Origin of the sequence: Litorimonas taeanensis (assembly GCF_003634015.1) — a bacterium.
Lineage (GTDB): Bacteria > Pseudomonadota > Alphaproteobacteria > Caulobacterales > Maricaulaceae > Litorimonas > Litorimonas taeanensis.
The window spans coordinates 1,028,718-1,082,003 of record NZ_RBII01000002.1; the positions used below are offsets into that span (position 1 = coordinate 1,028,718).

The window sequence follows — 53,286 nt, forward strand, 5'->3', positions numbered from 1 at the left end:
ACCCAGATAATTTTTTTATCTTTACGATAATAGCGTTTTTCCATTGAATAGGTTTGTATCTCGCCAGCTAAAAGGCGATTTACATAATCCAAGTCCATAGCCAAATCATCGGGATGGGTGACGGTCTGGAAGTCAATATTCAGTAATTCTGATTCTGTGTAACCTAGAATGTCACAAATTGCCTTATTGGCTTTGAACCACTTTCCATTGGGAAGCAAAAGCGCCATGCCAATGGCTGAGTGTTCCATGGCAAGCTTAAACAGATCATAATCTTGTAAATTTGTCGTTGTTTCAGACCTGAAGTGTTGAGTGGCTAAAGTGCTGTTCAAAGGTCGACTGGGAAAAGGCGTTACACTATTGTTTTTCTCAGACATAATAAACCAGTAAAGACGATGAACTCAAATACTACCTAAGATATCTTAATATCGTGTTATCCCTAATCAATAGCGCATTTCATTCTCATTCTAGAGACGTAAACACAAAGGCTTCACCCAGTTCAGGAAATTGAAACGTCCAGAATGGATATAGAAAAAGGTTAAGTCGTCAAAAAATGCCCATGGAGTGTGGCAATAGGAGAGTCAAAATTCTCCTGCCAAGCTCTTACGCGAACATTCGCAACGCGGCTACCTTGTTTGAAAATTTGAGCGCGTGCATAGGTCTCTACGGGTTTTCCTCTGCGCAAATAATCAATATTGATGCCGATCGGTTTAGGGTAAGTACCTTCAGGGTTTGACATAATCAGCTGCGCAATGGCGCAAACTTCCATCATTCCGCCGACGCAACCGCCATGTAAAGCCGGCAAGGTAGGGTTCCCAATATTATCTTGCGAGTATGGCAATATGAGGGTGAATTCTTCGCCCATGAAAAAGGGCTTTACGCCAATTGTGACGGCATAAGGAATAGATTCAAGTAACGCACGTACATCGGGGAAGCTCTCAGAAGGCTTTGTTGATTTTGGGTCTACTCGGCTCATGCCATATCCTCCGCCGTAACTCTGGGGCCTGTGGCCATAAAGCAAGCTTGTGATGTGGCAACAGGGTCATTCTCATCGCCTTGATGTGCAACGGCTCGGATGAAGGCCACATGTTTTGTAGCTTTATAGCAATGCGCTTCGGCAATGATTGTCTTTTCAGGGGTTGCGGCCCGCATATAATCAATACGCAGGGAAAGCGTTGCTGTTGCCCCGAGAGTATCAAAGCCAGCAACCGCCGCGAGGCCAGAGGCTTGGTCGAGTAATGTCGTAACCGCGCCGCCATGAATAACAGCATTTTTTTTATCACCGACAATCTCAGGATTATAAGGGAGTGACATTGTTGCACGCCCTTTATCAACGGCCACAAATTTCATACCGAGTTTTTGAGCATGGGGCGTGCCGGTGATAAAGCCAGGGGCCATTTCCCATAAGCGTTCCAGAAATTTGTCACTCATTTATTTGTCCTTCAATGAAGTGCCCGTCTTTAGATTCGTTATTTAAGCTATCACAAAGCAGAGTAGACGGCATCAATAATGCGTCTTGGGCGTTGATCGCCTAATAGAGAGTTTTGTTGCCTATTCATAACATAGGCTCCGTGAAGCCCAGTATCGGGATCTGCAAACACACAAGATCCGCCCCATCCGCTGTGTCCGAGGGTTTTCTCACCTGTTCCATAAAAGTAATTAGGTGGATTATACATTACGCCGGCAGCAAAGGTCAGGTTAAAGGGTAAGACTAAGTCAGGGCCATTAATGCGCGGTTTTCTAAAAGCCTCAAGCGTGTCTTCGCTAAGAATATGGCTTTCGCCGCATCGCCCATTTATAAGAATTTGCATTAAAGTGGCGAGGCCCCTGGCTGAGGCATGACCATTAGACCCAGCCATTTCAGCCTCGCGCCAAGCTTTGACACTGACCCCGCCCGAAGAAGACCAGGGCTGCAGAAACGCAGCCCGCGTCGCGGTATTAAGCTCGCCTAAATCAGGAAGCTTTTTAGGTTTCATCATTTGGGCACAACGTTCATGTTCACTCTCTGGCAACCCAATCCAGACATCAGCGCCAAATGGTTCTGCTAATTCTTTACGAAGTATCGTCCCTAGGCTTCTTAGGTCTTTATCAGCAAGCCGCGCAATTTCACCGGCAAGAAAGCCATATGTGAGAGGGTGATAGCCAGATTGCGAAGTGGGTGGAAAAATAGGCTTTTGTGCCGCTAGTGTGTTAATCGTTTTATCCCAATCAAGCCAATCAGTGGGTTTGAAAGTGTCATCTGTTATGCCTGACAAGCCGCTTTGATGAGACATGACTTCTGCAATTGTCAAATCGCCTTTGCCGTGTTGAGCGAATTCAGGCCAAAGCGTTGCTACGATTTGGTTATAGCCCAAGCGGTCATTTTCAGCGAGCCAAGCAATGACAAGCGCTGCTAATGCTTTCCCCGAAGAGTAGACACTGAAAAGCGTTTCGGAGGTGACAGCTTTGGTTTTAGCCCGATCTGTCCAACCCCCTTTTAAATCTAGTAAGGTTTCTCCATCTCGCATTAAGCAAAACTGTGCCCCTAACTCATCGTCATCACTGAAATTAGTTTTAAAGGCGCTAACTGCAGTTTCTAATCCTGCAACAGCAAAGATATCAAAAGGTGTGTCGGTCATGTGTTAATTACTCGGCTGCTCAGATGCGGCGCATTAATTAAAGCGTCTTGTGTTTCAATGAGAGGTAATTCTCTGCGCCCCGATTGGTTGGAGGTCATCGCATTGGCAGCTTTCATGATGGCAAATATTGACCCCACAGCCCGTTCGGTTGCAGTGATTGATGATAAGCCAGAGAGCTTATGCCCCAGCACCGTCGCGGCAAGCGCGTCACCGCCGCCATGTGGGACTGTACTAAAGCGCTTATGGGAGACTTGAACAACGCTGTCTTGATTAGTCCAAATAGCGCCAATTTCGTCATGACTATCATGGGATTCAGGAGCAGAGGTAATAAGCGATTCTGGCGCTAAACTGCGTGCGGCTTCAATCATATCTTTATGGCTGCTAAAGTTTTGTCCGACAAGATATGACAACTCCCAGACATTCGGCGTAATCATGTCCGCTAAAGGGATGAGAGTCTTGGCAATAGCCTCGGCCCGCGTGGCTGGAATATAAAGCGCGCCATTATCCCCCATGACTGGATCAATAAGAGTGAAGGCGCTTTTATTGTTTCGTTTGATTTCCTGAATGATGTCTGCGCACAAGTCTATATGGCTATCTTGTCCCAGATAGCCCGATAAGACTGCGTCGAACTTGATATCTTGTTGACGGATTGCGGACCACATTTTTCGTAGCACATCCGCTTCGACACTGCCGCCTCCTGGGTCACCCCACCCAGGGTGACGACCCATAAGCGTTGTAGGCAGGACGATGGCTTCTATGCCCAAGCGCCGTAAGCAAAACGCGGCTGCATTTGCGCCGACCTGACTGGCGGCAACAAAAGACGATATAATAAGAACCGTTTTCAAGGTTTATACTGTGTCCTATACATGCGCTGGGCCCTACTCATCTTGCAATACATGGCCCCTCTTGACCTCTACGCAAGGGCGAGGCAAGGCGCAGAATTGAATAGTCCGCCATTAGATGTAAGAAAGATGAAAATATAAACGATGACGCTTACAATTTATCACAATCCTCGATGTTCAAAGTCTCGCCAAACATTGGCAATAATTGAAGCCGCGGGGCAATCGCCCGAAATTGTTCGTTATTTAGAGAACCCGTTATCAACCGAGGAGATTAAAACCTTACTTTCCAAGTTAGGGCTAACGGACCCTCGAGATATTATGCGAAAAGGCGAGGCTATTTATAAAGAGCTTGGTTTGAAGTGTGAGACGGATGCGCAGGCCTTGATTGAGGCCATCGCAAGTCACCCCAAGCTCTTAGAGCGTCCAATTGTTGTAAAGGGGAGTGAAGCCATAATGGGGCGGCCCCCTGAGAATGTTAATAAGCTTTTACCGTAGACGGTTAAAAAAGCATGTAAAAACCCAAAGTTTAAACGGCTTGTTAAGCAAAACACGTCATTCCTTTCGTTAACCATGGTTGAATTTCCGCGTTTGTGCGGTGGTTTGCGAATTCAGGGGATGTTACATGCGTCTTGTTTTATGTGCCGTATCTACGATTGCCTTATCGGGCTGTTCTTGGTTGGGCGGCTATACGAGCGAAGGATATCAGAGCTATAATAAAGGTCAGGCGCAATCTGGCGCCTATGCCTATAATCAGGGTGGATACCAAAATTCTGCAAGCCGATGCCAAATTCAAAGTCCTCAGCAGCCCATACCACGCGGCTGCGATCCAGCCTCGGTCACATTAGCGACTTCCGCTTATGGCGCTTCGAATAATTACGGCGCGACAAACGGTTTTCCGCAAAGACCGCAATTTGGTCAACCCACTCAGACCTCGGGCAGTTATGGCTCGCATGCTTCAGTCGCTAATCAACAGGGTTCAAATTACAGACGTCAAAAGTCCGCACTGCGAAAACCAAAGTTTCGCGGGACTTTGAGCCTCGGCGGAGAAAAAAGCTTTAGTGGTGACGCATTTGATTATGCTGACTTCCCAACTATCCCTGCCACTGGCCTGCCATCTGATCCTACTATAAACTATATACCAAATGTGTATGCGGAAGGCAGCACATCAGGTTCTGTGGCCTCAGGTCAAACCGTCACAACGAATTATACGGCCGGGCCGAGAGATGCCGCTTCGCCATTACTCTATGACCGGAAAACCGCCAAATCCAAATCTTTTGATGACGTTTGGTCAACACCAGCCCGCATTGCTATTGGTGGAGAATATATACTTTCACCTAAAAATACGGTTTTCGTAAATGCAGCTTACTCAGCGGCAGAAGGGAAGTCAGGTACGGCAGCCTCCGTCGTGGCGACACTCTTTAGAACCGAAACCACACAAGCCTATGATGATATGAACATGGCAGACGGCCCAGCCTCGGTGAATACGTTTTTTATCCCCGATGAGGAAATCGCGACTTTCTCTGCCGATTTTTCAGATATGAAACGATATGATCTGGAAGTGGGCGCGCGTCATTATTTTAACCCAATATCAAAATCTGATGGCCTCAACACAGTCACACCCTTTGTTTCAGCTTCTGCTGGGGCCTCTCACTATAATGCTGTGTCATATAAAACCGACCAAAAGCAGAGGTTTTATGAGCAAGCCTTTAACGACCCAGATGGTGAGTCCACTCAATTTTACAATATAGATGGCCAGGAAACCAAGGTTGAGCTCTATGATAGCCAATGGGTTCCATCAGGGCAGTTAAATGCAGGTGTTGAGTGGCAAGTGACGCCGCGCACAGGTCTAGCCTTTGAAACAGGTGTGCGTGTTGAAGGTGCTCGGAAGTATTCAAATGATGAGAAGGGTGACACCAACATCGCTATCCCATTCACAATTCGCGGTAGCTATAATTTCTAGCCATCAACCCACCACACTAACAGTTAACCCTATAAAAGCTTGAAAATTAAGGTTTTGTTTCCGATTTGAAAACGCTTTCTTAAACATAATCTGTTTTTATTTGAGACAAGAAAAACGCTTAACGAGAAAATGGAGACCGAAATGCGGCTCACAATTTGCGCATTATCAGCAGTATTACTATCCGGTTGTTCTTGGCTCGGTATGGGCGGCAACAGCTCCCATTATAGTTATGAGAATGGCGCAAATTGCGGACAATCCGTAACGGGCTATAATCAAGGCGCTTATGGTTTCCAAGCCAGCGCGGCTGCTCAGGGTTACGGATATGGCGGTTGCGGCTTCGGCGCGGGCCAAAGCGGTGTTTATGGTCAAAATGCTTATGGCGGCATTTATGGACAAACTGGCGGCGGCCTGTATGGACAATCTGCTTATGGTCAGGCTGGCTATGGACAAACAGGATTTGGTCAAGGTGGATTAGGTCAAGCCGGGTTAGGTCAAGCCAATGGTGGATTTGGCCAAGGTGGTTATACTCAAGGTGGATATACCCAAGGTGCATACACTCAAAATGGACTAGGCGGCCAAATGGGTTATGGTCAAATGGGTGCTGGTAGCTATGGCGCGCAAGGCATGAGTGCCGGACTGGCAGCTAATGGTGTTGGCGGATCATATAACGCCTCAGGTTTTAGTACGACGACGCTTGGCACAGGGGCGCCTTACGGTTCCGCATATGCGAGCAATGTATATGGCGGCGGTCAATATGTGAACGGCGCCTATGTGCAAAATGTACAAGGCAGTGCAATCTACGTCCCTCAGCCATATCCAGCATATTACAGCACTAGGGCATATGGGGCGTCATCGCAGTTTAGAGGGGCATACGGATCCTCATATGGTTATGGCGGCGGCTATAGCGGCGGGACAGCTCTTCCTTTTGGTTTCGAAGTGGGTGCAGGTACATCCTTTGATGTAGGGGGGGATATTTTCACGCCAAAAGGCGCAGGCCCTGCATTGGGGGCTCCATCCGTCAACACAGGTGGGTCAGATGGCATCAGCTATAGTGACGCATTTGGTCAGTCTAAGACAATTGGCGGTGCTTTGACATATGATGTGTCGCGTAACACAACCTTGTTGGGCGGCGTTGAGTATTCAACCGCAAATGGCCAGTCTGTAGAGAACTACCAGACTGTTGACGCTCGCGGATCATTTGAAGGCCTAGATGCAGAATTCTCTGATTTAGATCTTTGGACAATTGAAGGCGGAATACGTCAGTATATTGGCCAAAGCCCTGCGCTCCGTCCATATATTGGTGCGACGGCTGGTTTCACGCACAATAATGATGTGACAATGAACAGAACATACACGTCAGATGGCGCAGCGTATGACGCAACGCCATTAGAATATGTCGAAGCCGGGTGGAAGCCTACAGCTTCTGCGGTGATTGGCGCCGAAATGGCTGTTGGCTCGCGGGCGGCTATTGGTGTCGAATCGGGCGTTCGTTGGAATGACAATATGGACACAATCTTCCCGTCTGAAGACCGCTGGAGTGTCCCTGTTAAGTTACGCGGGCGCGTTAGCTTCTAATTCGGACACACTATTTCTGAAAACACGTTTTCAGATAAAGACGATTGAAAACCCAGCTTTCCGGCTGGGTTTTTTAATTTGTTAACCCTGATGTTTGACGGAATCTCAGAAAAGTTCACTTATTCCTGCCAAAGATTGGTCTTGGCCCCGCTTTTGCAAAGCCTTGTACCGACACAACTATGTGTATGGCAATTGTGCCACATTGGAACACAGGGATGAAAGCAATGCGAATTCTACTACTTGGCGCAGCAACGGTTGCGCTTTCAGGATGTTCTTTCCTCGGCCTCGGCGGCGGAAAAAACTATGACCACCATGATGCAAATACAGGCTATTATGGAACAGAGCCCTCACACAATACATGCGCAAGCGGTCAATGCTTGTCACGTTGGAATATTGAAGGCGGCCTAGGAATAGGGGCGGATGTTTCAGGTGATATCGTTTCAGGATCAAATGTAGCTGCAGCAGGTACATTTAATGACGTAAGCTTTAACGATGCATATAACCCCGCTTTCCGCGGTGAAGCAGGCGTTTCTTATGCTTTGAACCCAAACCGTAAAGTAACAGCGACAGGCTTTTACAGCAAAGCTGAATCGTCTGGCACACGTGACCTAGGTACACTTGCAGGCCCTGCAGGTAACTTAAATGGTGAGCTAACAGATCTCGAAACTTATGGTGCTGAACTTGGTTTGCGCCAATATTTCAAACCTCAACAAGGTTGGTTGCTAAAGAGCTACCGCCCTTATGTTGAAGGCCGCGTTGGTGCGACACACAATAATGATGTTGCGCTTACTAACCTAACAACTGGCGGCGCAGCTTATGCTCCAGGTGACATCGCTCTTTACGATAGCGGTTGGAATGCGCATGCAGCCGGTCTTGCAGGTGTTGAAGTGCCATTGTCAAAATACTCAACACTCGCGCTTGAGACAGGTGTACGTTACACACAAAAATTCGATCAGTCATCAGCAACGCCAGCAGCCTTTAACGGTATTAATGACGGCGATGCACGGATTGTTGTGCCTGTCACACTCCGCGGTCGCTATCGCTTCTAGGGCCTGACTTTTCAGTCACGCTTAAAGCATTAGGCTTTAATTTATACAGGCTCCCTACTTTTCCAAGTGGGGGGCGCTAAATTTACTCTGATGGATATGCAAATGTCAGTCAGACAAGACACGTGTCTTGCTACCTCATTTATTTGCTCATCCCATATAAATGTTCTGAATATGAAAAAGCCCGCCAAGATTTGGCGGGCTTTTTTATTTGAAATGGGAAGCGGGGGCTATCCAATGCGGCGTTGCATTGCTTTTTCAGCTTTTGCAGCCAAGCGGCGGGCTCTTACACGTTCGAAACTATCCAAGGCGTCGAGGGCAATTCGAAGATCTGCAGATAAAGTCTGCGTTTGCTCGGTAATGTCATCGAGTGAACGTCGAATATTGGCTTTGCGCGTGATTACTGAGTTGGCATATGAGCCATAAGCGACATAACCCTCTTTTTGTGCGTTTGGATCGACTTGGTCTTCTGGCACACTATCATTAAGTTTGCGGATTTGACGTTCTAAATCTTCGCGTGTCGCTTCTAATACGCTGATGCGTTTTTGTAGTTCTGAAATTGCAAACCGCGTTTTCTGCACGGATTTATCCATAGAATGTGCCATTCATGTACTCCCAATCATTTTCACCCGGGCCAATTTCAGCCCAAAATTTGCAAAAAATGCAAATGAGATAACCTCGTAAACCTATTTTGGCTTATCGCTTTTATCTCTCCTACTGAGCTTGTTAGAGCATTAGGCTTTCGATTCTATGAAAAGACAGGGTTAAAAAAAATTAGGACTTTTTCAGATTATTTTGGCGATTCAGTACGAATTTAACGATTTTACTGCGGTTTATCGCCCTTTTCTGTCTAATGATTAACGCTGTTAACATTTGCTTTACGGGATTCCCTTACCGCTAGAAGTCCATTAACCATGTCTCTAAGGCTAAGAGACAGTGATTCGCCTGGGAGGGAATTATGCGCGTTCTTCTAATTGAAGATGATAGTGCGACAGCACAAGGCATCGAATTGATGCTAAAAACCGAAGGGTTCAACGTTTATACGACGGACCTTGGAGAAGAGGGTGTCGATCTTGGCAAACTCTATGACTATGATATTATCCTACTTGACCTGAACTTACCCGATATGCCGGGCTTCGATGTTCTTAAGACGCTACGTATGGCAAAGGTCAATACACCTATCTTTATTCTATCGGGTACAAGCGATATCGATTCAAAAGTTCGCGGTCTTGGTACTGGGGCTGATGATTTCATGACAAAGCCATTCCACAAAGACGAATTGGTGGCGCGTATTCACGCTGTTGTCCGTCGTTCAAAAGGCCACAGCCAATCTGTTATCACAACAGGCGATATCAAAGTGAACCTTGATGCTAAAACTGTTGAAGTGGGCGACCACCGGGTTCACCTAACGGGCAAAGAATACCAAATGCTAGAATTGCTTTCTTTACGTAAGGGAACAACTCTGACGAAAGAAATGTTTTTAAACCACCTCTATGGCGGTATGGATGAACCAGAGTTGAAAATCATCGACGTCTTTATATGTAAGTTACGTAAGAAGCTGGCCTCTGCGACGCAGGGCGATCATTACATCGAAACTGTTTGGGGACGTGGCTATGTGCTTCGTGACCCTGCTAAAGATAAAATGAGCGCTTAAAAAGCCATTTGAGTAATAAATGCCGAGGATCGGCATTTTTGCGGAGAGGACCTCCCACTCTCGAATTCAACCCCGCTTAGCCAGCGGGGTTTTTTATTACAGACTGCGCCCTTGCTTTACGCAGGTTTTCCCCCACATAACGCGCATGACAAAATCATCCCCGCATATTGCTGACCTTGACGCTCAATCTGATAATGAAGTCACAGTTTTTCAACTGCATGAACAACCCGTGCGCGGCAGAGCTGTCCATTTAGGGGAGGCCTTACATCAGGCCTTAACAGGACCAAATGGCGAGCCGCGCTATCCAGATCCGATTGCACGCTTGCTGGGCGAGGCGATGTTAATTGGCGCGCTCGTGACGCAAGCTCTAAAATTTAAGGGCCGATTGGTTGTGCAGTGTCACGGTACCAATAAAGGCGCGATTAGCCTTCTGATGGCAGATTGCACAACGGAAGGTGATATTCGAGGTTATGCCCGTTGGGATGAGGCCACGCTGAAAGAAACTTTGCTTGATAACCGTAATCCGGGGGCGGATGTATTACTGGGCGAAGGGACATTTTCTATGACCATCGATCAAGGTCCAGACATGGACCAATACCAAGGATTGGCCGCTATCCAAGGACAGCGCTTATCAGAATGTGCCGAACATTATTTTAAACAGTCAGAGCAAATCCCCACGGCGATTAAGCTCGCTGTTGGGCAGGTCCAATCTACTGAAGACGCTCCGACTTGGCGAGGCGGTGGCATGATGATCCAAAAAATTGCGAATGATACGGCACGTGGCGATACAGAAAATGCTTGGGCTACAGCACAGTCTCTATTCGCAACTATCAGCGATGCCGAGCTGATTGACCCAGATTTGGCTCAAAATCGTTTGCTTTACCGATTATTCCACGAAGATGGTGTTCGTGTCGTGGAAACGCACAAAATTTCAGGAAAGTGTAGATGCTCCCGTGAACGACTGGAAACAACTTTACGCAGTTTTGACGCCGCCGCGTTGAAAGATATGGCAGAAGACGGAAAAGCGATTAAGGCCAATTGCGAGTTCTGCGCAACTGACTACGTGTTTGAACTCGCAGATATTTCTGGTTAGGCTGTCTTAAGTCCGCCAAAAAGCGGGGTTTAAAATTACGAGCGCGGTAATAATTTCAAGGCGGCCTACAATCATGGCCGTCATCAGCACCCATTTGGCTGAAGCTGGTAAAGATTGGTAGGTACCCGCAGGCCCAATAATCTCCCCCAGCCCGGGCCCAACATTGGCCACAGCGCTGCCAGCCCCTGACCAAGCCGTGATTGGATCTAACCCAATGAAAGACAGGGCTATGGCCGTAACCGCAAAGGTTAGAAAAAATAAAAAGAAGTAGCTTAAGATGGAAAATACCACGGATTCCGGTAAGGGCGCGCCTCCGTAGCGTAGAGGCGAAACGGCGTGATTACGGGGCATTTTAAACAGATAGGCTCTTAAGGCTTCAAAGGCGACCTGATAACGGAATATTTTGATAGAGCAGGCTGTGGAGCCCGCGCAGCCGCCAATAAACATAAAAACAAAAAAAGCGCCTAAGGCAAAAGGCCCCCAACTATTATAATCTGTTGTGGCATAGCCCGTGCCAGTAACAATAGAGACCGTGTTAAAGGCGGATAGACGGAGCGCTTGCCAGAAGCTTGCTCCTTCTGCCGCACTATATTCTGATCCCGCCCAAAGCCCCAATGTAACCAGAGCAATCAAGCTGATCATAATACCAACAAAAGCTCTGACTTGGGGGTCTCTGAGAGGCGCTTTAAAATCTCCGCGCGTCATCAAAAGATACATGCCAAAGGGCATACCGCCGGCCATCATAAATGCGATGCAAACAAGGTCCGCGCCTTGATCCATAAAGCCGCCCATTGACGCATCAGATGTGGAATACCCTCCAGTGGCCAATGTTGTCATTGCATGGGCAATGGCATCAAAACCGCTCATACCCACAACCATGTAAAGAACAGTGCAAAGAATCGTCAGTCCCAAATAAATGAGGGAGATAGCCATAGCGATAGAAGCGGCGCGAGGGAGGATTTTTTCTCCCATATCAGAGCTTTCCAATCTGAAGAGCTGCATCCCACCAATTTTCAGCATGGGAAGAATGGCCATAGCCGTGACAATAATGCCGATACCACCAATCCATTGCAGCATAGCGCGCCATAAAAGCACGCCGCGAGGCATATGGTCTAAGCCTGTTAATATAGTTGAGCCCGTAGTCGTGATGCCAGATGTGGCCTCAAATATTGCGTCAGTAATAGAAAGGCCTATTGGCTCCATTAAAAAGGGTAGCGAAGCAAAAGCTGATAAGGCCACCCATGAAGATACAGTCAACAAAAAGGCGCCCCGAGCGCCAAGGTCGGGTTTGGGTGTATAATTCGCCAGAGCCATTGAGACTCCGAAAAGAAAGCTGAGAATGCCTGAAATGCCAAAGCCCCGCCAAGAGAGGCCATCATGATACATGTCTACAAACATCGGAATGAACATTATCAACCCCAATGCCGCGACCATTAAGCCAACAACGAAAAATACGGGTCGTAAATCCAACATGAGTGAAGCCTATCCCAACAGAAAAAAACTGCAATGCTTAAGCGAAAATTTGCCCCCTCCTTTGAGAGGAAGAAATGGTTTTCTAAGGGTTTCCGCAAATAGCTATAGCATTACCAGAAAAATATATGAGAATAACTTGAACCTTATGAACGCATGATATTTAACGGCGTTAATTCTATATGGTTTTGACCTATAACCTCTGCGAGTTCGCTCATGTTCAATTTTCGACTAACGCTTTCATCCATCATGGTTTTGTCAGCACTGAATTTGATTTCAGCCTGCGCAGAAAAACCTCAAACAGATAAAACGGATGAGACAGCCCAGCCCGCCATCGAGCTAGCGCCCGTTATAAACGCTACGGATAGTTTACAGGCCGCGGCGCAGCAGGCGCAAACACAAGACAATAAACGCAGCTATTTAACAGAAAATCCTGGGTCGGGGTTTTTAACTCCAGAGATTATAAATCGTTCGCCAGCGCTCTCAGGCAAAACGCTCTCAAGCGTTAAGATTGCCCCCAATGGCGAATTTATTACTGTATTGCAGGGCCGCGAAGATGATGCACAGCAGCAAGATTTATGGGCTTATGACCTGACGAGCGGTGAAGGTCGATTATTGGTAAGTTCAACCGATATTCTTGGTGAGCCAGAAGTGCTTTCGGAAGAAGAAAAGAATAGGCGTGAACGGGCCCGTGAATACGGTAAGGGTATTGTTAGCTATTCTTGGGTTGGTGACTCATTGCTTTTATTCCCTTTGGGTGGAGATATTTATCTCTATGATTTGGAAACAAAAGAAAGTCAGCAAGTTACGGCAACAAAAGGGTATGAAACTGACCCAAAAGTTAGCCGGGACGGTACAAAAGTTTCTTATGTCCGTGAGAACGAATTATACATTAAAAATCTCAAAACAGGTTTGGAGCGACAACTCTCTGACGGTGCGACTGACACAATTCGCAATGCGACGGCCAGTTTCGTAGTTCAAGAAGAATTAAACCGCAGAACGGGCTATTGGGTTTCGCCGAAAGCTGATCGTATTGCCTACACACAAATTGATGAATCAGGGATAGCGATTGAAAACCGTTTAGACTTCGGCGCTGATGGCGTTGTCAATATTGCGCAGCGTTATCCTTTTGCAGGTACGACTAATGCCACAGTTAAACTTGGAATCGTGAGCGCTAAAGGCGGACGCACACGTTGGCTCGATTTGGGCGAAGACAAAGATATATATTTAACACGCGTTGTTTGGTCTGCTGATGGTGGTTCTGTCATTGCGGGGATTTTATCCCGAGATCAAAAAACACATATTTTCAAAAGATTTAATGCTGCTACAGGGCAGGGCGAGGTTATTTACACTGAGACGTCTCCGACATGGTTGAATATTGGGTCTACTCTTAGGGCGCTTAAAGAGGGTGGATTGCTCTGGAAAGCACAACGCAATGACAAAGCTCAGATTTTTAAAATAGATAATACAGGCGAAGTCGTCGCTTTAACGCCTGACAATCTGAATGTGCACAGCTTGTTATGCCGAAACTCTGAAACAGGGGATATGTTTGTATCGGGTTGGCAGGAAACGCCGCTTGAGACTCATATTTTTAAGGTTTCACCACCTCAAAATGATAAACCAAAAAGCGCTGAATCGTCAGATAAAGCAGGTGATGAATCAGCAATTGATGTTATCACAGAAGCGACTTCAACATCAGGTGAAACGACGGTGGAGGCAGAGACTGAAACTACCGAGGCAGCCCCTATTGTGACGCAAATCACAACACGAGCGGGACAACATTCGGCGCGTTTTAACAAAGACTGTTCGCGGTTCATTGGATCTTTCTCTGGATTAAATACACCGAAGCAAACACAAGCATTCGAGGCAGATGGAACACCATTAGCATGGCTGAATAAAAATAGTCTGGATGAGACACACCCATATGCGCCTTATATGGATAATCACATCACACCTGAATTCGGCCAAATCAGTGCCGAAGACGGAACGCTGCTAGATTATATGTTGTTTAAACCGGTTGACCTCCGTCCCGGTGAAAAGCGTGCGAGTATTACTATTGTTTATGGGGGGCCAAATGTTCAACGTGTTAAGCGCGATTGGAGAAATCAATTTGCGCAAATGCTCGCTCATCATGGGTTTGTTGTGTTCCAGCTTGATAATCGCGGGGCGACAAATCGAGGCAAAGCTTTTGAAGACAGCCTTTACCGATCAATGGGGACGACTGAAGTCGTAGACCAGGTCACGGGCGCTGAGTTTTTACGGAGCAAGTCCTATATAGATCCTGATCGTATGGGAGTTTATGGCTGGTCATATGGGGGGTATATGACCCTGCATATGCTGGGACAAACAGAACTTTATAAAAGCGGTGTCTCTGGCGCGCCAGTTACGGATTGGAGTCTTTATGACACAGCATATACGGAGAGATTCTTAGGAAGCCCTGTAAAAGACTCCGCAAATTATACGGAAGGGGCCTATGAGAACGGTAATGTTTTGGCCCATTTGGAGGGTATAACAGAACCGGTTCTACTTATTCACGGTATGGCCGACGATAATGTGGTATTCCGTAATTCGATTATCTTGATGGATGCTATGCAGAAATCAGGAAAACAAAATTTACGGGTGATGACTTATCCGGGCGAAAAACATGGTTTCCGCAATCCTGCAAATAAAACACATCGTGACCGACAAATATTAGAGTTCTTCCTCGAGACCCTAGATATTGAGAAGTAAACCGTTCTCAATTCTTTAAAGCATAGATGCAACTTTTGAAACTGGCTCTAATTAGAAGCCCCTCTTCGGGCTTCTTTTATTCTGCCGCGTAAAAGTGCCGTTTCAACACTTTCAGGTGCTAGCGTGAGGGCTAATTCAATGTCTTTAAGTGCGGCGTCAAATTTGTTTTGTCGAAAACGGGCATCTGCTCTGTAACGTAGGGCCGCCACATTTTGGGGTTCAAATTTAAGCGCGTAAGTTAAATCTGTCTCAGCATATTCATAGCGTTCGCGCATCACATAAGCTCGCGCACGCGCAATACGCAAATCTGTTCTGGTTTCATCAATATCTAGCCCTGCTTTCGCTGAGGCATAAGCTTTATAACTATTCTCGGCAGCGAGCCAAAAGTTAGAGGCTTCTAGATAAAAATTGGCCCGCATTTCTGGTGAGCCTCCATCAGAGGCTTGCGCCAATTGATCTAGACGATGGGCGGCTTCATCCGCATGTCCTAGGGCAAAAAGAGCCATAGCCTCACAATGTTTGGCGCGCCTACCGCCGCCTTCAGAGCGCCAAATCATTGCTTCTTCATAAGCTAGATCTGAATTTTCAGCGATGCGTTCTAAACAGGTTTTATGTTTTTCATCAAAAGCCGAGGTTAAATTTCCGCGTTTGGGCCCATCAATTCTTTGATCAAGGCTGGGCTTATTTTGAGGCTCAAGATTCTGGGCCTTGGCATGGGTCAGAAATAGCGGCAAGACTAGAATAGAGGCAGACAATAGAAAAACAGGTTTTAACATAAAAGGCCTTTAGCAAGGGGAAGAGTGAAACAGCAATGGGGACACGCATTAATTTGCATACAGGGAAAGCGGTGAGCGAGAGGGTAGAGCGGCCCGTCGCGCTCCTTTTGGGCGCAGGTTATACCGCGCGGGCTTTGGCCCCCGTTTTGACAGCGTTGGGCTATAGCTGCGTAGGCACAACACGTACACCTGCAGAGGTGAAAGCGCTCGAGGCGAACAACATTGCGCCTATAGTCAGTCAATCTTTAGCCAGTTCTGAAATCTCGGATTGCTTCGAAAAAGCAGAGATTATCATAAGCTCTATTCCGCCTTGTAAATCTCCTGATGCAAATGGAGTATATGATCCAGTCGTTGCCCAGTTCGGAAGCTTGCGACCCCGTGCAAAGTGGCTTGCTTATCTATCTGCAACGAGTGTTTATGGAGACCGACAGGGGCTGTGGGCGTTTGAAGGGGAGCCAGCTAATCCACAGCTTAAAAGAGGGAAAGCCCGCGCCGAGGCAGAGCTTGAATGGCTTGAGACGCTCTGGCCTGTTCATATATTTCGGCTGGCAGGGCTCTATGGCCAAGGCCGCGCCCCTTTTTCAAAATTAAAGTCAGGAACGGCGCGCGCTGTGATTAAAGACGGACATGTTGTGAATCGAATATATATTGACGATTGCGTCAGTGCGATTATCGCGTCTATTTCTCGTCCAAATCCACAGCGTATTTACAATATTGCAGACGGGCATCCCGCTCCACCACAAGATGTGTTGGATTATGCAGCAAAGCTTATTGGTGTAGATTCACCGCCTCGGGTCGGTCTAGAGGATGAAACTGTATCTGACATGGCGCGAACCTTTTATAGTGAGACCAAACGTATAGATATTAGCCGGGCAAAGTTAGAACTTTCATGGATGCCGAAATACACGGATTATAAGGCTGGCTTACGGGCGATATTAGAGCCGTGCACTCAGAGTCATGACAATAAGGTTCCAGAGCAAAATATTGATATATGAATTTGTCTCAAACCTTACATATACTATGCCAATCCCTATATTTATGCTTTACTGAGCTTTGGTCCTTAAAAGAGAGAAATTTGCATGGTTGGAAATAAGCCTGAAACAGCTGCAAAATCTAAATTGTCCCGGTTGGACCGTTTGGCAGAAGCCGCCGAGACCTATGGAGACCGGAGTTTTCAGAATTACTCTCAGGTTCGCAATGTGGCGGAGACTATCAGAGATTCCTTTTGCAAGTTCTTGGATGAAGGCAAACAATGCGTTTATCTTGTCCCTCCCAAAGGCCCGTTTGCTGCACAAAATTCAGGCTCTGCTGCTTTTTCAGCCTGGGGAAAGGGCTTTTTGCCACTTGAACCCATAAGTTTTGGGTTGGCGGTCGCGATTTCGAAAAAACAGGATTATATGCGTCTTGTACTGACCTGTCGTAAGGAAGGGAATCAAGTATTTCTGTCTATCGAAAAAGGACGAGAATTTGAATTATCCTTGCCAATCAATGATGTAGAGCTTGGTGCCGTACTCGAAGGTTTATATGAGCACCTTTATGATTATTTCCAAGACCAAATTGATGCCTTTGATAATGGGCATTACGGGAAAAACGATATCGGGTTTGATATTCACCGCGTCTCAGAATAGACTTCAAACTGTAGATAGAATCATACGGACAAAACCACAGGTTTTCACAGATCTTTTATATAAGGGTTTTCCCCACGCTGAGGCAATTATGTCCGCCTTAAAACAAGTAATATTCAAAATTTGAGAAAACATAACATGATGAAGGATAAGCATGGCCGTTGATATTGCACATCATGCAGTGAATGCATTGCCCCTAAAAATTGCCGTTATTGGTGCCCTTGGAATTGGCGCGCAATGGCTTGCTTGGCGTTTGCAACGCCCTGCGATTGTCTTAATGGCGATTGCAGGACTGATATTTGGGCCATTATTTGGTTACTTATTAGGGTTTAACATGCCCGCGCCTATTGCACATTTTCTTGAGCAATTAAGGTTGAATCCCGTCAATGACTTCGGTGATCTATATCGGCCAATGATAGGATTGGCTGTTGCGATTATCCTATTCGAAGGTGGGATGACATTGCGCTTCAAAGATTTGGGTGATTCTCGCCATGCCGTTGGGCGTATGGTCTTTGTTGCGGCGCCCATCGCGTGGGTTTTAGGGGCTGCCGCATGTCACTATATTGTTGGCTTGGCATGGGATATATCCGTCATGGTTGGTGGTTTGTTCGTTGTGACAGGCCCTACGGTGATTATGCCGTTGTTAAGGCAGGCCCATTTAAAATCCCGACCTGCTAACGTGCTGAAATGGGAAGGTATTGTAAATGACCCGCTTGGCGCTTTATTTGCCGTGGGCGGATATGAATTTATTCGTTTTTCTCAGACTGAAGCGTCTATGTTCTTTGTATTCGGGAAGCTCGCCTTTGCCGCGGCTTTCGGTACTTTAGTCGGGATTGTTTCTGGTGTTGGTATGGCTTGGGCCTTCCGTAGAGGGCATATTCCTGAATATTTAAAAGCGCCGATTGTATTGGCTTGGGTGCTCTTAATTTATGTCATCGCCAACCGTCTTGCCGAAGAAACGGGGCTATTGGCTGTCACAGCGTTAGGCATGACGATGGCAAATACGAAATTTGCTGCCATGGTTGAAATGCGTCGTTTCAAAGAAAACATCGCCATCATCTTGGTTTCAGGCGTGTTCGTTATTTTAACAGCGACTTTGACGCCTGCTATTTTGATTGAATTTGTAACGAATTGGCGCGTTCTGGCCTTTGTCTTTGCCATGATGTTCTTAGTAAGGCCAATTGCGGTTATGCTGTCTACTTTGTGGTCAGGATTAACGTGGAAAGAAAGCCTGCTCATTAGCATTATTGCGCCGCGCGGTGTAGTCGCTGTGGCTGTTGCAGGTTTGTTTGCTGCTGAACTGAATGCGCTGGGCCGTCCAGACGGTACATTGTTTGTGCCCTTGGCTTTTGCCCTTGTATTCGCAACCGTATTGTTTGCAGGTTTCTTGATCGGGCCGATATCAAAGGCGCTTGGTCTGGCTGCGGGCGGCGGTCACGGCGTTATGATCGTCGGGGCTAACCCTTGGTCTCTTGGTTTGGCGAAAGCTATCAAAGATATGGGCGTGCCCGTCACTGTCGCGGATACAAATTGGCGTCGTTTACGCGGCGCTCGTCTAGAAGGGCACACGACCTTCTATGGTGAAGTGCTGTCCGAAAATGCAGATTACTCCTTAGACCATTCTGCCTTTACTTCACTTATCGCTGCGACGCCAAATGACGCGTATAACTCATTGGTTTGCGTCGAGTTTGCACCAGAACTAGGCCGTCATCGTGTCTTCCAAGTTCCGGGATCTGATAATGATGAGAGTGACAGTGATACAATTGCCTTCACCTCTCGGGGCCGAACGCTCACCTCGCGTGGCCGTAGCTTTGACTCATTGACCCGAGACTGGTGGGGTGGTTGGCGTTTCCGCTCTACTAACTTATCTGAAAATTATACATTGGATGATTTTTATAAAGACCGCGGTGATGACCTCGACTTGATTCTGGCAAAACGCGCAGACGGTACGGTTGAGTTCATTCAGCCCGGTCAAGAAGCGCGTGCAGAGGGGGCAACTGTTCTAAGCTTCTGTCCTGCTAAGGATACAGAGTTAGGCCGTGGTGAGGGCGCCAAGAAAAGCGGTGGTCTATCGGGGCCAGCGAACCCGCTTCCGACATAAACTTTAGGGTTTCATAGACAAGAAAAGGCCATCATTGATGGCCTTTTTCATTTCAAAGAACTGTATTTCAAATCCAATATTAAATGCCCCTTAAAGAGTTTAAGGCAAGACCACACTAACGCCTTATTAACTGTCTTTAGTGGAAACATGAACCTAGTCGATTTGACATCGCGATTTAGAAATTTGCGATTGCCGCCTTTGAGTGGACGGGCAAAGCGTGTTTTGCGCCGCGGCGTTATTTCTGGCCTTATGGCGGGTTACCTTGGCGGCATGGTTGGCTTTGGTGGGTTTGCCATTGCGGCGAAAGACCTGCCCGACCCCAAGCAATTATGGGATAATCAAAGGCCCGTCAGTGTTCAGATTGTCGATAGGCAGGGACGGGATATATTAGTAAGAGGCGCGACCGTAGCACCGCGTGTGAAAATTGAGGCTTTACCGTTTCATGTTCCGCTCACCATATTAGCTGTCGAAGATAAGCGGTTTTACAATCATATTGGTATCGACCCAGAGGCGCTTTTGCGTGCGACAGTGCAAAACATAAAAGCAGGGAGTTATGTGCAAGGTGGCTCGACCTTAACACAACAACTCTCAAAGAATGTTTTTCTTTCGCCAGAGAAAACTTTACGCCGTAAGGCTCAAGAAATGCTTATGGCTATTTGGTTGGAACGCAGTTTCACAAAGGATGAAATCCTCGAGCTATATTTGTCTAAAGTATATTTCGGTAGCGGCGCTTGGGGATTAGAAGCGGCTTCAAAACGATATTTCGATAAACCCGCCGCCCAGCTTAATCTTTCCGAGACAGCGATGCTGGCGGGTTTGTTGCGTGCGCCATCAGCACTAAATCCTGTGCAGCATCCCTCACGCGCGGCGAAACGTACGGCTGTGGTTTTAAACCTGATGGAGCAACAAAACTTAATCGGTTCTGACATGCTAGAACAGGCCTTAAATTATCCTATTCGTATCCATAGGCCACAATCTGATAATTCAGCGCAATATTTTGTGGACTGGATTTGGCCACAAATTGAGTCTGTACTAGGGGACACCCCCTCTCAAGATTTAGTTGTACAAACCACCCTAGATCGACAGGCGCAGACCTTAGCGCAAAATGCGGTTATTAAAAATTTAGACCCTCAAAAGGGCGCCGAGCAAGCGGCCTTGGTGACGCTTGATGGGACAGGGGCTGTCTTAGCCATGATTGGCGGTGCCTCCTATTCAGATAGTCAGTTTAATCGATCGACACAGGCAGAACGACAGCCCGGTTCTGCTTTTAAACCCTTTGTCTATTTGGCGGCGCTTGAGGCGGGAATATCGCCATGGGATGAACGTATTGACGAGCCGATTACTCTGACTAGCCGTATTGATAGTTGGACACCAAAGAATTTCAGCAAAGAGTTCAAAGGCGTCATAACGGTAGAGGAGGCTTTCGCCCAATCTATCAATACAGTTGCTGTAAAGCTCGGAGAAGAGGCCGGCCGAAGCTCTGTCATGGCTGTGGCGAACCGGTTTGGCCTCGAAGACTTATCCCCTATACGCAGTTTAGCTCTAGGGTCCCATGTCACGACGCCTTTGAAATTAACACAAAGCTATTTGCCATTTGCCAATTTTGGCCGAGCGGCAGAGCCATATGGTATAATTTCTATCTCGACGGCGAATGGTACCCCGCTCTATGATGCCGCATTGCCGCCGCTAGAAACGGTCATAGCGACCGATAAGTTAGCGCAAATGAACCGTTTGATGACGCGGACAGTGCAATATGGCACGGGTCGCCGCGCCCAAATTCAAGGGCGCGATATTGGCGGTAAAACTGGGACGACTAATGATTTTCGGGATGCGTGGTTTATGGGTTACGCCCCCGACATCGTCACGGGAGTTTGGACGGGGAATGATACAAATGCACCGATGAAACGTATAACAGGCGGTAAGATTCCGGCGCAGATATTTCAGGATTATATGTCCGAATATCTGAAAGACACTCCAGTCTCTAAATTAATAATCGCGCAAAAGCCACAGATCCAAAAAGAAGATCGTGAACTTGATAGTCTGTTAGACCGTATCGAAGAAGCCTTGCCATAAACACATGAAAAAACCCGCCAAATTGGCGGGCTTGAGAAATTTAAACTTATATCTTTTCGGGGTAGATAGGCCGAATGTCATAGGGAATATCTGATAAATTTCCGAGTACGGTTTCAGCCGCATCGTCCAGAGTTAGATAGTCATCTAAAAAGGCTTTGGCGCCATCATAACGGCCATCGCCTTGGATGCGAACGACTTTACCTGTTAAGTCAGAAATAGCTTGTTCTAATTTAGCAAAATCAATACGGAAACGCTCTTGCTCCGGTAGCCATTCTACAGCGCCAACTTCGCGGTAATAATTATACTGGAAAGCGGCACCTTTTGCATGGGCCGCACCGATACCAAAGCGCATAGATCGAAATTTTCCTGAAAAATAAGTGGCGAGGAAGGCTTCTTTGTCTTCTGCCGGTAATTCTCCGCGGTCCATCATATACAGTATATTATAGGCTCCCATGACGTCGGCTTTGCCTTCTTCAAGGCCAGACGCCAGTTCTTTCAACTGTGCATTCACAGTCGTCTCAACCCCATCAACTGTGATTGTGCCGGGCCCTAGTGAATGGGAAAGTTCATGGAAAAGCGTATTATAGCTCATATATTTTTTTGTCGTTAGCTTAGCTTGGTCTTCGATTAACACTCTCTCCCCGATTGGGGCGAGGATACGGTCATATTTTGCGCCGAGCACGTTATTCAAAATAACTTTCTTGGCGCCTTTTGCTTCGCGCACGCGCTCATCATTGGGTAGGTTAAACGCAATTGTCTGCACGCCATTTTCATTGTCGCCGCCGCCATGAACTTGGTAAGTTACTGCAATGGGACTCTCAAACCCGCGAGCAAAATTCTTATAGCTTTCTTCAACAGGCAGGTTCTTTTCCATGTCTTTGAGATAATGCTTGTATTTTGCAAGCGCTGCAGATTCTTCTGGGTTTTTAATTGTCAAAAAGCTCTCATACGCGGTTTTATATCCGAACAAGCCATCATCATAGACTTCGTAAGGTCCGATAGCGACTTCGATATTTCCATCAAGATCCATCCACGCCATTTCTGACTCAAAATAATCATCCGTAAGGAATGATTCTGCCCGCATGGTTAGGAAGCGTTTTAGGCTTTTATTTTCTGAAATTTCGGCAGCTTCGCGCAAAAGGGCCGCTGCTGGCTCAAGGTACTCGGCATATTCCACGTGGTAGGGAACTGCTTTTAATCCGCCATCATCAGTTCGGCGAATGACGGTATAGCCCGAAGTAAAATCAGATTTATCAGCCGGATTTGCCGCTATATGAGACTCAAATTCTTCACGGGTCATATCGGCAGGATAGAAACCGCCGCCTTTGGGGCAGGGCGTATCACCGTAAAAAAGTTTTCCATCTTCTAACCCATCACAAGGCCCAAAATGTAAATCAAACATGGCCAATTGAATGGCAGTGCCATTTTCTTTGATCTCTTGGCGTAGGGCTGGATAATTTGCGCCGCGTTGTAAGAGATAAATTTTGGATAGATATTCGCTCGCTGTAATCAGCTTGTTCACGACCGCTTTTTCAGAGGCGCTAAGAAAACCTGTATCAACGTCTATTTTGATTTCGGCAAATTTCGCATATTGCGCATCAATATTATAACCATTTTGCTCTGTTGTTGCCGTAGGTTCTACTGAAGAAACTGTCGATTGCTGCTCTGTATTGTTACAGCCAGCTAAGAGCGCGGCAGTTGATATTGATAGGAGGAATAAACGCATAGTCAGTCCTTTTTAAAGAGATTTAAAGTTTAAAGCTTTTCAGCAATTTTTTGAGCCAGAGCTTTTAATTCGTCAATATCGCCCATTTTGGCTTCGCCATGACCCGCGAAATTTTCACTGTCAAACTTTGGAATAACATGAACATGTAAATGGAATACGCTTTGTCCAGCGGGAGCGCCGTTGAACTGTGTCACCACAATTCCATCTGGTGATAAGGCTTTGTCAACGGCCTGGGCGACGCGCTGAACCGTTCCAAATAAACGACCCACATCTTTGGGCGCTAATGCCAGTAAGTTTCGGACTGGACGCTTAGGGATAACCAGACAATGTCCGCGCGATTGCGGAAAAGCATCCATAATAACGAGGATGTGTTCGTCCTCATATACCCGCGCTGCAGGCATGTCATGCGCCATGATTTTGGCGAAAATGTTACTCGGATCGTATTCAGCGTGAAGCGTCATGTTGTTGTCTCAATTTTGGCAGGGCAATATATTTAGCGTGGAGTAACATAAGTGGAAAGAAAAGCCAGATGATTGCAAGGGTTTGACCTTTCATAACGCCCCAAATGATAAAGGGTATTGCGAAGAAACATAATAATTCTGGGGTCAAAAAGATAAAACCAACCATCAAAAATGCTGTGGAAATGCTACCAAAGCCAATGGAGTAAGAAAGACACGCAAACAGCACGCTACGCTTCCACATACCATATTTGCGTCGAATAATAGGGTCAGATTCTTGCAGAGGTTGTTCTCGAATTTGTGCAAGATAGGCTCGGGCGCCTTCAACTTCATTATTGGGTAGCTGGAGAATAATTCCACCAAAAGCGAGGATATAAAGCGCCACTAGATTCGCATGATTATAATTTTGAAAGTTTGGATGAAATCCTCCTGCTTTTAAACATGAGTAATTAACGCTCGCTTCGGCTAAATTATTATGAGTAGAAAAGTTAACGAGGCTCATCTGATGTCTTTTTAAACGGAGTATGTTGATCCAGAATTTCTATTTCACGCTCTACCGCTGAGCGCTCATGTTCAAGATAGTCTTCTACGGCGTTTTGTAGGCTTTCATGGGCAAGGAAATGCGCGCTATGCGTCGCTATGGGTTCATAGCCACGCGCCAGCTTGTGTTCGCCTTGTGCACCGGCTTCGACACGCGGTAAACCGCGCTCTAAACCGGCTTCAATCGCTTGATAGTAACAGAGTTCAAAATGCAAAAAGGGTTTATGGACTAATGCCCCCCAGTTGCGGCCGTATAGCGCTTCTGATCCAATATAATTGAGGGCTGATGCAATCGGTGTCTCACCATCAAACGCCATAACCAGACAAATATCTTGTCTCATGGTTTGTTGCATTAAATCAAAGAACTCGCGGTTTAGATATGGCCGTCCCCATTTGCGTTCTCCAGTATCGAGATAACAGGCATAAAATGCATCCCAATGCTCATCTTTCAAATCATCGCCAGAAAGTCGCTTAATTGTGATGCCATCTTGTGCGGCGGATCTTTCTTTTTTTATGTTCTTTCGTTTGCGACTTGTCAGGCTTGCGAGAAAGTCGTCAAAAGTTTCATAACCGCGATTAATAAAGTGAAATTGCCTGTCTTCGCGATGTGCGAAATTCAGATTATCCAATACGGTTCTGTCTTCACCTTCTAGAAAGGTAAGGTGCACCCCTGACATCCCCCATTGATTGCAAGCAGAGAGCATGGCGGTGGCAAGGGCGCTTTTATACTCGGCGTTTGCCGCCATAAGACGTGGCCCAGTGGCAGGGGTAAAGGGTATAGAGGATTGAAGTTTCGGGTAATACTGTCCGCCAGCACGCTGCAGAGCATCCGCCCATGCATGGTCAAAGACATACTCACCTTGGCTATGGGATTTTGCATATAAGGGGGCGGCTCCGACGCTTTGCCCTTGTTGATTTTCCAACCAAATATGCCGCGGGGCCCAGCCTGTTTCTTCTACGGCGCAGCGGCTTTCCTCTAAGGCATGCAAAAAGCGCCACGATAAAAAAGGATGAGAGCCAGCAGGAATATGGGCGTCCCATTCACTTTCGCTGACTTGCGAAATGCGCGTTAGGATTCGGGCGTTATAAGTCTCGGGTGATGGCGTCATGGAGGGAGATAATGACGTTATTCTAGTTCCCCTGCAAGCTGCATAAGCCGTAATTTATATGCGGCCATGATTGTCATCACATCTGTAATTTGGCCGCTCTCAATATAGGATAGAAGGTCGCTCAGAGGTATTCTTATGGAAGTAATATCTTCGGTTGGCTCTAGCGCACTAGCGCCGCGGGTAAGGCCTGTTGCAAGATATATTTCACCATACTCATCTGTGATAGAATTCGAGGGGTGGAAGTCCAGCAGATGAGTCAGGGTCCTAGCAGACAATCCTGTTTCTTCTTTTAGCTCACGCCGTGCGGCCGCTAGCATATCTTCGCCTTTAGGCACGCCGCCTTCTGGAATTTCCCAGCTATATTGATTCAAGGCATAACGGGTTTGGCCCACCATCCACACATGACCATTTTCATAGGGTACAACCCCTACAGAGCGGTTTGCCATTCTTACTACGCCGTACTGGCCTGCCGTGTTTCCCGGCGTGGTGACGGCGGAGGTTTCTACTCGAAACCAATCATTTTCAAAAACACTCTCTGTTGAGTGCGTAATCCATGGGTTCGATGGAGCGGGAGGTAGCTTTTGTGTCATAGCGTTGATGTAGCAAAATCAAGGCCCATTAGGCTAGACCTCTGATTAAACGATATCTGTCCACTTGCGGCTCATTAAGTTGGCGGAATTGATAATACCAACCATGGAATAGGTTTGAGGGTAATTCCCCCATAACTCATTCGTTTTTGGATCTACATCTTCAGATAAAAGTCCAAGATGATTACGTTGTTCCAAAATCGTCTCAAACATTTCACGGGCTTCGTCTTTGCGGCCAATGCGGTAGAGGGCATCAATGTGCCAGAATGTGCAGGCCGTAAAGGCGGTTTGTGGACGCCCGAAATCATCTTCGGTTTTGTATCTGTAAATATGATTGCCCTCGCGAAGGTCACGGTCCACGGCTTCGACAGTCCCGATATATCGCGGGTCAGAGGCGGGTAAGAATCCAATCTCCGCCATTAAAAGAACAGAGGCATCCAAAGTGTCACCGCCGTAACTGGCGGTAAAGGCATTCATCTCTTCGTTAAACGCATGGCTTAAAATATGTTTGTGAATAATTTCGGCGCGTTCAGCCCAATAGATTGTCTTTTTCTCAAGTTTTAAATAATTGGCTATTTTCGAGAGCCTGTCACACGCGGCCCAGCACATAATAGCTGATGATGTATGGACATAAGCCAGGGTTCGAAATTCCCATATGCCGGCATCGGGTGTATCGTGCACAGCAAAGGCGCGTTCACCCACGGGTTCTAATTGTTCAAATTCAGCGACGCCAACTTGTGACAAAAGTCGTTCATCAAGAAAGGCTTGCGTGGCAGCGAGAACGATTTGACCATATACATCATGTTGAATATGTTCTGCCGCCTGATTGCCGCGGCGCACCGGGCCGTAACCGCGATAGCCTGGCAGATGCGTAGCAATGTCTTCTGTTAAATCTGTTTCAAGACCAATGCCATAGACAGGTTGAATATGCCCGCCTTTTGTTTGCGAAACAACACTGCGAAGAAATCGCATGTAATGTTCCAATGTCTCCATAGAGGCGAGGCGGTTAAGCGCCGTGACTGAAAAATAGGCATCCCTTATCCAGCAAAATCTATAGTCCCAATTCCTCTGTGACCCTTCATGCTCTGGTACGGAGGTGGTCAGCGCCGCCACAACGCCGCCTGTTTCTTCATAAACACAGAGCTTCAGTGTAATGGCAGCACGAATTACGGCGGCTTGCCAATCTGGTGGAACGGCCAGACTACGCGTCCAACGCCGCCAATAATCTATGGTGCGTTCTCGCCAATCTCGGGCCAAAAAATCAACATTTTCAGCTACGCTTTCATCCGGACCACAAATGAACGACACGTCACGGTCAAGAACAAAACTAGTGCGTGACAAAATATAAGAGACAGGCATGCTCGTCGTAATACGAAATCCACCATCATTTGTGTCGTAACTAATGTGATGAACTCCTCGCCGGGCTTTAATTTCGTGCTCACCCCAATTGGCTTGCGCATTGATTTCTATTTTGATGCAGGGCGACCCAGCAATGACCTTGATTTCTCTGACAAAACTGGCTGGGCGGAAATTTCGGTCCCGGCTGACAAAATAGGGTGCAAAATCGATGACATCTAAGATCGCACCATGGGCATCTGTTAATCGAGTCCGCAGAACGGCCGTATTAGGTTCATAACTCTGCTCGGTTGAGACACGGTCTTCCATCCAAATGTTGAAACTACCTTTGCCGCCGAGTAGAGCATCAAAAATGGGCTCGCCGTCGATTTTGGGCAGACATAACCAATTGATACGGGCATCTGTATCAATCAAAGCCGCGACTGTGCTATTGCCAATTATTCCTTGGTTTAAATGACTCATAAAAGGGTTCCTAAAAGTCCGTAGAGGTCTTGAATGGTTTCAATGTAAAAACGGGCTGCAGTTTCGCTCTGTTTCATCTCTTGATGCGCCATTTTTATGCCAAAACCTCCAAAGGTTTCAGCCGCTCGAAAGGCATCCTCATCTGTTGTGTCATCGCCAATCATGACAGGTATTCGATTTGCAAAAGCAGGATTGCGCATTTGTCTAGTTAAAGCGGCGCCTTTATTTGCATCAGCTGGTTTTATTTCGATTACATTGTGACCCAATTGCATAATATGTAGGGGGTAGGCTTTAATTTCAGCCTCGACACAGCTTGAAATCTCGGGTCCAGATTCGGGTTTCGCTCTGTGATGTATCGCCAATACAGGCCCTTTATCCTCAAACCATATGCCGTTCAGATGTGAAAGATTGGCCTCTAGTTTGGCTTTCAACTCGGTTGGGAACTGAGTGAATGATGTTGGAGGGTCTTCGTAAGGCGCGGCGCTATAAAGCCCATGATTGCCAAGTCGCCAAAGTGAGTTTGGGACCCGTTTAGACAGGTCCCGCAAATCGCGGCCGCTAATTAATGCGAGCGCCCCCGACAAATGATTTGCGAGATTAAGGATAAGGGCACTCTCTTGCGGCATCAATTTTACAGTGTCTGGGTCATCTTTGAAACCCGCCAATGTTCCATCAAAATCCAGAAACAATGCCATGTTGGTAGGGAAATCAAAACTGTCTGTAATGCGCACCGCCATGCTACGTCGCAATCTTTGGGACGGATTGGGTGAAACCGCGCGGCGCAAAAAAGCGGTTGCGCCACCAATTAATATCTTGGGTGTCGACAGTTTTATGAAGGGCTTTCCATCGCGCTTGCCGTTCTTCTAATGGCATATTCAGGGCTTTGTGAAGTGTCTGAGCCACGGCCTCGGTATCATATGGGTTGACAATTAATGCCTCTTTCATTTGCTCGGCGGCGCCAGCAAATTGCGATAAAATAAGAACCCCCGGATCACTTTCATCTTGCGCAGCGATAAACTCTTTTGCGACAAGGTTCATGCCATCTTGGAGTGGTGTTACGAGGCAAACATCAGACATGGCATAGAGCCCTGCGATTTCTGCGCGCTCATAAGGGCGTGCCAAATAACGGATGGGGATCCAATCTAGATCACCATAGTCACCATTTATGCGTCCACACAGCCCATCAAGTCTTTCACGTAATTGCACATATTCATCGACAATACTCCGAGAGGGAGGCGCAATTTGCATGAATGAGGTGACGCCCCGCGTTTCAGGAAAATGATCAAACAATTTCGAAACGGCCTCGAATCTTTGGGGGAGACCCTTTGAGTAATCCATTCTGTCCACACCGATTATTTGTTTTCGGCCACCTAAGAACCGGCGTAATTTTTTTGCAGCTTTTTTGGCAGGTTTTCCGAGAGCCGCCTTGCGGAAATTTTTTGCGTCAATGCCAATAGGGCAGTGGCGTAGGGTCACTGTACGGCCAAATACAAGCACATCTTCTTCTCCGACTTCTTTTCCGCCGCAATCTTCAACGAGATAGCGTTTCAGATTAATAACATCCGTAGAGGTTTGCAGGCCGATGATATCGTAATCGCAGAGCGCGCGACCCATAAGAGCGGCTTCGGGGAGCGCCCGGAAAACATCTGGCGCAGGAAAAGGAATGTGAAGGAAAAAACCGATTTCGCCCGTCCACCCGTTTTTTCGCAGCTCATGGGCTATCAAGAAAAAATGATAATCATGCACCCATATAAAATCCTCGGAATTAGCATTGTCCTCTACTGCCTTGGCGAATTGCCTGTTGGTTTCTTGATAAGGCGCGAAGTTGTGTAAATCGAAATTCACCAGATCAAGGCGATTGTGAAAAAGTGGCCAGAGAATACTATTGGCGTAATTGAGGTAAAAACCTTCATATTGCGGTTTACTCATGTCGCAGAGAGCAAAATCTACGCCGTCATCAGTCACCTTGGTCGGTGTTAGAGAGGGGAAATCTTTGACTTTCCCGCTCCATCCAACCCAAAGCCCGTTCGTTGATTTCAAGCTATCCCATAATGCGACAGCTAACCCCCCTGCGCGGGCATTGGGGTCGACGGCCGTTCGATTGGAGACAGCTATCAATCGGACTGGGTTTTGAGGCGTGTTATGAGTTTGACGCATATAACAGCCATAGAGTGTTAAACGGCACAACTCAAATGACGGCCCCGGAATTGACGCGATGGTCGCTAAGCGCACAAAAAATGGACGGTAGATTTTGAAAGTGCTTTGCCAACCCATATTCAGTCATAATTGCCTTGAAGGGGCCCGTAAGGACCGCTTGGCTTTGGTGAGATTCCTAGAAAATAATGAGTTTTATCAATATGTTATATTAAAATTTATGCGACTCTCTTGATATCACTACAAAATGATATCATATTGTACTTATAATAAGGGAGCCCCAGCCATGGGTGTAAAAATATGAGTGATATTAGAGAAAGAGAAGTTAAGTCGATCAGCGGAATTCCATTGTTGTTGATTTTATTAGCTCTGACTGCAGTCGGCGTTTTTGTGTTTATCAATGTGGCGATGACCAAAGAAATGCGCCTTATAGTTTTAGTAGTAGCGCTGCCTATTTTACTCATCGCTTTTTCGGGGTTGTACAAAGTTGAACCCAATCAATCCGCTGTTCTGAGCTTGTTTGGAAAATATATTGGGACAGTGCGCACCCCAGGGCTGCGATTTAATAATCCCTTTTATACAAAGAAGAAAATTAGCCTGCGTGTGAGAAACTTTGAAAGCGGCAAGTTGAAAGTTAACGAGCTTGATGGATCACCCATTGAAATTGCCGCCATTGTTGTGTGGGAAGTCAACGACTCGGCAGAAGCCGTTTTTAATGTCGATAGTTATGAGAGTTTTGTACAAATCCAAAGCGAGGCGGCGATACGGTCAATGGCCACTAGCTATCCTTATGACCAACATGAGGCGGATCAAATCTCTTTGCGTTCACACCCTGTTGAAATTTCGGAACGCCTCCGTACAGAGATTCAAGACCGACTGGCCAAGGCGGGTATTCATGTCATCGAGGCTCGGATTTCACACCTAGCTTATTCACCTGAAATTGCCGGGGCGATGTTACAAAGACAACAAGCCGGAGCGATCATTGCAGCCCGTAAGAAAATTGTCGAAGGCGCGGTTGGCATGGTCGAAGATGCGCTCGAGGCTCTTCAAGAAAAAGATATCGTCGAGCTAGACCCTGAGCGCCGCGCCGCCATGGTGTCTAACTTGCTCGTGGTTTTGTGTTCCGATAAGGCGACTCAGCCTGTCGTGAATACGGGTTCAATCTATTAGTGCCGTGGCCAAAAAGCCGACAAAAAAATCATTTCCTCTGCGTGTGAATGCAGAGGTACTCGACGCTATGAAGCGTTGGTCTGATGATGAGCTGCGCTCATTAAATGGTCAAATCGAGTATGTGTTGCGAGAAGCCTTACGCAAGCAGGGGCGCCTAAAGTCCAAAAGTGAAACCCTACAATCAAGCGAGGCTAGTCGTGATGAAGGATGAAGGTGAGCAGACAATCAATGTCTTTGACACGCGTTGGGAATATAAAATTATCCAACCTGTTATGAAGGGATTTAGTGTTTTTCGGCAAACACCGCAAAGAGTGCGAGCGCATAAAGTTCAGGCCTTAAACGAAATGGGCCAAGAGGGCTGGGAGTGTTATCATGTCGATACAGCCACAACGCCGCAAAGCTTTTACATGAAGCGAAGACTAATAGGAGAGTCTCATGCACGATAGACGCTGGCAATATAAAGTACTGACTGTCAAGCCGAGCCCCTTCGCGAGCGCGGAAAAGGCAGATGCAATGATCGAAGAGGTTTTAACGCGCCAAGGTTTAGAAGGATGGGAGTTAATCAATGCCGTTCTGGTGAGCCACTATTATCGTTTATTCTTCAAACGCTAGGGCGAGAATTATAGAGGTTAAACCCCAATAAGGTTAAACCCCAATATGGTTAAACCTTGGGAACAGATTTGCCCCTGACGATACGCCACACGCGACGCAAGTTTCGCTTAACCATATGATAGGGGCTACTGGCAATGCGTGTTAAGCGCCGCATACGGCGCCAACGTCTTCGGGCCTTTGGCGTGTATTCTGGCGTTAAGTGCTGGAAGAAGACTTCGGATACTGCATCCCATCCATATTTTTTGGCATGAGCAACGGCGTCTTCTCGGTTGAGTTCAAGGGCCTCAAAACAAGCCGTCCTCAAATCTTCATTGACGGACCCAGCCTTTGAACCAGGAATAATGTCAATTGGGCCAGAAACAGGATAGCCCGCGACTGGGGTACCTGTAGCCATGGATTCGATAATCACGAGCCCAAAAGTATCTGTTTTTGAAGGGAACACGAAAACATCGGCATCGGCGAAATATCGCGCCAAGTCTTCTCCAAATTTTGACCCTGTAAAAGTGATGTCCGGATATTTTCGTCTTAATTGTTCTAATTGGGGGCCGTCTCCAACCACGACTTTAGAGCCGGGTAAGTCTAAATCTAAAAAGGCTTCGATATTTTTCTCAACGGCAACGCGGCCTACATTAACCCATATGGGGCGCTGAAGTCCTTTATAAACATCCTCTGGGGCGAAACGGCGTTCGGGATTAAATATATCACTATCGACACCACGCGCCCATGCTGCGAGCTTGGTGAAACCGCGTTCAGCCAGAAAGTCCACCATTGATGGTGTCGTGACCATTGTGCGTCCGCCAGAGTTATGGAACTCGCGTACAAAATTATATGGCCATGAGAGCGGAATAAACGGGAAACGCGCTTTGATATATTCCGGGAACTTGGTGTGATAGCTTGTCGTGAAAGGCATTTCCCATTTCAAGCATAGCGATCTCGCCATTTGGCCCAATGGACCCTCTGTTGCAATGTGAACGGCTTCGGGGCCAAAATCTGTGATGCGTTTTTTAACGCTGCTATAGGCAAAGGGGGCTAGCCGTATATCGGGGTAGGTTGGCAGCGGCATAGTGAAATAGCCATCGGAAGGGGCGATAACCTCCACGATATGCCCTTTTTCGCGCAAAGCATCTGTTGTTTGCTGTAATGTACGTACAACGCCATTGACTTGAGGGTGCCAAGCGTCGGTGATGATAAGAATTTTCATATGGCTCTCATGCCATAATCTCTTGCGGTCGAATAGTACCGCAACAAAAAGTTCACATATTACAGAGGCTTGCGGAAATTCCTGATGTCTCTGCGCAGCAACTAAATAAGTCGGCGATTTTTATACAGGGTTTGTCCACTGTTTTAATGAGTCTGGTGGTGTCTTTTTGTTCGCAGAGCACCCTATCAGGGCTTTACCGCACTCCTCGATTCTAGGGTGTGGTTTTATCAAAAAAGTAACATGAAGGTTTTGTAAAAAATTTGACGTAATCCCAAAGGCTTAACGGTTCATAAACCATTTTAGTCTCATTTCGAACATACTAGGTGTTGACGTGAAAGCCGAATTACACACTATATGTAGTCGAAACGGTTCGTTTTCATGTTAAACCGCAGATAAAGGGGGTTCTGTCCGTCTGGACTGAATTATTATGTGCGGGACACTTGATAAGGGCTGGTTGCGTGAACACCTCGGGAGGGAAATGAGGCATGAGTGAGATGACACAGAGTGAATTCACATCTTTGAGTGAAAATGATATAGACGTTATGGACGAGTCTGCGCGTGCGGAACTAACGATGAAACCAAAGGTCGCTGAAATATCACAGAAAGAAAAAACGTCTAAGCCCCTGAATCCGGGTACAGCCCGTCCGAAAACTGTACGGGCTCGTGATGCTTTACTGACTGATTTCGGCAAGAAAACGCTCGTTGATCGTTACCTTTTACCTGATGAGTCGTATCAAGATATGTTCGCCCGTGTTTCGCAGGCTTACGCTGATGATACAGACCACGCTCAGCGCCTTTATAATTATATGTCTAAGCTGTGGTTTATGCCTGCAACGCCCGTATTATCGAATGGCGGCGCTGATCGCGGCCTCCCCATTTCTTGTTTTCTAAACTCCGTTGATGACAGTCTTGATTCGATTGTTGATATTTGGAACGAGAATGTATGGCTTGCCTCTAATGGCGGCGGAATCGGTACTTATTGGGGAAGCGTCCGGTCTATCGGTGAGAAAATTGGTCGTGCAGGTAAAACATCCGGTATTATCCCATTCATTCGTGTGATGGATTCTCTGACGCTTGCGATTTCACAAGGCTCTTTACGGCGAGGTTCGGCTGCCGTTTATTTGGATATTCATCACCCAGAAATTGAAGAATTTTTGGAAATCCGCAAGCCAACAGGTGACTTTAACCGTAAATCTTTGAATCTGCATCACGGGTTGAACATTACCGATGAATTTATGGAGGCCGTTGCCTCTGGATCAGAATTTGGTCTGCGTAGCCCGCATACAAATTTGGTCATTAAAACGGTTGATGCGCGTAAGATTTGGCAGAAAATTCTGGAAATGCGCCTGCAAACTGGTGAACCTTATATGGTGTTCTCTGACACAGTGAATAAGGCTTTAGCGCCGCATCAGCGTGAAGCGGGTATGAAAGTCCAGCAGTCTAATCTTTGTGCAGAAATTATGCTCGCAACGGGTAAAGACACATATGGCAAAGACCGTACAGCGGTGTGTTGTTTGTCTTCTTTGAATGCTGAGCGTTGGGATGAGTGGAAAGATCAAGAAGGCTTTATCGAAGATATTATGCGTTTCTTGGATAATGTCCTTGAGAGCTTTATCCGTAATGCACCCGATAAAATGGCTCAGGCGAAGTATTCCGCAGCAAGAGAGCGTTCAGTCGGCCTTGGTTTAATGGGCTTCCATTCGCTTCTACAATCAAAATCAATTCCGTTTGAAAGCGCAATGGCCAAGAGTTTCAATAATCGGATGTTCTCTTATATTCGTTCACAGGCGAATGCAGCGTCTAAAGCCCTTGCAGCAGAGCGTGGTGCTTGCCCTGATGCGCTTGACATGGGCGTTACGGATGAGCGTTTCAGCCATAAAATGGCTGTGGCCCCAACGGCGTCTATTTCGATTATTTGCGGCGGAACATCCGCGGGCATCGAACCAATCCCAGCGAATATCTATACGCATAAAACCTTGTCAGGCTCGTTTACCGTAAAGAACAAGTTCCTAGAGGATGTTCTCGAAGAAAAAGGTCTAAACCGCGACGGTGTTTGGGCCACGATTCTTGAAAATGAAGGCTCGGTTCAGCATATTGATGAACTGGATGAGCATGAAAAAATGGTCTTCCGTACAGCCTTTGAAATTGACCAGCGCTGGGTGATTGAGCATGCGGCCGACCGCGCGCCGCATATTTGCCAAGCTCAATCTTTGAACATTTTCATCCCGGGTAATGTCGATAAATGGGACCTACATATGCTGCATTGGCAAGCCTGGGAAAAAGGCGTGAAGTCGCTTTATTATTGCCGTTCTAAATCGGTTCAGCGCGCCTCATTTGCGGGTTCAGAAAACAAAAATGACATGGAAAAAGCCATGGAAGCCGCAGCGCCTACAGATTACGAAGAGTGCCTAGCTTGCCAATAGGCTGTGATTCTTAGTCCGCCTTCATAGTTGAAGGCATGAATAGTAAAAAGCGTCGACCCAATGGGGTTGGCGCTTTTTTTGTGGCTTTTCAGTCACAGTTATTGGAACAAAACACAGTTTCTGACCTTAATTAAGAGAAATGGCATGAAATTGTCATAATTTAAGGGCAGAGAAACGAAATTCGTGCAATAGTGACGAAACATGTCAAAATGTTACAGGTTTTAACAAAGGAAAGGGCGGGAGCGTGTCTAAATTAGACAAAATTATCGACAATAAACGCTCTTTTGCCAAGCGTGCGATTCTTGCGTCATGTATATCTGTGCTTTCCTTATCTTTCTCTTATGCCGCAACGGCCCAAGACGATGGGCAAACAGCCTCTAAAACAACAGAGGGTTTGAATCTAAATCTGGGCAGTTCGTCTTTGTCGGGATTTGATACGCCGCTTATTGATCTGCCGGCCAAAAGTGTCGGGTCAACATTATTTAAGCTAGATATTTCAGATCCAAGCTGTCTTTCAGGTACGGGGCAGTGTTTGCGCCGCGATGACCGTGTGGATATGGGACTGAGCAAGCAATTTACGAGCGTTTCGGAAAAAGGAATCGACCTTTCTGTAACGCCTCGGGCTTCTATGCGGTTCGATAATGACAACTCCTCAACCCTTGTGGGTGCTGTTGTCGAAATTGGCGAAGATTTACGTAAAGGCTCAAATATCAAGAGCAATACTTGGTATGTTTTTGCTGGGGCCGATGCCGAGGCTTTGACATATGGGCCGAATAGTGTTGATCGACTCACAAGCGGGCAATTCTATCTACAAGATAATATTATTGTCGGCGACGCACAGGCGGGTGTTGGGTATAGAATAGGGGACGCAGATGTTTCTTTGTCATACTCCAGACGCGAAGCTAGCTCTGATGATTTTAAATTTTCAGAAGATGCCGCGGCGCTTTCCTTCACTTGGAAGCGATAACACCCATAAGGCTTAGATTCGCGCATTGACGAAACCGCCTATCAAGCCTAACTCCCGCTCATGACTGTTGATACCTATATGAGTTCCAAAGCTTGGCCCTTTGAACAGGCCCGTCTTATTTTAAAGCGTTTGGATATTGAAAAACGTCGCGGCATTGACCGCGGGGATAAACCTGTTGTGTTCGAAACGGGGTATGGCCCTTCTGGCTTGCCGCATATCGGTACATTTGGCGAAGTTGTCCGCACGACTATGGTGCGCAATGCCTTTATTGCTTTGACGGAAGGCAAGATAGCCACACGCTTGATTTGTGTGTCAGATGATTTGGACGGTATGCGCAAAGTGCCGTCGACTGTGCCGAACCCAGAAAGCCTAGAAAGCTATTTGCAAAAACCCTTAACAGATGTGCCAGACCCGTTCGGTACGCATGACAGCTATGGTGCGCATATGAATGCGCGCTTACGCGCTTTCCTCGATAGCTTTGGTTTTGAATATGAGTTCATGTCCGCCACAGAAATTTATCGTTCAGGGGGCTATGATAAATATCTATTACGCGCTCTTGAAAAATTTGATGATATTATGGCTGTTATGCTCCCGACACTAGGAGAAGAAAGACGCGCAACCTATTCGCCATTTTTGCCTATTTCACCAAGTACCGGTCGGGTGCTCTATGTTCCCATGAAATCAGTGGATGCGAAAGCCGGAACCATTACTTTTGATGATGAAAATGGAAGCGAAGTCACTTTGCCTGTGACAGGCGGTCATGTGAAATTACAGTGGAAGCCTGACTTTGGTATGCGGTGGGCTGCGCTTGGTGTGGATTTCGAAATGTTTGGAAAAGACCACCAAGATAACGCGCCAATATATTCACGCATATGTAAAATTTTAGGCGGCGAAGCGCCTGTTCAATATGTCTATGAGTTATTCCTAGACGAGAAGGGCGAGAAAATTTCGAAGTCTAAGGGCAATGGTATATCCGTCGAAGATTGGCTTGCCTATGCACCACAAGAGAGCCTCTCTTTATTTAATTTTGCAAAACCTCGCGCTGCGAAAAAGCTGTATTTTGATGTTATTCCAAAAACAGTTGATGAATATTTTCAGCATTTGGCCGCTTTTTCAAATCAAGATGAAAAGGCTCAAGCCAACAATCCAGTTTGGCATATTCATAATGGCAATCCGCCAAGTGCTGTCCCGCCAGTTACCTTCGCGTTGCTATTAAATTTGGTGAGTGCGGCGAATGCGTCTGATCGTGATATTCTTTGGGGCTTTATTGAGCGCTATGCGCCTGAAGCTAACCCAAAAGATAATCCTGCTTTGGATCAACTCGCTGATTTTGCTGTTCGCTATTACCAAGACTTCGTAAAACCAAACAAGGCCTACCGCGCGCCAGATGCCCAAGAGAAATCGGCGTTAGAAGATTTGGCCGGGCGGCTACGCACAGTTCCCGATGCCGAGAAAACGGATGGTGAAGCCTTACAAACGCTTATCTTCGCTGTCGGTAAAGACCATGAGTTTGAAAACCTTCGGAATTGGTTCAAAGCCATTTATGAAGTGTGCTTAGGTCAAAGCCAAGGCCCACGTTTTGGATCTTTCGTGGCGATTTATGGCCCTGATGAAACGGCAGAGCTGATTGAAAAAGCTCTATCTGGCGTGTCAGAATAAAACACACGACAAGACAGCGGCGTAGAAACTTTTCTGTATTTATGATATAGCTCCCCTATGGGGCGCCTCATAAAAATTATTGTGACTCTGTTGTGGCTATTTCCTATGGCCACCATAGCGAATGCCACGCCTTCAGATAACGCTGCCCAAATTTCTGTGGTTCAAGATTTAATGCGTATTGGGCAGTATCAGCAGGCCTATGAAATGGCCATAGCATTAGAAACGGCAGGGGGTTATGCGCTAGCATCTGAAAGCTTGGCGCGGCAAGTCTTGCTTGGCGAAGCGCAAAACTTAAAGAAAGCGGCCAAAACGGCCCGCGATTTGGCCGAAGAGGCCTTGAGGCTAAAACCAAATCATCAAAATGCCCGATTACAATATGCATTAGCGGATGGGTTTGTTGTTCGCATGTCGAGTGGCCTGACCGCTTGGGTGAAAAAGCTACCCCAGAAGAGTTTTGAAAAAATAGAAATTTATAGACAATTTTTTCCAGAGGATGAGAGGGGTGATGCGCTTCTCGGAGCTTGGCATTTAGGCATTGCTAGAAAAATTGGAGATGAAAGGGCGAATAATTTATTTGGAGCTTCAATAAGAGAGGGGATGCGTCTGTATGAACAGGCTCTGCAGAAATCTCCGAATGATCCCGTTATGCTTATTAATTACGCTTTCTCGCTTTTGACGTTGCAGGCCGACGATTATTATGACCTCAATAAAGTTAGAGGTCTGATAGAACATGCGCAGGCCCAACCGCCTCAAGACGACCTTCAGCGTAAACTCATTGAACACGGCTTAAATGTTTTAACCCTGCTAGCTACACCTGAAAAAGCACGAAACTATGCAGATCAGTTTCTAGATGGGGAGGAGATAGAGAGCGATATTTATGAATATAGCGAGAGAGCAAACAACTGACGCCTTATCAGATTGTGCGTTGTTCTTACTGAGACACCCAGACAATCCGCGCAATCCATTGGATCTCACTTCGGGCTAGCTTCCTATCCTCATATTCGCGATTAAGGGATATAAGTGAAATATGAGTTTGTGATTGGGATTGTAATTCTTTTGCCATTATTTCGCCCTCAAGGGTTTTCACGACCACGCGATCGCCTTTGCGAATGTTTTCATTGGGAGCGACTAAGATTTTATCACCGGCCCTTAGGACTGGCGACATAGAATCCCCAGCAATCTGGAGGCAGTAAACATTCTCATCCCGTAGGCCAGGTACGCGGACATCGTCCCACCCGGCTCCAACAGGGAAACCAGCATCATCAAAGAAACCCTGATTGCCGGCTTGGGCAAGGCCAATTACTGGAATGGAGGGCCCATGGGCCCCAGCTTGGTCTGCGAAACGGGCGAAGTCTTCAAAGCTCATACCAATGGTTGCGAGAACTTTGGCGAGGCTTTCGGTGCTTGGCCAACGATCTTTACCTGATGAGGATTGCCGTTTTGATTTATTGAAAGTTGTCGGGTCAAGACCTGCTTGGCGCGCGAGGCCTGACGGGCTGGTACTTAAATTCCGCGCAAGCCGGTCAAGAGCGTTCCAAATGTCAGAGTGCGAAAGCATGATTTCGACCTAGGAAAAAAAGCCTAATAGGTCAAATAAAAAGCCCGCCAACAATGCGGGCTCTTTCTGAACTTAAAAGTGGGCTAGGCTTAATTATAAGCGCTTTCCCCATGAAGGCTTGTATCTAGCCCTTCATATTCTTGCTCTTCCGTCACACGTAAACCCAAAGTCAATTTCAAGACGATGAGGATAACAAAGCTCGCAATGGCGGACCAAGCGATAACGGCGCCAGTACCGAGTAGCTGTGTGCCAATGTTCCCGTCGCCCGTCCCGCCTAAAGCCGTCGAGCTGAGGAATGGGAGCAATAAAATCCCTAGGATACCGCCAACGCCGTGAACCGCAAAGACATCCAAGCTATCATCGATTTTCAAGCGAATACGAATTAAATGAACGGCGAAATAACAGACTAAACCGCCCGCCAGTCCTATGAGCAAGGCGCCTCCTGGTCCTAAGACACCTGCAGCAGGTGTAACGGTTGCAAGGCCGGCAATTGTTCCTGTGGCCGCGCCCACAAGGGTCGGTTTCTTATTGGAAATTGATTCCATTACGACCCAAGATAATGTGCCAACCGAGGCCGCTATATGGGTCACGAGAAGCGCCATACCAGCACCGCCATCGGCAGCGAGTTGAGAGCCGCCATTAAAGCCGAACCAGCCCACCCAGAGCATTGAAGCCCCAATCATCACAACGGCAGGACGGTGTGGCACGGCCAGTTCATGTGGGAACCCTTTTCGTGCGCCGAGCATCAACACATAGACGAGAGCAGATATTCCTGCCGTGGCATGCACGACAAGGCCGCCTGCAAAATCAATTACGCCTTTATCTGCGAGCCAGCCACCGCCCCAAATCCAGTGTGTAACAGGTGCATAAACGACAAGAATCCAAAGCGCCGTGAAGATCATAACAGGCAAGAATTTAACGCGTTCCACAAAGGCCCCGACAATTAACCCTGGGGTTATGACGGCAAAGGTCATTTGGAAGGCTAGGAAAACGGATTCAGGAATAGTGCCCGACACAGCGTCGCGTCCTAAATTCTTCAAAAAGAGATTATCTAGCCCGCCCCACACATTATTTGCATCACCAAATGCAATGGAATAGCCTGCGATTATCCAGATGACTGAAGCTAGCGCTGCAATAGCGTATATTTTCATGAGGACAGACAGATAGTTTTTGGCTCGGACAAGGCCGCCGTAAAATAAAGCTAATCCTGGTAGGCTCATAAACAGAACCAAAGCGGTTGCCGTCAATACCCAAGCTGTATCGCCAGCGCTAAGGCTAGCCTCTTGGGCATGGGCCAGTCCTGCATAGCTTAGACCGGCCATAGTTAAAAAGCCCCCTTGGAGGCCACGTTTTATTCGGTGCATTGAGATTCCCCTCGCAACTCGTGTTGTTTTTATAGGGAGGGCGATAAAGTGCTGTGCGGAAAGAGGAGACTATTTGAAGCTTCAACTATTGAAAAAGCATGCGCGCGCACAAAATTTCATACAAAAAACCTCGACTCTGCACAAATTATGTACAGGCCGAGGTGGGTTCGTGCCGCTCAATAATCACAGCGCGAGGGGAGAAGTTATGAGAGCGGCGTGTCAGTTAGTCCTTTCGCGCCGCTCTTATTATTAGTTAGCTACGAATTCAGGGTAGCTTGGGACGCCGATTTCAGCTTGGTCGAGACCAACATGTTCGTCTTCTTCGCTAACCCGTAGGCCGATTGAGAGTTTCAACACAGTCCAGATAATAGCTGAGACAAGGCTGACAAATATACCGACCGAGATAACCCCAACGAACTGACCAAAGTAAGTTGCGTCGCCTGTCCAAGGAACAATCATTGTACCAAAGATACCTGCAACTAAGTGAACAGGGATAGCGCCTACGACGTCATCAATCTTTAGCTTGTCCAAAAGCGGAACAGTTAAGCAAGCAAGAAGTGAGCCGATACCACCGATGATAAGGGATTGCCAAACAGCAGGCGCGAGAGGTTCGGCTGTAATCGCCACTAGGCCAGCTAGAGCGCCGTTAAGAGCTAGTGTAAGGTCAATCTTACCGTAACGGACTTGGCAATAAATTACGGCAACAATAACGCCAGCCGCTGCAGCCATGTTTGTGTTTACAAAGACCTTCGCAATGGCGTCGGCATCTGAAATTGTACCCATAGCAAGCTGTGAAGCGCCGTTGAAACCGAACCAACCGAGCCAAAGGATAAAGACACCTAAAGTCGCCAGTGTCATGTTTGAACCTGGGATAGGGTTAACTTTACCGTCAACATATTTACCCTTACGCGCGCCAAGGATGATGGCACCGATTAAGGCTGCCCAGCCGCCTGTAGAGTGAACAAGTGTAGAGCCAGCGAAGTCAGAGAAACCAAATTTAGCGTCAAGGAAGCCTCCGCCCCATTCCCAAGAACCAACGATGGGATAGATGAAACCTGTCAAAAGCAACGTAAAGATGATAAACGGCCAGAACTTGATCCGTTCGGCTACTGTACCTGATACGATAGAAGCTGTTGTGGCGCAAAATACCATCTGGAAGAACCAATCAGAGTAAGATGAGTATCCTGTTGCTGCATCTTCAGGGGTGAAACTCATGATGGCGAACTTGCCGAAATAGTCACCGCCGCCGTACATAAGCTGATAACCAACGACCCAAAACATGAGGCCAGCGACTGAATAAAGTGAGATATTCTTTAAGCACTGCATGGACACATTTTTTGTGCGAACAAAGCCTGCTTCGAGCATGGCGAAGCCTGCGGCCATCCACATGACCAAAAATCCACCAATTAGGAAGAGGAGTGTATTGAATACAAAGGCATCATTTGCCGCTAGACTCTCAAGAGTTGGTGCGTCTTGTGCCAGTGCAAGTGAGGGAAGTGCACTCAGTAAAGCTACTCCCCCAAAAAATTTCGCATATTTGCGCATGATAATATTTCCCTTCAAGAATGTTTTATGGCCGTTCTTTGCCGTTCTTTTGGGCGCTGTGGAATGTATTCACGAAGGCGATTTGGGGACTCACGCCTTGGCGGCAGAATCTGTGCGAATAAATTTCGATTCTGCCCTGTTATTGTGCATACGGTTTGATATGAGGCGCGCATGCATCAAAAAACACCCATTTATAAGATTCTGTCCAATGAGGATTGGGAGCGCTTTCAAAAACAAGGCGTTTACGAGGGTAGCGTGCTTGATAAGTCAGATGGATATATTCACATGTCTGCGGCTAGCGAGCTGCAGGGGACATTGGATAAATATTATGTAGAAAGTGAATCCGTCATTCTTTTGGCTATAAAGACAGAAAGATTAGACGAAGTTTCATTAAAATGGGAATCTTCACGGGGCGGGGCTTTATTTCCGCATTATTATGCATCACTGACTTTATCACACGTTCAGTGGCGTAAATTGATCCGCTCTGATGATTATGGCTCTTATAATGTGCAGAGCCATCTGGGGAGAAATTATGACCGCTTTTTATAAATTTGGTACCGCAATGATGCGGACACTACCTGCAGAGCGGGCGCATTTAATGACGATTAAGGCGCTAAAGGCTGGGCTGGGCCCGAAAAACAAAACGTCACATAGACCAGAGCTTCAGACCAAGGTTGGAGGGTTAACTTTGCCTAATCCTGTGGGGTTAGCGGCTGGGTTTGACAAAAATTGCGAAGTGCCAGATGCCATGCTTAGCGCTGGGTTCGGATTTGTGGAGTGCGGGACTGTCACACCGCGCCCACAAGTCGGTAACCCGAAACCACGTCTTTTCCGTCTATCGCAAGACGAGGCTGTTATTAATCGTATGGGATTTAATAATAAGGGCTTGGACGATTTTTCCGAAAACTTGCGAAAACGTCAAGGGCGCCTGGGATTGCTGGGTGCCAATTTAGGCGCGAATAAAGAGAGCGACGATCGTATTGCGGACTATGTGACGGGCCTTGCGCGGCTATGGGGGCAATGCGATTATTTTACTATTAATATCAGTTCGCCCAACACGCCGGGCCTTCGTAATTTACAGGGTTCTACGGAAATGGATGAGCTGCTCGATAGATTATCTGAAGCAAGAGAGGCGCTGGCAAAAGAAGGCCCAGCTTATCCGATGTTTTTAAAGGTGGCTCCCGATTTGGATTTTTCAGACGTTGGACGCGTTGTAGAGCAAGCGCGGAATTACGGATTGAATGCCATTATCATAAGCAACACGACGATTGATCGTCCAAGTAATTTAAAAGACAAACAAGCCCATGAAGGCGGGGGCCTGTCTGGGCAGCCTCTATTTGAAAAGTCCACAGCATTGCTGAGTGAGTTTCACAACGCCGCCAACGGCAAAATTGATTTAATTGGTGTTGGCGGAATTGGGAGCGGGGCTCAGGCTTACGCCAAGATAAAAGCAGGTGCAAATGCGGTGCAGCTATATTCAGCACTCGTGTATAAAGGCCCGCAGCTTGTCCAAGAAATCTGTGAGGATCTATCAAATCTTTTAAAAGCGGATGGCTATAGCTCTATTAATGAAGCCGTCGGTACAGCTTAAAGAGCTTTGGTCATAAAGACGCTTTTTGGTGAGGTTTTATAATCGCCAAAAGCCGAGCAATATTCATACCCTAATTTTTCATATAAACGGCATGCCGCCGCATAAGCGGGTGTTGGATGGGTTTGTAAGAATAGCCTGTCCAAACCACGTAATCTCGCAGATTGTTCGAGATGCCCCATTAGTTTTGAACTCACGCCCTGCCGCAGGAAATCTGTATGTGTGCGGACGGATTTGATTTCGCCGTGCTTTCGGGTCCCGTTTGGCGTTGTTAGAATTTTCAGTCCAGCAATCCCCGCCAAATCCTGTTTAGATGTTCGGGCGGAATAAAGCGTTACGTCTTCTTCACGCAGGGCCTCGATATTCAGAGCGGCGGTGCACGCATCGGCATAGGCCTCTAATAAATGCAGGCGAAGCAAGGCGCGGACATCCTCCGCATCTAAATCAGCAATGTCGAATGTCAAAACGTCAAGCAAGGCGCTTCTCCATCTTTTTCAACACGGATGGGTAATATAGGGCCAAGGTAAATGCCCGCATCACATAATAAAACAGAAACGCAATCCATATGCCCTTGGCGCCTATGGCGGGATAGATAAGGAAATGCGCAATAATATAAATTATAACGGCGGCAATACCTGCATTCCGCATCGCATGGGTCTGTGTCGTGCCAATAAAAATTCCATCGATCTGAAAGGCGGCAAATCCTGCTATTGGGGCAAGAGCGCAATAAGGCAGGTATCTCAGCGCGCTTGAAATTACGATGGGGTCATCAGTCAAAAGAGAAATAATTGAGGGGCCAACAAAAAATATTGCTGCAGAACATATGCAAGCAAATAATATGGAGTATTCACTCGTCAGCTTGACGGCGCGGTCGAATCTCGCGCGGTTTTTTGCGCCAAACGCTGCGCCTGTCACGGCCTCAGCCGTATGGGCAAAGCCGTCTAATATGAGTGCCGACATGGTAATGAACTGCATCAATATATGATAGCCTGCTAAAAAGGTCTCCCCTTCACTCGCGGCAGCATTCCCGAAAAAATTAAACCCCACAGTGAGCGATAAGGTTCTAATAAATATATTAGAGTTCGTAATACCAAGTTTTGAAAGAGCCTCTCTGGCCAATAGCGCTTTACGGGTAAGCGCTTCACTTCTAAATCCGCCGCGGCGCTGTACCTCTCGGTAGGCAAATATCAATCCCGCGAGGAGCCCCGCCCATTCCGCCAAAGATGAGGCTATGCCGACACCATATAGGCCCGCGCCAAACCCTAATACCAAGATGGGCGATAATATGATGTTGGCGAGGTTTAACACAATTTGCATATAAAGCGCTAATCCCGAACGGCTTATACCGACGAACCACCCCATCAAGGCTATGGTAGCTAAGGTTGCCGGAAGCCCCCAAAGACGCGCGCGAATATATGTCATGGCGGCGTCTTCAATCTCAGGGCTAGCCGTATAAATTTTAAAGGCGAGGGGGAGGAGCCAACTCTGAATGAGGAAAAGAAACAGACCAATCGTCAAAGCGATTGGTAAGGCCCGGAGGATATGCGCCTGCACATCCGCTTCTGCACCTTGGCCATCACTCTGCGCAGCAAGGCCCGCTGTACTCATGCGGAGAAACCCAAAGCCCCAATAGAATATTCCGTAAATTACAGCGCCAAGACCAATCCCGGCTAAGGCGCTTGTTCCGACAAAGCGGCCCACCATTAATGTGTCCACAAGACCCACAATTGGCGCGGCGCCATTGGCAATCATGATAGGCCAACTTTGAGCAAAGACGGCCTTTCGGGTAAGAGGTAAGGCAGCTTGTGAGTAAGTGGTGGATGTCATGATAAACGGCGCTAAATTATAGCGCCGCCTTTGTATAGGTTTTCATTTTTGAAAATCATGAGAGTCTGAAACGTATAAGGCTTAGTGTTCCAAGATACGCCGCATGATATCAAGATAATCAATCCAGGCTTGTCGCCCCTTATCGGTAACATAGACCAAAGTTTGCGGCCGCTTACCTTTGAAACCTTTTTCTATTTTTACAAAACCTGCCGTTTCCAATTTTGTAAGATGCGTTGAAAGGTTTCCATTACTTGTCCCTGTCTTTTCCAAAAGTTCTGGGAAGCTCGCGGGATTTACAGCCGACAAATAAGCCATGATACCCATGCGCAGTCGACCATGAATGGTATCGTCTACGGCGTCGAGATCGAGCTCTATGGCGCGTTTATCTTTGGCCTTTTCATTGTTTGCGGATTTATCCGATATATCCGACATTCTTTACCCTGCCTTTTTCATTAAAAGCATGGATGGGATAATTATCGTGAAAATCGTTGCCACCGCAGCAATGAGGTAAACATCTACATTCCCATAAAAAGCAAAGCAAATGGCTGAGGCCGTAAATCCGCAAAAAGACGCGATATGTAGCAACCGGATTTTGCTCATCTTGGCCACAACGCCATAAGCCAAACCTTGCCCCGCAAAGCCGACGATCATGATTAAGTCAAAGAGTTGGTAGCTTCCCTCACCAAAGGTCATGTTTAAGATAATGCCGACGAATAAAGTTCCGAGCATGGCGCTGAACATCGTCCAAACATATTGCTCCACACGATTAGCTGCGGAGTTGGCGCCGGGTTTTTGTTCCGCCTTTCGGCTTAAAATAGCTGTGCCCGCGCCGCCAATGACAGCAAAAGCAAGCCATACAAAAAACAAAGATTGCTGAGGTAGTCCGAAAGCGCCGGATAAAACGCCCCATTGTGTGAAAAATACGGCCGTTAATAATAGGCCCCATAATAATCCAATAGGCCCGCCGACCAAGGGAGAGTTCTCTCCTTGTCTCGCGAGGCTTGCAGCATATTCCAAGTCATCTTGAAGGGAAATATTTCCATTTACATTGACCATTTTCGTCTCCTTAGGGTTTGGCACTTTTTAAGCATTAAATATATAAAATGAATTTTATATAAAAACAGGTTTGCATTACAAACTAAACATTGTCAAGTTTGTAATGCAAACTTCAGTTAAAAAACTAATCTGCAATTAAAAAAGGGGCTAAACTGTGAGGGCGGGGTGGGCTGTGAAGAGTAGGCTATGGTTGACTATAAGTATTCTGGGCATGTGCCTCTGCTGTCTTTCGCGAAGGTTAAAGATATCTCCCAAGGCCGAGAGTGTTCTTTAATCTATACTTAGAGATAGGCGGTACTAGAAAGCTGAAAAAATAGGCCGCCCAATTGGGGCGGCCTATTTTATATAATATAATGAAGCAGTTTATTTGTGTGTCCGCTTATTTACGTGTCCATTGTCCAGAGTCATTCAGGATGTATTGCCCAGCAGGCACTCTGGCGATGAACTTCTCACCAAAAGCTCGCGCGACTTGATCCAGTGGAATATTATCGCGTTGCGCAATAGGGCGATATTCTTCGTCGCGGCGCTTGATATTAATATCTTTCATGGCGGCCCGTGTGGCAGAGTCGATGGATTGATCATTTACGACATCCAAATAGCCAGCGATGGTTTCACCAATCAGGCCTTTTGCCTTGGCAGAGCGCACCAAAGAGATTGAAGAGACAGATTGGGCTTGCGCCACGTTCTGGCCATCAACATGCATGACGACAGCGCCGCCAGCGAGGAGGGACAAGCTTAGAGCAATAGCGAGCGGCTTGGCAATGAGGGGTTTAAATAATTTCAACATGCTTACTCCTAAAACAAGTCTGGTCTGTTTGTGATGACTTCTTCGATTTCTTTATCCAAACGGACACGTATCTCTTGGTCAATTTTTACATTTAAATCGATACGAATGGGCTTATCCGAAGGCTCTATTTTAACGGTAGGGGTGCAGGCCGATATCCCGCCAGCAGCAAACGCAATCAGTGTCGTTCCCATAATGATCGATTTGATATGATGTCTATTCATATTGGCCTCTTAGCAAATTCGCCCTGAACGTCGCATTAACCGACAATTTATGCAATATTTACATTCAGGCCCTGTGTGAGTCTCTCATGATGAGCGTCTCTCTTGGTTTGGGGGTAGGCTTACTGCGCTGTTTATAATCTTCATATCATTATATGTGTAATGTGATATGCAATGGCAATCTCGTGAAGCCATATTCATCCTTCGAGTCTCCATCTTCAAGTCTCCATCTTAAAGTTTCCATGCGTTTACGCTTGCTCGCCAACACGGGACAAGCCTGTCTCTATATGGCGCGCTCTATAATAGGACGTGCCCGTGGGGTGGCCGCCTTACCGGAGACCGAGGTTAGATGTATTTCGTAAGGTACACACCCCACGGCAGTCGTTTTTGACGTCCGGCCAGTATTTTACGCCTTCACCGCCTATGGGTCGTGTGCGGATATAGATGCCACATCACATACCAAAGCCGCAAAGCCTTATGGCCCCGGAACGAAAGGCTCTTGGTCAAAGGTCCGTCAAAACCCAGTCCCAGTCCACCCAACTGTCCTCTGTGCCAAAACCTGACGCGTTCCTGTCCAAAGCCCAGAAGAACAGCCTTAAATTATGTCAGCATCAGGGGGTGAGGATACGATAGTGAAAATATACGGTATAACATGAATTGGCGTGCTTAAGAGTGAGGAAATATTTATGAGTGAGGGAATATAGCGAGGAACTTAATGCACGAGGCGCATGCCACAATATTATGGGCACTATATTATATGTCTGTGCTTTGAAATGTTGTCGGGGCTTTGGAATGTAGTCGGGGCTTTGTAATGTAGTTGGGTCAAGGGGAGATAGGTTTAGACTGTTGTTACCCCTTTATTATATCGCCTTCAAAATTCTTGCTCCTCGAAGCGTCTCTGTCTAGAAACTTATATCGGGCTTTCGCCCATAATTATCATTCGAGGGAATAATGGCTGACTTGCTAACGATTGAATCTTTGTTCACGCTTTTTATGCTGGTTTTACTCCAAGCTGTGTTGGGCTTTGACAACCTACTTTATATTGCGATTGAGAGTAACAAGGTCGGGGATCCAAATGAAGCCAAGAAAGTCCGCAAATGGGGCATTGGTATTGCTGTCGTTTTTCGCATCTTGCTATTATTCATCATCGTCTCCGTCTTTAGCTATTTGGCAGAGCCAATATTCGCGGTGCCATTTGAGAACATCTTAGAGGGCGAATTTACCGTACAGGCTTTGGTGACCTTATTGGGCGGGGGCTTCATCATTTATACGGCAGTGAAAGAGATACATCACCTTCTGGCAGTAGACCATATTGAGCATTCAGAAGGGTCTGGCCGCCGCACAATGATGGGGGCGATTGCGCTCATCGTGGCCATGAACTTAGTCTTTTCTGTCGATTCTATTTTGTCAGCTATGGCGATTGCTAGTGTGGACGCCGCAAATATCGTTAACGCCGCCGGTGAAACGCTGGGCGTGTTCCAAGGCAGTGTGGTCGAATGTAAGGCGGCCTTAATTGCGGATCCTATGGCAGGGGCCGTTGGGTGCGAACCAACACGAAGCTATCAAGTGCCGCTCATGGTCATTGCCATTGTTCTTTCGGGTCTGGCGATGATTCTGTTGGCTGACAGAGTCACAGAGTTTTTGAAAAAGAATCGGATGTATGAAGTGCTTGGCCTTTTCATATTATTTCTGGTCGGCGTGCTTTTGGTCACAGAAGGCGCGCATTTAGCACATCTAAAGATATTTGGTTTCGCAATTGATGCCATGAGTAAGTCGAGCTTCTATCTGGTTGTGGGTGTCCTCATCATCACTGATGTCCTCTCTAATCGCTATCAAAAGCGCCTTTGGGCGCAAAGAGAGGCCGAAATCGTGGGGACAAACCCGGCTAAGGATGGATTAGCGGCGGTGGACGCCTTTAAAGCGAAGGGTAAAGGGGGCTCACACTAAGGCTTTCGCACCAAAGGTTGTTGCGATTGCAACTTTTTTGAGGAATCCGTGTGAATCTCGCGGATTCCTGCATATCTGGTGTTGACGGAACCGATTCTCCCTCGTATATCGCGCACTCGCTGATGGATGTGCATGTCTGGGGGTTACCCTAGAAACCTCATTTAAGGCAAAAATGGAATAACTTAGTCGTCTCTGTTGCGGAGCATTTCGCAGCAATAGGGCGGTTTTTGCGGTTTATACGGCTATCGGGCATGGGGTCCGGCGGTCGCATTAATCGCATTTAATGCAGGAAAAACGGCCCATGCCAACAATTCAGCAGCTGATACGCAAGCCGCGCAAAGATAAGCGCAAACGGAATAAGGTTCCGGCTCTTGAGGCGTGTCCTCAGAAGCGCGGCGTTTGTACGCGTGTTTATACAACGACACCAAAGAAGCCTAACTCAGCGCTTCGTAAGGTTGCTAAGGTGCGTTTGACGAACGGTTTCGAAGTTCTGTCATATATCCCGGGTGAGGGACATAACCTGCAAGAGCATAGTGTTGTGCTTATCCGTGGCGGTCGCGTAAAAGACTTGCCGGGTGTGCGCTATCACGTCCTTCGCGGCGTCTTGGATACACAAGGCGTTAAAGACCGTAAGCAACGTCGTTCGAAATACGGCGCGAAGCGTCCTAAGTAAGGTAATATCAGATGTCACGTCGTCACCGCGCAGAAAAACGGGTTATTCTTCCCGATGCAAAATTCAACGATTTGGTTCTTGCCAAATTTATGAACGCCATCATGCTTGATGGTAAAAAGTCTACAGCTGAAACAATTGTTTATGGCGCTATGGATATCGTCGAAGATAAGGCGAAGTCAGAGCCTATTCGTGTTTTCCATGATGCCTTAGAGAATATTAAGCCTGCTGTTGAGGTTCGCTCTCGCCGTGTTGGTGGTGCAACTTATCAGGTGCCTGTTGAGGTGCGTCCTGAGCGCCGTCAGGCTTTGGCTATTCGTTGGTTGGTGAATGCTTCACGGGCCCGTAATGAGAACACAATGCGTGAGCGCCTTGCTGGCGAACTGCTTGATGCCTCTAATAATCGCGGCACAGCCGTAAAGAAACGTGAAGATACGCACCGTATGGCAGAAGCCAACCGCGCTTTCTCTCATTATCGTTGGTAATTAGGACTTAAGAGACCGATCATGGCACGCGAGTACGAACTTAAAGACTACCGTAACTTTGGTATTATGGCGCATATCGATGCAGGTAAGACAACCTGTACTGAGCGTATTTTGTACTACACGGGTAAAAACCATAAAATTGCAGAAGTGCATGATGGTGCGGCCACGATGGATTGGATGGAGCAGGAGCAAGAGCGCGGTATTACAATTACCTCTGCGGCGACGACCTGTTTCTGGAAAGATAAGCGTCTCAATATTATTGACACACCGGGTCACGTTGACTTCACGATTGAAGTTGAGCGTTCATTGCGTGTTCTTGATGGTGCTGTTGCGCTTTTGGATGCCAATGCGGGTGTTGAGCCGCAAACTGAAACAGTTTGGCGTCAGGCTGATAAGTATAAAGTTCCTCGCATGATTTTCATCAATAAGATGGATAAGCTTGGTGCGGATTTTTATGCGTCTGTTCAGTCTGTTAAAGATCGTCTTGGTGGCAACGCCCTTGAGATGCAGTTGCCTATCGGTTCTGAAGATCAGTTCAAAGGTATGGTCGACCTTGTAGAGAACGTCGCTTACACTTGGGAAGATGATGCCGAGCTTGGTGCTAAGTATGATACAGGTCCTGTGCCTGAGGATATGCTTGAGAAAGTTGAAGAATATCGCACGGCTTTGATTGAAGCTGTTGCTGATATGGATGACGCGGTCATGGAAGCTTACTTTGAGGGCGAAATGCCTGACGTGGCGACTATTCAACGTCTCGTTCGCGCAGCAACGATTGCCAACAAGGTTGTGCCTGTATTCTGTGGTACAGCGTTTAAAAACAAAGGTGTTCAGCCTTTGCTTGATGCTGTTGTTGCTTATTTGCCTTCACCGCTCGATATTCCTGCAATTAAGGGTATCGATGGGAAGACTGGCGAAGAGACAACACGCCCTGCTTCTGATGAAGAGCCACTTTCAATGCTTGCGTTTAAAATCATGAATGACAAATTCGTGGGTACGTTGACATTCTGCCGTATTTATTCTGGTAAGCTCGAGACAGGTACGACTCTTTTGAACTCTGTTAAAGAGAACAAAGAGCGCGTTGGTCGTATGATGATGATGCACTCGAATGACCGTGAGGACATTCAAGAGGCGTATGCAGGTGATATTATCGCTGTTGCAGGTCTTAAGCGTACAACAACGGGTGATACACTTTGTGATACATCTAAGCCTGTTATTCTTGAGCGTATGGAGTTCCCGGATCCAGTGATTGAGATTGCTGTTGAGCCGAAGTCTAAAGCCGACCAAGAAAAGCTAGGTATTGGCCTACAGCGTTTGGCTGCAGAGGATCCTTCTTTCCGCGTGTCTACAGATGAAGAATCTGGTCAGACTATTATGGCGGGTATGGGTGAACTTCACTTGGATATTCTTGTTGATCGCTTGAAGCGTGAATTCAATGTTGAGGCGAATATTGGTCAGCCGCAGGTGGCTTATCGTGAATCGCTCGCTTCACCAGTTGATATTGATTACACGCATAAAAAGCAGTCTGGTGGTTCAGGTCAGTTTGGCCGTGTTAAGATTAAATTTACGCCGCTTGAGCCGGGTGAAGGTATTGTCTTCGAAAACTCAGTTGTTGGCGGTAACGTACCGAAAGAGTATATTCCGGGTGTTGAAAAAGGCATTCGTACGATGGCTGAGACAGGCTTATTGGCAGGTTTCCCAGTTATCGATTTTAAAGCTGAGCTTTATGATGGGGCTTACCATGATGTTGACTCATCTGTTATGGCTTTTGAAATTGCTGCACGGGCTGCGTTCCGTGAAATCAAGCAAGAGGGTCGTATTGACCTTCTAGAGCCTATCATGAAGGTCGAAGTTGTAACGCCAGACGAGTATATGGGTGACGTTATTGGTGACCTTAACTCACGTCGGGGTATGATTGAGGGCACTGAGATGCGCGGAAACGCAAATGTCATTAACTCAATGGTGCCTTTGGCAAACATGTTTGGTTATGTGAATGACTTGCGCTCTAAAACTCAAGGTCGCGCTCAGTTTACAATGACATTCGATCATTATTCTAAGACGCCTCAGGCTGTTGCGGATGAAGTGATTTCTAAGCAGGGCGGCGCGTAAGCTGCTTAAGTATTAAGTTTAACGGTTTTTGACCTCCTAAAAGAAGAACGGAGCTAAAAATGGCAAAAGAGAAATTTGAGCGTAATAAGCCTCATGCCAATATTGGTACGATTGGTCACGTTGACCATGGTAAGACGACGCTAACGGCCGC

51 protein-coding genes and 1 pseudogene (1 of these 52 cut by a window edge) are annotated in these 53,286 nt (G+C 47.0%); 26 read left to right on the top strand and 26 right to left on the bottom strand.

Annotated features, from left to right (window positions below):
- From DES40_RS12820 to DES40_RS12840, 5 genes are all read right to left on the bottom strand, one after another.
- Nucleotides 1-374: the start of a sensor histidine kinase gene (locus DES40_RS12820; RefSeq protein WP_121102770.1), read on the bottom strand. The gene continues 778 nt to the left of window position 1, outside the view; 374 of the gene's 1,152 nt are visible here — the first part of the coding sequence; it begins with the start codon at nucleotides 372-374; its stop codon lies beyond the left edge, outside the window.
- Between the two features lie 161 nt (nucleotides 375-535).
- Nucleotides 536-973: a PaaI family thioesterase gene (locus DES40_RS12825; protein WP_121102772.1), complete on the bottom strand. Its 438-nt coding sequence runs from the start codon at nucleotides 971-973 to the stop codon at nucleotides 536-538.
- Nucleotides 970-1,428: a PaaI family thioesterase gene (locus DES40_RS12830; protein WP_121102773.1), complete on the bottom strand. Its 459-nt coding sequence runs from the start codon at nucleotides 1,426-1,428 to the stop codon at nucleotides 970-972. Before DES40_RS12830 ends, DES40_RS12825 begins: the two co-directional genes overlap by 4 nt.
- 50 nt (nucleotides 1,429-1,478) lie before the next feature.
- Nucleotides 1,479-2,615 carry a serine hydrolase domain-containing protein gene (locus DES40_RS12835; protein ID WP_121102776.1) on the bottom strand — a complete coding sequence of 379 codons (1,137 nt, stop codon included), beginning with the start codon at nucleotides 2,613-2,615 and terminating at the stop codon, nucleotides 1,479-1,481.
- Nucleotides 2,612-3,460 carry a bifunctional hydroxymethylpyrimidine kinase/phosphomethylpyrimidine kinase gene (locus DES40_RS12840; RefSeq protein WP_121102778.1) on the bottom strand — a complete coding sequence of 283 codons (849 nt, stop codon included), beginning with the start codon at nucleotides 3,458-3,460 and terminating at the stop codon, nucleotides 2,612-2,614. The genes DES40_RS12835 and DES40_RS12840 overlap by 4 nt, the downstream gene beginning before the upstream one ends.
- A gap of 141 nt (nucleotides 3,461-3,601) precedes the next feature.
- Here DES40_RS12840 and arsC point away from each other — a divergent pair, with 141 nt between their 5' ends.
- The 4 genes from arsC to DES40_RS12860 all read left to right on the top strand — a co-directional run bounded on the left by arsC (nucleotide 3,602) and on the right by DES40_RS12860 (nucleotide 8,041).
- Nucleotides 3,602-3,952, top strand: a complete 351-nt coding sequence (arsC, locus tag DES40_RS12845; RefSeq protein ID WP_121102780.1) for an arsenate reductase (glutaredoxin) — start codon at nucleotides 3,602-3,604, stop codon at nucleotides 3,950-3,952.
- Between the two features lie 127 nt (nucleotides 3,953-4,079).
- On the top strand, nucleotides 4,080-5,417 hold the full coding sequence (locus DES40_RS12850) for a hypothetical protein (protein ID WP_121102782.1): 1,338 nt from the start codon (nucleotides 4,080-4,082) through the stop codon (nucleotides 5,415-5,417).
- 141 nt (nucleotides 5,418-5,558) lie between these two features.
- The gene (locus DES40_RS12855) at nucleotides 5,559-6,992 is read left to right on the top strand and encodes a hypothetical protein (protein WP_121102784.1); all 1,434 of its coding nucleotides are present in this window, start codon (nucleotides 5,559-5,561) and stop codon (nucleotides 6,990-6,992) included.
- Between the two features lie 224 nt (nucleotides 6,993-7,216).
- On the top strand, nucleotides 7,217-8,041 hold the full coding sequence (locus DES40_RS12860; RefSeq protein ID WP_147405917.1) for a porin family protein: 825 nt from the start codon (nucleotides 7,217-7,219) through the stop codon (nucleotides 8,039-8,041).
- A gap of 227 nt (nucleotides 8,042-8,268) precedes the next feature.
- Here DES40_RS12860 and DES40_RS12865 read toward each other — a convergent pair whose 3' ends face one another.
- Complete coding sequence (locus tag DES40_RS12865; protein WP_147405918.1) at nucleotides 8,269-8,643, bottom strand: flagellar export protein FliJ; 375 nt, start codon at nucleotides 8,641-8,643, stop codon at nucleotides 8,269-8,271.
- Nucleotides 8,644-8,996: 353 nt separating this feature from the next.
- Between DES40_RS12865 and ctrA the strand changes: the two genes are divergently transcribed.
- Both ctrA and DES40_RS12875 read left to right on the top strand, forming a co-directional pair.
- Nucleotides 8,997-9,692: a response regulator transcription factor CtrA gene (ctrA, locus tag DES40_RS12870; RefSeq protein ID WP_121102790.1), complete on the top strand. Its 696-nt coding sequence runs from the start codon at nucleotides 8,997-8,999 to the stop codon at nucleotides 9,690-9,692.
- 145 nt (nucleotides 9,693-9,837) lie between these two features.
- Nucleotides 9,838-10,785: an Hsp33 family molecular chaperone HslO gene (locus DES40_RS12875; RefSeq protein WP_121102792.1), complete on the top strand. Its 948-nt coding sequence runs from the start codon at nucleotides 9,838-9,840 to the stop codon at nucleotides 10,783-10,785.
- 6 nt (nucleotides 10,786-10,791) lie between these two features.
- Here the strand turns inward: DES40_RS12875 and DES40_RS12880 are convergent, their stop codons facing one another.
- Nucleotides 10,792-12,258: a TrkH family potassium uptake protein gene (locus DES40_RS12880; protein WP_121102794.1), complete on the bottom strand. Its 1,467-nt coding sequence runs from the start codon at nucleotides 12,256-12,258 to the stop codon at nucleotides 10,792-10,794.
- Nucleotides 12,259-12,471: 213 nt separating this feature from the next.
- On the opposite strand from DES40_RS12880, the gene DES40_RS12885 reads away from it, so the two are divergent.
- Complete coding sequence (locus DES40_RS12885) at nucleotides 12,472-14,985, top strand: S9 family peptidase (protein WP_121102796.1); 2,514 nt, start codon at nucleotides 12,472-12,474, stop codon at nucleotides 14,983-14,985.
- Nucleotides 14,986-15,032: 47 nt separating this feature from the next.
- Here DES40_RS12885 and DES40_RS12890 read toward each other — a convergent pair whose 3' ends face one another.
- The gene (locus DES40_RS12890; RefSeq protein WP_121102798.1) at nucleotides 15,033-15,761 is read right to left on the bottom strand and encodes a tetratricopeptide repeat protein; all 729 of its coding nucleotides are present in this window, start codon (nucleotides 15,759-15,761) and stop codon (nucleotides 15,033-15,035) included.
- Nucleotides 15,762-15,796: 35 nt separating this feature from the next.
- Here DES40_RS12890 and DES40_RS12895 point away from each other — a divergent pair, with 35 nt between their 5' ends.
- The 4 genes from DES40_RS12895 (at nucleotide 15,797) to DES40_RS12910 (ending at nucleotide 21,560) form a co-directional block, all read left to right on the top strand.
- Nucleotides 15,797-16,756, top strand: coding sequence for an SDR family oxidoreductase (locus DES40_RS12895; protein ID WP_121102800.1), 960 nt, complete (start codon nucleotides 15,797-15,799; stop codon nucleotides 16,754-16,756).
- A gap of 84 nt (nucleotides 16,757-16,840) precedes the next feature.
- A complete protein-coding gene (locus DES40_RS12900; protein WP_121102802.1) occupies nucleotides 16,841-17,389 on the top strand; it encodes a hypothetical protein in 549 nt (182 codons plus the stop codon).
- 151 nt (nucleotides 17,390-17,540) lie between these two features.
- Nucleotides 17,541-19,487: a cation:proton antiporter gene (locus DES40_RS12905; protein ID WP_121102803.1), complete on the top strand. Its 1,947-nt coding sequence runs from the start codon at nucleotides 17,541-17,543 to the stop codon at nucleotides 19,485-19,487.
- Between the two features lie 147 nt (nucleotides 19,488-19,634).
- Nucleotides 19,635-21,560, top strand: a complete 1,926-nt coding sequence (locus tag DES40_RS12910) for a transglycosylase domain-containing protein (RefSeq protein WP_121102805.1) — start codon at nucleotides 19,635-19,637, stop codon at nucleotides 21,558-21,560.
- Between the two features lie 46 nt (nucleotides 21,561-21,606).
- On the opposite strand, the gene DES40_RS12915 is transcribed toward DES40_RS12910, so the two are convergent.
- Genes DES40_RS12915 through DES40_RS12950 form a run of 8 tightly spaced genes read right to left on the bottom strand, consistent with a single transcriptional unit; the run spans nucleotide 21,607 to nucleotide 29,955 of the window.
- Entirely contained in the window at nucleotides 21,607-23,286 is a 1,680-nt protein-coding gene (locus DES40_RS12915) for a dipeptidyl-peptidase 3 family protein (protein WP_121102808.1), read from the bottom strand.
- A gap of 29 nt (nucleotides 23,287-23,315) precedes the next feature.
- A complete protein-coding gene (locus DES40_RS12920; protein ID WP_121102810.1) occupies nucleotides 23,316-23,747 on the bottom strand; it encodes an HIT family protein in 432 nt (143 codons plus the stop codon).
- A complete protein-coding gene (locus tag DES40_RS12925; protein ID WP_121102812.1) occupies nucleotides 23,731-24,246 on the bottom strand; it encodes a hypothetical protein in 516 nt (171 codons plus the stop codon). Before DES40_RS12925 ends, DES40_RS12920 begins: the two co-directional genes overlap by 17 nt.
- A complete protein-coding gene (locus tag DES40_RS12930; RefSeq protein ID WP_121102814.1) occupies nucleotides 24,233-25,393 on the bottom strand; it encodes a GNAT family N-acetyltransferase in 1,161 nt (386 codons plus the stop codon). The genes DES40_RS12925 and DES40_RS12930 overlap by 14 nt, the downstream gene beginning before the upstream one ends.
- Before the next feature lie 17 nt (nucleotides 25,394-25,410).
- The gene (locus tag DES40_RS12935; protein WP_121102816.1) at nucleotides 25,411-25,983 is read right to left on the bottom strand and encodes an NUDIX domain-containing protein; all 573 of its coding nucleotides are present in this window, start codon (nucleotides 25,981-25,983) and stop codon (nucleotides 25,411-25,413) included.
- A gap of 45 nt (nucleotides 25,984-26,028) precedes the next feature.
- Nucleotides 26,029-27,798, bottom strand: coding sequence for a glycoside hydrolase family 15 protein (locus DES40_RS12940; RefSeq protein WP_121102817.1), 1,770 nt, complete (start codon nucleotides 27,796-27,798; stop codon nucleotides 26,029-26,031).
- Nucleotides 27,795-28,535 carry a trehalose-phosphatase gene (otsB, locus tag DES40_RS12945; RefSeq protein WP_121102819.1) on the bottom strand — a complete coding sequence of 247 codons (741 nt, stop codon included), beginning with the start codon at nucleotides 28,533-28,535 and terminating at the stop codon, nucleotides 27,795-27,797. The genes DES40_RS12940 and otsB overlap by 4 nt, the downstream gene beginning before the upstream one ends.
- 1 nt (nucleotide 28,536) lies before the next feature.
- On the bottom strand, nucleotides 28,537-29,955 hold the full coding sequence (locus tag DES40_RS12950) for an alpha,alpha-trehalose-phosphate synthase (UDP-forming) (RefSeq protein WP_121103003.1): 1,419 nt from the start codon (nucleotides 29,953-29,955) through the stop codon (nucleotides 28,537-28,539).
- 465 nt (nucleotides 29,956-30,420) lie between these two features.
- Here DES40_RS12950 and DES40_RS12955 point away from each other — a divergent pair.
- The 4 genes and pseudogenes from DES40_RS12955 to DES40_RS12970 all read left to right on the top strand — a co-directional run.
- Nucleotides 30,421-31,122: pseudogene (locus DES40_RS12955) on the top strand (SPFH domain-containing protein); the annotation flags it as partial.
- 4 nt (nucleotides 31,123-31,126) lie between these two features.
- Nucleotides 31,127-31,333 (top strand): Arc family DNA-binding protein, encoded by a 207-nt coding sequence (locus DES40_RS12960; RefSeq protein ID WP_121102821.1) that lies wholly within the window; start codon nucleotides 31,127-31,129, stop codon nucleotides 31,331-31,333.
- The gene (locus tag DES40_RS12965; RefSeq protein ID WP_121102823.1) at nucleotides 31,323-31,568 is read left to right on the top strand and encodes a DUF4177 domain-containing protein; all 246 of its coding nucleotides are present in this window, start codon (nucleotides 31,323-31,325) and stop codon (nucleotides 31,566-31,568) included. Before DES40_RS12960 ends, DES40_RS12965 begins: the two co-directional genes overlap by 11 nt.
- Nucleotides 31,558-31,734: a DUF4177 domain-containing protein gene (locus DES40_RS12970; RefSeq protein WP_121102825.1), complete on the top strand. Its 177-nt coding sequence runs from the start codon at nucleotides 31,558-31,560 to the stop codon at nucleotides 31,732-31,734. The genes DES40_RS12965 and DES40_RS12970 overlap by 11 nt, the downstream gene beginning before the upstream one ends.
- Before the next feature lie 49 nt (nucleotides 31,735-31,783).
- On the opposite strand, the gene DES40_RS12975 is transcribed toward DES40_RS12970, so the two are convergent.
- Complete coding sequence (locus DES40_RS12975; RefSeq protein WP_121102827.1) at nucleotides 31,784-32,935, bottom strand: glycosyltransferase family 4 protein; 1,152 nt, start codon at nucleotides 32,933-32,935, stop codon at nucleotides 31,784-31,786.
- Between the two features lie 494 nt (nucleotides 32,936-33,429).
- Here DES40_RS12975 and DES40_RS12980 point away from each other — a divergent pair, with 494 nt between their 5' ends.
- The 4 genes from DES40_RS12980 (at nucleotide 33,430) to DES40_RS12995 (ending at nucleotide 38,890) form a co-directional block, all read left to right on the top strand.
- Nucleotides 33,430-35,358 (top strand): ribonucleoside-diphosphate reductase subunit alpha, encoded by a 1,929-nt coding sequence (locus DES40_RS12980; protein WP_407656795.1) that lies wholly within the window; start codon nucleotides 33,430-33,432, stop codon nucleotides 35,356-35,358.
- A 244-nt stretch (nucleotides 35,359-35,602) separates the two neighbouring features.
- Nucleotides 35,603-36,325: a DUF2219 family protein gene (locus DES40_RS12985; protein WP_121102829.1), complete on the top strand. Its 723-nt coding sequence runs from the start codon at nucleotides 35,603-35,605 to the stop codon at nucleotides 36,323-36,325.
- Between the two features lie 60 nt (nucleotides 36,326-36,385).
- The gene (locus DES40_RS12990) at nucleotides 36,386-37,984 is read left to right on the top strand and encodes a lysine--tRNA ligase (RefSeq protein ID WP_121102831.1); all 1,599 of its coding nucleotides are present in this window, start codon (nucleotides 36,386-36,388) and stop codon (nucleotides 37,982-37,984) included.
- Nucleotides 37,985-38,089: 105 nt separating this feature from the next.
- Entirely contained in the window at nucleotides 38,090-38,890 is an 801-nt protein-coding gene (locus tag DES40_RS12995; protein ID WP_147405920.1) for a tetratricopeptide repeat protein, read from the top strand.
- A gap of 25 nt (nucleotides 38,891-38,915) precedes the next feature.
- Here DES40_RS12995 and DES40_RS13000 read toward each other — a convergent pair whose 3' ends face one another.
- The 3 genes from DES40_RS13000 to DES40_RS13010 form a co-directional block, all read right to left on the bottom strand.
- Nucleotides 38,916-39,542: a S24 family peptidase gene (locus DES40_RS13000; RefSeq protein WP_121102835.1), complete on the bottom strand. Its 627-nt coding sequence runs from the start codon at nucleotides 39,540-39,542 to the stop codon at nucleotides 38,916-38,918.
- A gap of 89 nt (nucleotides 39,543-39,631) precedes the next feature.
- Complete coding sequence (locus DES40_RS13005; RefSeq protein WP_170144998.1) at nucleotides 39,632-40,906, bottom strand: ammonium transporter; 1,275 nt, start codon at nucleotides 40,904-40,906, stop codon at nucleotides 39,632-39,634.
- 249 nt (nucleotides 40,907-41,155) lie between these two features.
- Complete coding sequence (locus tag DES40_RS13010) at nucleotides 41,156-42,451, bottom strand: ammonium transporter family protein (RefSeq protein WP_121102837.1); 1,296 nt, start codon at nucleotides 42,449-42,451, stop codon at nucleotides 41,156-41,158.
- A gap of 171 nt (nucleotides 42,452-42,622) precedes the next feature.
- Here DES40_RS13010 and DES40_RS13015 point away from each other — a divergent pair, with 171 nt between their 5' ends.
- The gene (locus tag DES40_RS13015) at nucleotides 42,623-43,000 is read left to right on the top strand and encodes a DUF952 domain-containing protein (RefSeq protein ID WP_121102839.1); all 378 of its coding nucleotides are present in this window, start codon (nucleotides 42,623-42,625) and stop codon (nucleotides 42,998-43,000) included.
- Complete coding sequence (locus DES40_RS13020; protein ID WP_121102841.1) at nucleotides 42,984-44,042, top strand: quinone-dependent dihydroorotate dehydrogenase; 1,059 nt, start codon at nucleotides 42,984-42,986, stop codon at nucleotides 44,040-44,042. The genes DES40_RS13015 and DES40_RS13020 overlap by 17 nt, the downstream gene beginning before the upstream one ends.
- On the opposite strand, the gene DES40_RS13025 is transcribed toward DES40_RS13020, so the two are convergent.
- The 6 genes from DES40_RS13025 to DES40_RS13050 form a co-directional block, all read right to left on the bottom strand.
- Entirely contained in the window at nucleotides 44,039-44,515 is a 477-nt protein-coding gene (locus DES40_RS13025) for a GNAT family N-acetyltransferase (RefSeq protein ID WP_121102843.1), read from the bottom strand. The two genes, DES40_RS13020 and DES40_RS13025, sit on opposite strands and share 4 nt — an antisense overlap.
- On the bottom strand, nucleotides 44,508-45,866 hold the full coding sequence (locus DES40_RS13030; protein ID WP_121102845.1) for an MATE family efflux transporter: 1,359 nt from the start codon (nucleotides 45,864-45,866) through the stop codon (nucleotides 44,508-44,510). Before DES40_RS13030 ends, DES40_RS13025 begins: the two co-directional genes overlap by 8 nt.
- A gap of 81 nt (nucleotides 45,867-45,947) precedes the next feature.
- Nucleotides 45,948-46,298, bottom strand: a complete 351-nt coding sequence (locus tag DES40_RS13035; RefSeq protein WP_121102846.1) for a winged helix-turn-helix domain-containing protein — start codon at nucleotides 46,296-46,298, stop codon at nucleotides 45,948-45,950.
- Nucleotides 46,299-46,301: 3 nt separating this feature from the next.
- On the bottom strand, nucleotides 46,302-46,922 hold the full coding sequence (locus tag DES40_RS13040) for a hypothetical protein (RefSeq protein ID WP_121102848.1): 621 nt from the start codon (nucleotides 46,920-46,922) through the stop codon (nucleotides 46,302-46,304).
- Between the two features lie 379 nt (nucleotides 46,923-47,301).
- Nucleotides 47,302-47,709 (bottom strand): YdbL family protein, encoded by a 408-nt coding sequence (locus tag DES40_RS13045; RefSeq protein WP_121102849.1) that lies wholly within the window; start codon nucleotides 47,707-47,709, stop codon nucleotides 47,302-47,304.
- 8 nt (nucleotides 47,710-47,717) lie between these two features.
- Entirely contained in the window at nucleotides 47,718-47,930 is a 213-nt protein-coding gene (locus tag DES40_RS13050; protein ID WP_233345646.1) for a YnbE family lipoprotein, read from the bottom strand.
- 948 nt (nucleotides 47,931-48,878) lie between these two features.
- Between DES40_RS13050 and DES40_RS13055 the strand changes: the two genes are divergently transcribed.
- The 5 genes from DES40_RS13055 to DES40_RS13075 form a co-directional block, all read left to right on the top strand.
- Entirely contained in the window at nucleotides 48,879-49,874 is a 996-nt protein-coding gene (locus tag DES40_RS13055) for a TerC family protein (protein WP_121102851.1), read from the top strand.
- A gap of 301 nt (nucleotides 49,875-50,175) precedes the next feature.
- Nucleotides 50,176-50,547, top strand: a complete 372-nt coding sequence (gene rpsL / locus DES40_RS13060; protein WP_121103013.1) for a 30S ribosomal protein S12 — start codon at nucleotides 50,176-50,178, stop codon at nucleotides 50,545-50,547.
- A gap of 11 nt (nucleotides 50,548-50,558) precedes the next feature.
- A complete protein-coding gene (gene rpsG, locus DES40_RS13065; protein ID WP_121102853.1) occupies nucleotides 50,559-51,029 on the top strand; it encodes a 30S ribosomal protein S7 in 471 nt (156 codons plus the stop codon).
- 21 nt (nucleotides 51,030-51,050) lie between these two features.
- Nucleotides 51,051-53,135: an elongation factor G gene (gene fusA / locus DES40_RS13070; RefSeq protein ID WP_121102855.1), complete on the top strand. Its 2,085-nt coding sequence runs from the start codon at nucleotides 51,051-51,053 to the stop codon at nucleotides 53,133-53,135.
- Between the two features lie 59 nt (nucleotides 53,136-53,194).
- A partial coding sequence (locus DES40_RS13075) for a GTP-binding protein (RefSeq protein WP_147405872.1) occupies nucleotides 53,195-53,286 on the top strand: 92 nt, incomplete at its 3' end.

Coding starts and splice junctions, on each gene's coding strand:
- DES40_RS12825 (WP_121102772.1), bottom strand. CDS start 973: ATGAGCCGAGTAGACCCAAAATCAACAAAGCCTTCTGAGAGCTTCCCC.
- DES40_RS12830 (WP_121102773.1), bottom strand. CDS start 1,428: ATGAGTGACAAATTTCTGGAACGCTTATGGGAAATGGCCCCTGGCTTT.
- DES40_RS12835 (WP_121102776.1), bottom strand. CDS start 2,615: ATGACCGACACACCTTTTGATATCTTTGCTGTTGCAGGATTAGAAACT.
- arsC (WP_121102780.1), top strand. CDS start 3,602: ATGACGCTTACAATTTATCACAATCCTCGATGTTCAAAGTCTCGCCAA.
- DES40_RS12850 (WP_121102782.1), top strand. CDS start 4,080: ATGCGTCTTGTTTTATGTGCCGTATCTACGATTGCCTTATCGGGCTGT.
- DES40_RS12855 (WP_121102784.1), top strand. CDS start 5,559: ATGCGGCTCACAATTTGCGCATTATCAGCAGTATTACTATCCGGTTGT.
- DES40_RS12860 (WP_147405917.1), top strand. CDS start 7,217: ATGCGAATTCTACTACTTGGCGCAGCAACGGTTGCGCTTTCAGGATGT.
- DES40_RS12865 (WP_147405918.1), bottom strand. CDS start 8,643: ATGGCACATTCTATGGATAAATCCGTGCAGAAAACGCGGTTTGCAATT.
- ctrA (WP_121102790.1), top strand. CDS start 8,997: ATGCGCGTTCTTCTAATTGAAGATGATAGTGCGACAGCACAAGGCATC.
- DES40_RS12875 (WP_121102792.1), top strand. CDS start 9,838: ATGACAAAATCATCCCCGCATATTGCTGACCTTGACGCTCAATCTGAT.
- DES40_RS12880 (WP_121102794.1), bottom strand. CDS start 12,258: ATGTTGGATTTACGACCCGTATTTTTCGTTGTTGGCTTAATGGTCGCG.
- DES40_RS12885 (WP_121102796.1), top strand. CDS start 12,472: ATGTTCAATTTTCGACTAACGCTTTCATCCATCATGGTTTTGTCAGCA.
- DES40_RS12890 (WP_121102798.1), bottom strand. CDS start 15,761: ATGTTAAAACCTGTTTTTCTATTGTCTGCCTCTATTCTAGTCTTGCCG.
- DES40_RS12895 (WP_121102800.1), top strand. CDS start 15,797: ATGGGGACACGCATTAATTTGCATACAGGGAAAGCGGTGAGCGAGAGG.
- DES40_RS12900 (WP_121102802.1), top strand. CDS start 16,841: ATGGTTGGAAATAAGCCTGAAACAGCTGCAAAATCTAAATTGTCCCGG.
- DES40_RS12905 (WP_121102803.1), top strand. CDS start 17,541: ATGGCCGTTGATATTGCACATCATGCAGTGAATGCATTGCCCCTAAAA.
- DES40_RS12910 (WP_121102805.1), top strand. CDS start 19,635: ATGAACCTAGTCGATTTGACATCGCGATTTAGAAATTTGCGATTGCCG.
- DES40_RS12915 (WP_121102808.1), bottom strand. CDS start 23,286: ATGCGTTTATTCCTCCTATCAATATCAACTGCCGCGCTCTTAGCTGGC.
- DES40_RS12920 (WP_121102810.1), bottom strand. CDS start 23,747: ATGACGCTTCACGCTGAATACGATCCGAGTAACATTTTCGCCAAAATC.
- DES40_RS12925 (WP_121102812.1), bottom strand. CDS start 24,246: ATGAGCCTCGTTAACTTTTCTACTCATAATAATTTAGCCGAAGCGAGC.
- DES40_RS12930 (WP_121102814.1), bottom strand. CDS start 25,393: ATGACGCCATCACCCGAGACTTATAACGCCCGAATCCTAACGCGCATT.
- DES40_RS12935 (WP_121102816.1), bottom strand. CDS start 25,983: ATGACACAAAAGCTACCTCCCGCTCCATCGAACCCATGGATTACGCAC.
- DES40_RS12940 (WP_121102817.1), bottom strand. CDS start 27,798: ATGAGTCATTTAAACCAAGGAATAATTGGCAATAGCACAGTCGCGGCT.
- otsB (WP_121102819.1), bottom strand. CDS start 28,535: ATGGCGGTGCGCATTACAGACAGTTTTGATTTCCCTACCAACATGGCA.
- DES40_RS12950 (WP_121103003.1), bottom strand. CDS start 29,955: ATGCGTCAAACTCATAACACGCCTCAAAACCCAGTCCGATTGATAGCT.
- DES40_RS12965 (WP_121102823.1), top strand. CDS start 31,323: ATGAAGGATGAAGGTGAGCAGACAATCAATGTCTTTGACACGCGTTGG.
- DES40_RS12970 (WP_121102825.1), top strand. CDS start 31,558: ATGCACGATAGACGCTGGCAATATAAAGTACTGACTGTCAAGCCGAGC.
- DES40_RS12975 (WP_121102827.1), bottom strand. CDS start 32,935: ATGAAAATTCTTATCATCACCGACGCTTGGCACCCTCAAGTCAATGGC.
- DES40_RS12980 (WP_407656795.1), top strand. CDS start 33,430: ATGACACAGAGTGAATTCACATCTTTGAGTGAAAATGATATAGACGTT.
- DES40_RS12990 (WP_121102831.1), top strand. CDS start 36,386: ATGACTGTTGATACCTATATGAGTTCCAAAGCTTGGCCCTTTGAACAG.
- DES40_RS12995 (WP_147405920.1), top strand. CDS start 38,090: ATGGCCACCATAGCGAATGCCACGCCTTCAGATAACGCTGCCCAAATT.
- DES40_RS13000 (WP_121102835.1), bottom strand. CDS start 39,542: ATGCTTTCGCACTCTGACATTTGGAACGCTCTTGACCGGCTTGCGCGG.
- DES40_RS13005 (WP_170144998.1), bottom strand. CDS start 40,906: ATGCACCGAATAAAACGTGGCCTCCAAGGGGGCTTTTTAACTATGGCC.
- DES40_RS13010 (WP_121102837.1), bottom strand. CDS start 42,451: ATGCGCAAATATGCGAAATTTTTTGGGGGAGTAGCTTTACTGAGTGCA.
- DES40_RS13015 (WP_121102839.1), top strand. CDS start 42,623: ATGCATCAAAAAACACCCATTTATAAGATTCTGTCCAATGAGGATTGG.
- DES40_RS13020 (WP_121102841.1), top strand. CDS start 42,984: ATGACCGCTTTTTATAAATTTGGTACCGCAATGATGCGGACACTACCT.
- DES40_RS13030 (WP_121102845.1), bottom strand. CDS start 45,866: ATGACATCCACCACTTACTCACAAGCTGCCTTACCTCTTACCCGAAAG.
- DES40_RS13035 (WP_121102846.1), bottom strand. CDS start 46,298: ATGTCGGATATATCGGATAAATCCGCAAACAATGAAAAGGCCAAAGAT.
- DES40_RS13040 (WP_121102848.1), bottom strand. CDS start 46,922: ATGGTCAATGTAAATGGAAATATTTCCCTTCAAGATGACTTGGAATAT.
- DES40_RS13045 (WP_121102849.1), bottom strand. CDS start 47,709: ATGTTGAAATTATTTAAACCCCTCATTGCCAAGCCGCTCGCTATTGCT.
- DES40_RS13050 (WP_233345646.1), bottom strand. CDS start 47,930: ATGAATAGACATCATATCAAATCGATCATTATGGGAACGACACTGATT.
- DES40_RS13055 (WP_121102851.1), top strand. CDS start 48,879: ATGGCTGACTTGCTAACGATTGAATCTTTGTTCACGCTTTTTATGCTG.
- rpsL (WP_121103013.1), top strand. CDS start 50,176: ATGCCAACAATTCAGCAGCTGATACGCAAGCCGCGCAAAGATAAGCGC.
- rpsG (WP_121102853.1), top strand. CDS start 50,559: ATGTCACGTCGTCACCGCGCAGAAAAACGGGTTATTCTTCCCGATGCA.
- fusA (WP_121102855.1), top strand. CDS start 51,051: ATGGCACGCGAGTACGAACTTAAAGACTACCGTAACTTTGGTATTATG.